The organism is Sphingorhabdus sp. (genome assembly GCF_035329025.1).
Lineage (GTDB): Bacteria > Pseudomonadota > Alphaproteobacteria > Sphingomonadales > Sphingomonadaceae > Sphingorhabdus_B.
Genome location: NZ_DAOLHN010000023.1, coordinates 1 through 50305, shown reverse-complemented (window position 1 = coordinate 50305; position 50305 = coordinate 1). Strand labels below are relative to the sequence as shown.

The window sequence follows — 50305 nt, the reverse complement described above, 5'->3', positions numbered from 1 at the left end:
GAATATGTGATCGACTATCTGGTACAGAGCTTTCCCGTCCGGTTGATGCAGGTCTTTGTCGATGAAAATGGCGAAGCCCGTTCCGAGCCAATGAGCGATGCCGACGGCAATCCGGTCCGCTGCCGTGCCGCCGTCGCAGCCCGTGACGCGATGATCGAGCGGCTGTGTGCGCTTCCGCCTGTAGCAACCGCGATTGATGCCATCATCGAACGCTTCGGTGTCGATGCAGTGGCCGAGGTCACGGGACGTTCGCGGCGGTTGGTGGTCGGAACCGACGGTAGTCAAAAGCTGCAGTCGCGTTCGTCCCGCTCCAATGTCCTCGAAACCCAGGCCTTCATGGATGGCGACAAGCGTATCCTCGTCTTCTCCGATGCGGGGGGCACGGGACGCAGCTATCATGCCGATCTGCATGCGAAGAACCAGGAGCGCCGGATCCATTTCCTGCTCGAGCCGGGCTGGCGCGCCGATGCAGCCATTCAGGGACTTGGCCGCACCAACCGGACCAATCAAGCGTCAGCGCCTCTATTCCGGCCCGTCACGACCGATGTTCGGGGCGAAAGGCGCTTCATTTCGACGATAGCGCGCCGTCTCGACAGCCTTGGCGCGCTCACTCGCGGTCAGCGCCAAACGGGCGGGCAGAACCTGTTCAATCCGGCCGACAATCTCGAGAGCATTTACGCGAAAGACGCACTCACTCGCTGGTTCCACTTGCTCTACCAAGGCAAGCTCGACGCCGTCAGCCTGGACCGATTCCAAAAGCTGTCGGGTCTCAGAATCGAGGCCGAAGGTGGCGGATTGCTAGACGAGCTGCCGACCATTCAGCGCTGGCTCAATCGCATCCTCGCCTTTCCGATCCAGTTGCAGAACGGCATTTTCGATGAATATCTGGGCCTAGTTGAAGCGCGTGTCGATGCGGCGCGTGTCGCAGGGACGCTTGATCTTGGCGTCGAAACAATCCCTGTCGAGGATTATCAAATACTCACAGATCAAGTCCTGCGCATCGACGCTGCATCGGGTGCCACGACGCATTTGCTCGAGATCGAGATTGCCCGCCGCCAGCGACCGCTCGGCCTTGAAGACCTTACCAAAATCCACGATCTAGGCCATGCTCATACCCGTCCGATGCAAAACCAGCGTTCGGGGCGCGTCGCGCTGGCCGTGCGCGCACGCGGGCTTCTCACCGATGACGGCGAGCGTATCGAACGATTTGAACTCGTCCGGCCCTTGCGCGCCGAATATCTGACATCCGGACAGCTTGCCGAGAGCAATTGGCAACCGGTCGGGCGCGAGCAGTTTGAGAATGATTGGCGGGCCGAAACCGCCGAAGCGCTGGCGTCGCCAAAACGCGAGCGGCTGCATCTTGCGACCGGCCTATTGCTGCCGATCTGGGACAAGCTTCCGGGCGACTATGTCAGAGTGAGCCGGATCGCGGCGAAGGATGGCCGTTCACTGCTGGGGCGCGAGATCGGCATGGGCGACATTCCAGAGTTGGCGGCGGCCTTGGGCACAGACCTGCCTCAAGCAATCGCGCCAGCCGAGCTTGCTTCGCTAGTCATGCGGACTGGAAAGCCTTTGCTGCTCCTGGGTGTCGAGCCGCTGACCGTCAAGCGCTCGCTCGTCAATGGAAGTCAGCGTCTGGAACTGTCAGGCTGGTCGGCGGAGAGGCTGGATTGGTACAAAGCGAAAGGCTGCTTCACCGAGATCATTCGTTATCAGACGCGGCTCTTTCTGCCATGCGCAGATGCGGCGTCGATCTTGACTGCTATTTCAAAGCCCCATGTTTGAAGATTGAGCGGATGATATCAGGGGCAGCCAAGTTGGACAGTGGCGACAGTCCGATATGGAGCCTAGATTTCGCTAAGCTGCTCTTTGTTCATTTTACCTGCGCATGGCGGCTTCGTTGGACGATCACCGAACCGACAGAGGCTCGTTCTGCAAAGGACTGGTTCGCAGAACGTCAAAGTAAATACGCCCACCCACATTATCGAATAACTGTGCTTTAACATGGAACAATTGCGATTTATGATTGCAACCGTGCCGTTCACGCAATCGGCAAATCCTAAACCAAAGTGTCGACGCTCTAAGCATACACCATCTTCTTGAACTTTGTTTGAATTGAGCTATCTCGGGTTCTGCATGGCGGGGTTGCCTCCCTGGCTCGCAGGGGACGATCATACATGCTCATACTTCACATTTCGGACATCCACTTCAAAGCGCCAGATTGCCTCGATCCATGGATGGATCCAGACTCCCCAATCCGAACCAGGATGATGCGCGATCTGACGAAGCAGGTCGAGCAAATAGGAGAAGTAGGTGCAATACTTGTGGGCGGTGACATTGCCTACAAGGCCGCGCCAGATGAGTACAAAGCAGCGCGCGACTGGATTCAGCAACTGTCCTCAATCTCCGGCTGTCCTAAGGAGCGCATTTTCGTCGTTCCGGGCAACCACGACGTTGATCGAGCCATGATCAAAGATGGTGTGTCGATCCAGAACGTCCAGCACGCTATCGGCTCGACTGCGCTCGCAAAACGCGAAGCCAAGCTTCGGCAGCAACTCAAAGACGAAGCGGCAGGCCAACAGCTTCTCCAGCCTCATTCAGCATATAATGACTTCGCCGCTCCGTTTGGTTGCCAAATCTGGCCCGCCAAGCCGTTCTGGCATCAGGACATACCTCTGGACGGCGGCGTGAACCTTCGCCTTTACGGGCTCTCCTCCACGTTGCTTTCAGGCCGGGAAGGGCAAGACGACAAGCCCGGCCATCTCTATCTCAGCCCGCTTCAAACCGTGCTCGACCCAGCGCCGAACACCATCAATCTCGCGCTTGTACATCACCCAATTGAATGGCTCGAGGATGGTGAAGACGTAGATGAAGCACTCACCACACGCGCGATGTTCCATCTTTTCGGCCACAAGCATAAGCAACGGGCGGTCATGGAAGCAAATTATGTTCGGCTTGGTGCTGGAGCCGTTAATCCCTCGCGATCTGAAAAGCCCTATGATCCGGGATATAATCTAATCCATCTTGAAATCGAAGGCGCAGGTAAAACCCGTTGTGTTAGAGTTCGACTGCACCAACGTCGTATGCAAGACAATCCGGAACGGTTTGTGGCAATTCAGACCAGTCAAGGCGCAGATGTTTTCGAATCTACCATCTTGATCCCAGAAGAGCCGGAAATTCCGGCGGTCAATGTCCGATCAACGGATTCGACTGTGACGTTAGTGCCGGTGCTCGAAGCCAGCGGCGAGGCCATCGCCGCCCAGGATGCGGAGGCTGCCATGGGCGAGGAGGATACGCGAGACCTATTGTATCGGTTCTGGAACCTCTCCAGCAGCCAGCGGCGCGATATTGCCCAGAGCCTGGAGCTGCTCGAAGAAGGCGAGATGAAGCTACCCGAACCTGAGCGATATGGACGGGCCTTAATCCGCGCTGCCCAACGAAACTTGATAGAAAAGGTGGCGGCCGAAGTCGCCAAACTGGAGGTTTGAGGATGGTAAAGGTTCCGGAAATGAACTCCGATTTCGCCCGCTGGTATGCCGAGTTGTTTATGGATGAGGGCGCAACGCGCGCTGCTCGGTGGAAGGGCGTTGTCGAAACTGCCGCGATTGCAGATCATCGGACTGTCGAGGTTTTGATCCGTCTGGCCTTTGCCAGTATCGCTCCTCCCAGCGGCACAAAAACCGAGGCGCTGGAGGATAAATATAAAGCCGTTCTTGCTGCGATGTCAGGAGGCTCGACTTCCATGGATCCCTCATCGGCGAAACGCGAGCTCCAGTTCCTTTCAGCAGCGGCGTTGGTTCATTTGTTCTCGAGCCTGCCCGATGCCGCAATCGCAGTCATCACCTCCTCATTTGCCGGGCTGCGGTCGCCCGAGCTCCCGATGGACCTTGCCGCAATGGCAAGCACAGCCCTTACGGCCCTGCGGAAGAAAGCCCATACACGCCCGGACGCCAAAGATCTGGAGATTGCGGTACCCAAGTTGAATTTCGAAGTTTCGGAGGAAACAGAAGAGCCGGCGGACGAGGACCAATGGAAACAGGAAATCGAAAGGCTGAGCGATTCGGTCGGCGCAGCACTGGAGCGAATCGTCGAGGCCCAGAACAAGGTTGCAAAACGGCTTTCGCGCCAATTGACCTTTGGCGATGAAGAGCTCCAAATGCTGTGGTGGCTGATGGGCGAGTACAGTAGCGTTGCTGGTAAGCCGTTTTCAAAGGTTGACCCTATGTTCAGGCCACTCGCTTTTGGAAAAGAGCTGGGGGAGCTTGCAGAAATTTCGCCTGGCCCTGCATCTGTTGCTGCGATGCTCGCACGCGCCGGTGTGGGCGACAAGCCGACCACGATCCAAGACGCGATAAACGCGCCCGATATCGGTTGGGCACAGGCCGTCTCTAGCGCGAAAGCAGTTTCTCCGGTCACCACACCGCTCCATTTTGCATTGGAGAAAAGAGCGGAGGTCAACTCAGCAGATGCGTGGCAAGTGAGCTGGGCCGCAATGACAGGGCTGCCTGCCGACACTAAACTTCCAGCGGTGCGCTTGGCCGAACTATTCTATCTTGAACATCTCTTCCTTTATGTCGGCGACTGACCCGATGCTCTCTCAGCAACAGACTTGCAGCAATGCCGCGTGCAGCTTTGGATCGGACAGTAAGTGCGTCGAAGGCTACGCGCTCGACGAGTGCCCACACTTGAGCGCGCCGTCCGTGAAGGACATAGCCGTTGTCGAGGAGCACAAAGTCGAACCCGAGCCCGCCAGAAAAGTGATGTCTCTCGCTGCAGGGCTGGCGCTGCAACGCGCTGACGCATCCGAAATGCAACGCCGACATGTGTCGCGCGTAATTGGGCTGGTTGGTCCAAACGAGTCTGGAAAGACCAGTCTTATTGCCGGCCTCTATGACTTGTTTCAGGCAGGCCCCGTAGCGGGCGTCGGTTTCGCCGGATCAACGACTCTCGTTGGGTTGGAAAAGACATGCCATGATGCTCGCGCAGCTTCACGCCGAACGGCGCCTCACACCGAGCGGACCAGCAGCGGCGCAGATGCCACCTTCTTTCATCTCGACCTCGCCCAAACTTCCGGTAATGTGAGATCTCTGTTTATCGGCAACCGATCGGGGGAAGACTATCTGGCGGCAACTGACCAGCTCGTGCATGCAAACGAATTTTTTGAGCTTCGAAGGGCAGATTGCATCACACTGCTGGTAAATGGCGAGCAACTGGCGGATGGCACACAGCGCCATGAGGTCAAAGCGGCAACACCGCAGATCATCGATGCGCTGATCGAATCCAAAGCTATACGAAAGGGCTGCCGTCTGGCCATCGTCCTCACCAAGAAGGATGCTGTGCTCAAATCGCCGCACGCTGAGCGCGCGCAACGCGAATTCGAAGGCTTGGTGCACGCGATATCGACCGCGCATTCAGCCCATCTCGGCGAAATTCAGCACTTCGTGGTTGCAGCATCCCCAAAAGACAGTGAGCTGGTGCCGAGGGGGGACGGCGTTGGCGATCTTCTTCTCTACTGGCTCGAAGCGCCGACACCCTCGACGGTTCCTGGTCCCGAGCCTCACGCAGGATTTGATCGCATGTTTGATCGTTTTGCCGTCAACCAGGACGGCATCCGATGACTGACCAAACGGCCCATGTTTCAATCATCGGCTTGCCGGCGTCGGGAAAAACAACTTTCCTTGCGGCTCTTTGGCACATGGTTCGGGAGCCTGGCGCATCGACCACGCTTGGCTTCGAGAATCTCAGCCAAGGGAACTATGAGCATTTGAACGCGCTGGCCAAGCGCTGGCGATCGGGCAAGATCCAACAGCGAACTCAACACAGTGGTGCCAAAACTGTCTCGATGAGGCTGAAGGATGAAGGAAATCGACTGGTCGAAGTTTCTTTTCCAGACATGCCAGGTGAGGATTTTGGCAGGATGTGGGAACTTCGAGAGGCGGATCACGGCATGCTGGAAACACTGTCGACCCCAGCAATTGTTTTGCTCGTGAACGGAGACACGATCAAGCATCCTTTGTGGATCGTCGAACAATCGAAGTTAGCAAGTGCAATGGCAAAAGCAGCAGGCAATGGCTTGCCGACTACGCCTGATCCAGAGCCGATTGATTGGAGTCCGGATTTCGCGCCCACGCAGGTGAGGATCGTCGACCTCTTGCAGATGTTGATGTCTGGCGAGTTGAATGTTGGGACACGACGCCTAGCGGTTCTCATATCGGCTTGGGACAAGGTGGCGGCCGAAGAACTTTCGCCTGAGGAACTGCTGGAGGCCAAGCTGCCACTACTCGCCCAATATCTGCGCAACGGTCGCGACCCGTGGACATGGCGCGTTTGGGGGGTAAGTGCGCAAGGGGGCGTGTATGAGGATCCCGACAAGGCTGAGAGCCTTCCCGAGACTGACGCTTTGCGCGAACTGGAGCGCCCTTCGGATCGAATTCAAATAGTAGATGGAGATCAGCTGAGCACCGACATTACCTTGCCGCTCCAATGGTTGATCTGCTGATGGAACCAATTGTCGTCCATCAGGCGTTGCACGGCTATAGCGATGGACACCGGCTCATCTCGAGTTCGCTACCGCTCGATAGCCGTGAATCTCGTATCATGCTCGTGATGAGCGATTTGTCTGGGCCTGGTGTCAAGCCCGAGCGGACTGGCTATCTGACCGGCTACGCGCTGGAAAAGGTCGGCAAATATGTACTCGCGCGAACCTGGGCAGCTCCGGAAATGCCGCGTCCTGGCTGCGTATGGACTCACTCTTTGATTATCGACAATGCTGACCTCGCGACAATGGCATCGGCCCAACCCCTGTTTGATGGGTTCAAACGACCAAGCAATCAGGATGCAGCTTCAGCCTATCGAGTTCCAATAACGGTCCTTCCATCGGCTGTTCCGCAACGGCTGGACGGCTATTTGCGAGCCGGGCAAATCGTCAATGCGCTCTATTCCTTCCCAGAAAAAGCGATCGTCGCCGCATGCGAGGAGCCATTCGAGGACGAGCGACTTGTGACCACAATATGGATGCAGCAATGGCCAAGGCTACGGCGAGCATTCGGCTTCTGCACACTTTCAGGGATGGATCGCGCCGGCAAGGGTGTAGCGCTCGATCTCCAACTTGCGCCGCTAAGCGATCGTCAACTCGCCTCAAAATTCCCAAATGCGATAGCGGCACACGACGTGCGCCCAAACCCTGCTCTTAACCCTCTGCTGATCGATTTAGTGACACCAGCAGGGGGAAGTCTTCGCGATTTCCTCCGGCGTGCGGGCGGCGACGTCGATGGCGGCAGACGCGCAATGGTCCCGCTGTGTCACCTCTACTCGAGCCTCTTCGTCAATGACACGCCCGACCTGGTTGGCGCTGTAGGGGCGCTTGCCAGCTTGGATCAAAATGGGCGTCGACAAGCACGCTCGGTTCGCTCACTCCTTTTCCGAAAGGCGCTGGGAAGCTTCGATGGTCTTGACGATACCGTTTTTGAATTTTTGCTCGACACGCTCAAATCGCCCTCGGCTTTCGGCGAGAAGATTGAGGTAGCCGATAAATTCGGAATTGCGCTCTGGAAGCGGTCGCCCGATCGCTTCCATCAAGCTTTGGTTGAAGACGGACCCCTGGGAGAGCTAGCTGCCCACGCGCTGAAGGAAATGCCAGGTCAGGAAATCATCGCTGGGCTCCGAACGCACGCGTCGCTCATTCCACCGATCGTAGAACAACGACCGGACATTTTGCTTGAGGCCGAATTCTGGCGAATGCCGGACGTCGATGACGAACTCGCATCCAACATACTGATCAAAGACGCTGGCCAAGCAGCCTTGGCCCTTCTTGCCGCTGGCAGAACAGGCCCGGCGAGTATGATCGTACATCATAGCGAACCAGACGCGCTTGTTCGCGCGCTGGAATCAGCAGAAGCCGATCACCAAGCCGTTCAGCTTTGGTTGCGGGCCCTCGCCAACAATCCGGACAAGCTAGGGGCGGTGCTGGCATCCGGCAAAGTCGGGAGGCTTTCCTCCATTGCCGACTTGGCACGCTATTCTAACCCGGACAGTGTCTCCAGCGATCTTGCCGACGATCCATGGCTAACCGCGTTGAAGCATGCAAAAGGGCAATTGAGTCAGTCAGACGAAGAGTTTCTTGCCGCTTTTTTTTGCGCAAGGGCTTTGGGATCCCGCTCGCAATCACCGGCCGAGCTGCTTCGATTTTCCTATGCTCGGGTCTACCGGGCATTGCGAGCGGATCGCTACCGCTATGAAGTGGAAATCATGGTGACCCGGCGCCTTGAAGGAGGCAGTTGGCTTGTTTGGGACAACAGCTCTCGTTTGCGGGAAACCGTGACGCGTAAATTTGTCGACAATCGCCTCGATCCAGACATTTTCGGAAGATTGGCCGATGATGGGAACATGGCGCTCGCGCTGATTGATGAAGCGGCTCAAACTAGCCGCGGCCGCCGATACTTAGGAGACGTTTACAAAAGGCTTAAAAACTCAAACGAGAAGGGGATGAAGGCAAGAGCGGACTACATCGCTAAAAAGATCAAATGACGTTCGATCGGTTGGCCTCCAGAAGGCTCCGAGGCCACGTTTGGTGGTTCCACCCAATCGGTCTCGCGCCGCCAACCAAGGAGGATGACTCAGCACAATGGAAGCTGACGGACCGTCTCCGACAACAAAGCAGCCGCACAGACATACGGTCTGCGGCCGCAAAGGCGGTCATTCATGGGCTCTGCAAATCTGCTGAACGAACGACCGGTTCTGACGATCAAATTCAGAGCGACGAACGGCGGAAATGTTAGCGGAAGCGGTCAATGGTGCAAGATACCCCTATGTCTGAAACTTTATAGCGTCCCACGGCACCAAATTGCCTACGGGCTGGCTTACTTCGTTAGTGACTGCAAAAATCACCGATCTAATTTGCTCTTTTGAATCGGCTTTTCAATCGCCGCAATTGCAAGTTTATCGAGCTTTGCCGTGAAGAACCGCTCGCTCCACAGGTCAATTGAGCGAAGCTCTGCTGGGCGGAGGAACCGGGCAACATCCTCACCCGCCTCCTTCCAGTCGATCTTGGCGATCGTGCTGGAAAGTGCTGCTTTCAGCCATGCGATATCGACGGAAATGGTTTCATCGCCTTTCCAAGGACCTGCCTGAATGAGAGCATTGCGCAAGAGAGCGAGATTGGGCGAGATATCGCGCGAAACATACCAGGAAAAATCGAACCAGTCGCGACCCTTCAAAAAGCCGCGACATAAAAGCGCATGAATCTTGAGCGCAAAATTGGACGGTAGGTCCTGATGGCGCACTTCATAATCCAGGGGGAAATCGAGAAAGCTCGTGGCCTCCCCCGATCCCAAGGGCGGATTGACGTCGATTTCGAGCTTGATCCGGATTGTTTTTCGCCGGTCTTGGCCGACAAAAGACAAGTCCAGCTGATTGGCAATGGAATCATTCTTGATGAGCGCTGCATGGATGGCCTTATCCATCCGGGCAGGCGGCTGCGCCTCCAGCTTGACGCCGAACTCCGCAGCCACTTGCGTGAGCGTGGCCAGATAGGGCGACCAGTCAAAATCAGGGTTTGGTGTACGCAGTAGGAAATCCAGATCTTCGGAAAACCGCGGCAGGCCGTGCAGGATGCGCAAACTGGTGCCTCCCTGGAACAGGGCGACATCGAAAAAATCACTGCGCCAAAGCGCGTAGAGCGCGATTTCCTGGAGGATTTCCTTGACCGCATTTTCTTCTTCGAGCGGATTTGCAGCAGCATAGCGGCGCAGCCGTTCCTTGATCAGATCAATCATTTCGCGAACTCCGTCGGCCAGTTGCCTTCCCGCTCAACAGCGCGTCTTCGAGTTGGTTGAGAAACGCATTCACCGCCTTATGCTTGTAGACGGGCTTCAATGCGGCAAAATCTGTGCGCTTAAGCGCAAACAGCTGCGCTTCGTCGATCCGCATGCCGCTCGTCAGCCAATCGAGGCCCTGCCAAGGCTGCTTGCGCAACGCCATAAGGTCGAGAAGGGCCCGCAAGGGCTGGGCAACAAGAGCAGTCTGTTTGCCGAGGACCACGCGATCGACGCTGGTCAGCAGGCGATATTGATGGATAGCGAGCGGGTGAAAGACAAAGCTGCCGAAGGCTTCGGTTGTATATTCGAGCGTCTTACGGCCCGGCGATACACTGGCAGTCGTAAACACGCTCTCCGGGATCCAGCCATGATAGGAAAGTGCTGTTTCGAATGAGATGTAACTGCCGGGAAGCAGGCTCTGCGCGACAGCAAAGGGATGGACCGGCTCGGCCCGATAGTGAGCTGCGAGCACATAGGTCCCGCGCTTGATGCGGAGCAGCGCTCTATCCTTGATCGCACGGTTGACCAGCCCGTAACGGCGCGCAGCACTCCCGCCAACAAGCTCTGCGAGCTGTCGTTCTGCAAGGATGCGGCCTGCCAATCCCGCCTTTGAAATTTCTTTGACCAAAGCTGTCATAAAATTCTCAATACTTCCACAATATGAAAGGTTCAAGAATTTTATGCTCGTGGCCGATTGTGCTGGGCAAAGTAGGGCCATGGTAGTTCGCCAACTGGAGCAAAGAGGGGAGGGGGCCCTCGAGCAGCTGAGCTCTGGCGTCCGATTGGCGGTGCGTCGGCTCGCACTTCAGGAGAAATCCCATGATCAAGTCAATTCCGTTGAACAAGCTTGTTGCATCCCCTCGGAACGTCCGCAAGCGCTCCGATCCGGTCGCCGATGCCGAACTCAAGGCAAGTGTGGCAGCGCACGGCCTTTTGCAGAACCTCGTGGTTCGCGAAGGCAAGAAGGGCCAATATGAGGTGGAAGCAGGCGAACGCCGCCGCAGGGCTTTGCTCGCGCTTGCGGCAGACAAGCATCTGTCGCGCACACTCCCCATCATGTGTCTGGTTCTCGACGGTGATGAAACGCAGGTTCGCGAAGCAAGCCTTGCCGAGAATTTTCACACGCTCAAGATGAACCCGGCCGATGAAGCACAAGCTTTTGCGAGCATCATCGAAACCGGTGCAACGCCCGAAGATGTCGCACGACGCTTTGGCTTGACCGTCCGCTTCGTCGAAGGCCGCCTGCGTCTGGCATCGCTTGCCCCTGTGGTCTTCGAAGCGCTGGCTGCAGGCGAGATCACGCTCGATATGGCGAAAGCTTACGGGGCAACCTCGGATCAGGCCATCCAGGCGCGTGTCTATGATGAAGTCGTCCAATCCTGCTACCGCGCTTCGCCTGACAGCATTCGCCGCATGGTATTGAACAGTACGGTGCGCGGCAGCGATCCGCGTGCGAAACTGGTCGGGAAGGACGCCTATCTTGCAGCCGGCGGGCGCGTCGACCGCGAGCTGTTCGACGATGAAGAGAATGAAAGCTGGCTCGACGTTGCACTTCTGGAAAATCTCGCAAATGCCAGGATGGAAGAGGCGGCAGCCAGCGTTGCGGCAGAGCAGGGCCTTGCCTGGGTTAAGCCGACACTCGACGTCTATGTGAGCCATGACCTTGTCGAAGGCTTGCACCGCGTTCCCGTACCCCAGCGCGTCTACACCGAAGACGAATTGGCCCGCATCGAAGAGCTCGATGCCGCCTATGACGCGCAAGCGGTCATCCTCGAGGATGAAGATGCAAGCGAGGACGATACAAGTGCAGCGTCCGAAGAAATCGAGCGCATCGATGCCGAAATTGCCGCGATCCGTGACCGTCCGGTCGAGATCGACGCCGACATCAAGCGCGAAAGCGGGATGATCCTGACGCTTGGCCGCGACGGTGTGCCCACGCTCCAGCCGCAATATTTCACTAATGTGCTTGTCGTGAACTCAAGCGAGGAAGGCGCGGTCGAGGTCGTCAGCAGTGGATCGGGTGACAAGCCCGCTCGCGCGGCCATGTCGCAGCGGCTCGTCGACGAACTCGCGATGCAACGCCGCGACGTGCTGGCGCTCCATGTTGCAAGCGATCCCGCGCTCGCCCTCGACCTGTTCGTGTTCATTCTGGCCGACGCGGACACCTACCGCTGGTCTACATCACCGGGCCTTACCATCCGGGGATCGGCTTCATCGGGTCCGGCGCACGGATTTGAAGCGAAGGATGCGGCAGCCACTGCTGCGATCGCCGAACTTCGCGGCGGTCTCGATGAAAGCTGGCGCGCGGGCGACAGCATTGCCGAGCGTTTCGACCTCTTCCGCCGCCTCGACGATGAAGCCCGTTCGGCATGGCTTGGCTGGGTGGTCGGTCGCACGCTCGAGGCGAGCCTCAATGTGAGCGGCAATCGCGGCAATGTCTTCCACGACCATCTGGGGCAATTGACCGGGATCGACATGGCAGCCTGGTGGCGTCCGACTGCGGCCAATTATTTCGACAGGGTCTCGAAAGCCGTGATCCTCGAAGCATTGACCGATGTGGGTGGGCCTACGCTTGCTTCGCGCTTCTCAGCATCGAAGAAAGGTGAACTTGCTGCAAGCGCTGAACGCATCTTCGCCGGCAATTTCATCACCGAAGTTGAGGTTAAGGAACGAGCACTTGCCTGGCTGCCCCCCGCAATGCGCTTTGCCGATACATCTGGCGACAGATCTGCGAACGAAACCGATGCGGAGATCGCAGCAGATGCAGCAGACGGTGCTGAACCGGATGCCGATGGGTCGACCGCCCTAGATCCCGCCATCAATCGGGAAACAACCAACAATGCGGGCGTCGAACTCGCCGCCTGACCTCCTCCTGACAGGACGGGTTTGAGCCTGCGTTGGAAGCGGCTCCCTTGGCAAACATGGGGGCCGCTTCTTCTCATCGCCAAATGGAAAGAGAGGAGAGGGGAGCCTGTGGTCCATGTCGATTGCCGGACTGGTCCGGCCGACATTCAGGAGTTTCCCACATGGCTTATCATTCGAAACGCGCTGGCGTGTCGCCTGCGACCCACATCACCAACCAGATCATCGAGAGGCTCGAGGCTGGCACCAAACCCTGGGTCAAACCCTGGCGTGGTCTCCCTGTGTCGCGCCCTCTGCGCAGTTGCGGCACGCCCTATCGGGGTATGAATGTCTTCTGGCTCTGGATGGTTGCTGATATGTGCGGCTATGCCTCGCCCTATTGGATGACCTATGCGCAGGCGAACAAATTGAACGCGCAGGTGCGCAAGGGCGAGAAGTCGACCATCGCGATTTTCTACAAATGCTATTCCAAGGAGGTCGAGGCGCCCGAAAGCGGAGAAACACAGGTAGAAAGCCGCCGTGTGCTTCGTGCCTATGCCGTGTTCAATGCCGATCAGATCGACGGATTGCCCGAACGCTATCATCCCTTGCACGATCTTACGCTGGTCGAACCGGAGGGGCGCAAAGCTGACCTTGACTTATTCTTCAGCCAGATACCGGCATCACTTCGCCATATGGGCTCCGAAGCCTATTATGAACCGGCCGCCGACCGGATCACCATGCCCTCACCCGAGCTCTTTTCAGGCTTTGACCATTATTATGCGACGCTTGGTCACGAATTGTCGCACTGGACCGGGCATGGATCACGGCTCGACCGTAATCTCAAAAACCGCTTCGGCAGTGCGGCCTATGCCGCCGAAGAACTGATTGCCGAATTGTCGAGCGCGATATTGGGCGCTGAACTCGGACTTCCGGTCACCCATCTCGACAATCATGCAAGCTATGTCGACCATTGGCTCAAGTTGTTGCGCGACGATGACCGCGCAATCCTCACCGCCGCTGCCCGCGCCGAAGAAGCAAGTGCGCTGCTGTTGAAACTCGGTGGCCGCGAATGTGGCCTCGGCGAGGCAGAGTCCGTGGCAGAAGCGGCCTGAATGCGGAGCGTTCATCGACACGAAGATTTTACTATTCATTTGAATGAATATATGTCATTATATTCAAATGAAAGGATGAACCATGGCTACGCGCTTCAAGGTTGATGCACAGGAGGATGCCCGCGTTCTCACCTCTGCTATTGCAAAAATAGCAGATTATTGGGGTCTGAGCACCGCCAAATTGGGGACCATTCTCGGTCTCTCGCAGGCGACCGCCTCGCGGTTGACCACCGGGCGCACTATGCTCGATCCGGCGTCCAAGTCCTTTGAGGCCGGACAATTTCTGCTGCGCTTGTTCAGAAGCCTGGATTCGCTTCTGGGAAGCGACGACGCGGCGGCGCGCCGCTGGCTCCAGACGCATAATCTTGACCTTGATGCCCGGCCGCTCGATCTCATCGACAGCTTCAAGGGCCTATTGACCGTTTGCGACTATGTGGACGCCCACCGCGCTCGCGTCTGAGGTTCGCGCCTACAACGGTCATGTCTGGCGGGTGGTCGAGGCACAGCACCGCATCTCGACCAACCGCTTGGCCGCTTCGCTTGCCGATCAGGCACGGCTTGAGGCGCTTGCGGAAGCCGCCAAACCGGATTTGCCCAAGGCTGCACAAGGTCTCCATTATCTGCTGGCTTCGCCCTTCCGCTATGGCCATCGCACTCCTAGCCGATTTCGTCGTGCCGATGAACGCCCCGGGATTTTCTATGCAAGCGAAGCCGAGGCAACCGCCATTGCCGAGACGGCATATTGGCGCTTGCGCTTTTTCTTGCGTTCACCGGGGTTCGAGCCTTCCTCAGCCACCAGCGAGCATTCAAGCTTCACGGTAGCCGTTCGCTCTGAGCAGGCGATCGATCTGACCTGTCCCCCCTTCGATGCTGAGCAAGCGCGCTGGATCGACCGCAACGACTATGGTGCCTGCCAGGACCTTGCCGCTGCCGCTCGTGAGGCATCGCTCGCTTTGATCCGCACGATATCGGCGCGCGATCCCGAGGCGCGCTGCAACATCGTCATCCTGGAGCCAAGCGTCTTTGGCGGGCGCGATCCCGTGACGCAGCGAACCTGGCATTTGCGCTACGAAGAAGATCGTTTGACAGCATTCGCCGCCTTTCCGGCCGAGGATCAGCTGGTGTTCACAGCCGCCGGGTTCGGATTGGTTGGTCCCGGCTGAAGGGCGCAGACGCGCTTACATGAATTCCTGACGCCTGAGGCGTGCGGCCATCGCCATAGCGAGAGAGGCCCTGGGCCAGCCGCCAGCCCTGCGCAACCCGCCCGGGCAGGCCCGTGTTGCGCTTGTTGCACAAGCGCTGCCCGCGCCAGCCTGCCCTTGGCCGGTTCCCCTTCCGCTGGCGCGTCGGTGCGCTTGCCTGCCTGAAGCTGGCCCTGACGGGCTCTCGCTGGCGGAGAGGCCGCTAGCAGCCAATAGTCAGGAGAACCACAATGCAAACAACTTTTGCCGAGCAACTTGCCGGGCTCGATCTTTCCGGTTTCACCATAAGCCCGCCTCCCGTAACTCAGACCGACTTTCCCTGTGCCGAGGCTGTTGCCCAAACGCTCGAAGGCGTCTGGTCGGATCTTTTTGCACTGTTCAGCGATACAGCGCTTGAAGCCGATGCCGAGGATCTGGGCTGGGGCCTCGTTAATCTCTTTCACCGTGCGGCGGAACGCAAATCAACGAGTGTCGACCGTGCGACCGACGAGGTGCGCGCACTCATTGCTTCGAACGATGGCTCGGAGATACTGACGCATGAACTCGAGACCCAGATCGAACGCGCGCAATGTGCCGAAGCAAGCATGTTGGCACTGGAAGAGATGCGCGAATTTGCAGCAGCCCTCTACATGAACGAGTTCGGATCGTCCTGGAAACCCGTCTCCAGTTCGCGCTTCAACCATGGCGCCATGCTTACCTCGGCCGTGGTGCAGGGTCGCGACTTTTTGCGCGCAAGAAGTGCAGCGAAGAAGCGCGCAGCAATGCCCGAAGGCACCCCCGTCATCTTCGCCGGCGGACGCTGTCGCTTTCCAACCGAGCATGAAGCCAAAAGCTTCGCAACCAATGTCTGGGCCACACTCGACAAAGTGCATGGCACGGTTCCCGACATGGTGCTGGTGCATGGCGGCGACACCAAGGGTGTTGACCGGTTGGCGGCGTCCTGGGCCGAGCGTCGCGGGATTGCCCAACTGACCTTTGCGCTCGACCGGCGACTGGGGGCACGCGCCGGGTTCAAGCGCAACGAGCAGATGCTCTCGCTCGATCCGCGCTATGTCGTCGCCTTTCCTGGAAACGGCGTCCTCGAACGTTTGGTGATCGATGCCAAAGCCGCCCGCGTGACGGTCGTTGACCGCCGCGGTCCGCTTGGCACCTCACCGAAGGCAAGAACCCCCAGATCGGGGTAATGAGCCACCCTCCATTCGCGCCAGCGCCTTTGGGCGCTGGCGTTTTTCTACCAAGAGGGGAGGCATCCTAGGAGCTGTTGAGCCGCTGTGGATGGTCCGTAAATGGGGATGAGTGCCGGACGATTATCTGGCACTTTACCAATGGTTCGACCAGTCGAAAGCGATCTTCGCCGACCCGCGCCACCGGACCTTGCGGTACCATGCCGAGGGCATCTTAATGCTCGAGACGCTCTTTGGGAGCATAATCGTCAATGCCGATGGAAAGCATGTCCCTGTCCGCCTGATTGGCGAGCAGCATGTGATCGAGGATCTGGGTTTCATTCCCAGTTTTGCCGATTGGGGACGCCTCATCGCACCCCAGGCCTGAATGCTCAAAGGGCGTCGTTTGGACCAGCGATCAGATGACACACCGCCGGTGGAGGTTCCTTCAACGCCGTTTCCGATTGCGGCTTGAGGCTTCCCGTCTGCGAACCTGACAGTGTTGACATGAGGAAGCGATGTAAGCCTTATCTGAGGGTGGACCGGGATGGGCGAAAACTGCAAAACGAGGAATGAGACAGCGACAGCTCTTTCCTGAAATCTGTCTGCACCCAGGATCATACCGGCTTTTTGCGAACCGAGGTGAACCAGCCAGCGGTCGGTTGCAACCCGAACTCTGCCGGCCGTGTTGCGGCTAAAGCCGCTGCCCGCACCACCCGACGCTTATCGGGTTCCCCGCGTGAACGCGGTGCAACCGCCCGCTCGCCGTTTCTCCTTTTCTGTTCGCAGCCGGGGATGGTCCCGGATGCAGCATTCAGGAGAAGTAACATGACCAATCTCGTTATCCTCGTCGGCCGCATTTCACGCGACCCCGAAAGCCGCTCAACCCAGGGTGGCAGCTCGATCACCACGATCAATGTTGTCACCGACCGGCCCGCCCGCAACAAGGAGGGCAAGACGTTCAAGGACGAAAACGGCTATACCGTGAAGGATGCCGAATTCCACCGCGTGACCTGCTTCAACGGCCTTGGCCAGAACGTCGCCAAATATTGCAAGAAGGGCCAGCTGGTGAGCGTTGAGGGACGGCTCCATTATTCATCCTGGGAAGACCAGGACGGCGTCAAGCGCTACGGCTGCGAAATCTATGCGGACAAGGTCGACTTTCACACCAAGCCGCGTTCGAACGACAACGAAGACGCGCCGCCGATCGACGAAGACTGATCGGCAAAAACACGTAAAGGCCCCGCTGGCACAAGCTGGCGGGGTCTTTTCTTATGTGCTGGAATTGAGGGCGGCAGCAGGGGCATCGAGCCCCATGCCACCGCCATTCATGGATTAGGCTTTGCCGAGTTTTGTAAGCACCGTATCAATGCCCATCGCGCTGGTGTGCTTTATCAGTTGTCGCAATTTTGCAGCATCGATCGTCTCGGCGCCGCATTCGAGCAGCATTCTTCCCAGTTCGTTTGCTGCATCGGTGCGCAGCTTGGTTTCGCGTGCATCGAGCTCGCTTCGTTGGGCTTGCAGGCGTTTAAGCGCATCGACTGCGCTGGTTTTGGACCGGGCCATAAGATGTCCTTTCGCTGGCCGTTGGTCCCCTCCAATTCAGGACGCTATCCGGACAGGGCGCCTGTAGGAAAATGAAATCTTCAGTGTGGCCTCCACACCGGTTTAATGGAGAGTGGGGGAGGGGCTCTCTCACAATATTCCAAGTCTAATGGGTAGGTCTCGGGACGCGTCAAGGACGACGGGGCCCCACCATTTTTCCGGATGCGGCTCGGCTCTGCCATAGCGCACCCAGAAAAATCGTTGCCCCCATCGCCGCTCGCGCGGCCGCATGTTTCATGCGGTCCCTGACCCGTCCTTCCTGCCCATTGTCCGCATCCTGATGCGAAGCATCACTTTATCATCAGGAGGTTATCATGAACGGTTCACAAGCACTCGAATATACGCAACGCCAAGCCGATGAGCAGGCACTGAAGGCTGCGATGCATTGCGCTTACGCACGCTCCTTTCACAGCTACTTCAACCAATATATTCTGACCGATTTCGAGCGGGGTTATATCGTCGTCGACGAAGGCGATTATGGAGCATTACCCCAGCACCTGGTCGACCGGATTGTCGACTCGGTTCCAAGCCAAATGCTCGACGAGTTTTGAAGAAAATACGCTCAAGGGGAAGTCCATCACGGGCTTCCTCTTTTTTCTTGCTCGCGTGCCAAAGTGATCTTGGCGCTAGCCATTTTGCGAACGCGTTTTACGCGAAGGCAAGGTCCGTTTTGAGAAGAACGCAAAAGGCACCATCGCGTAAAGCATTGGACACTGGATCGAACCCTCGCAGCTGGGAAAATCTAAGCACACCGTACGCCGACCTCGGCAAGTTTAGAGAGTTATATTGTTGAAAATCAACGAGTTTGTGTCGTGGGCGACACGCTCGTTCCGGGGGGTGGAAATGGCTATCCGCTTACCCCGAAAACGGGTCTTGAAGGGGAAACGAATCAGCAATCCCAAACGGATCGCCGACGACAAAATCCACCTGTCCGGCTGACCGATCATACCGCGCGCAGAAGTTGCAGCAAGCATAGCGAAACGATCTGGGATAGCGAGCTTCCCGGTTTCGGTCTTCGTTTCCGTCCGCCCAATGGCAAAAACTGGGTCGTCTTTTATCGCGAACGCGGAGTACAACGCACGATCAGTCTGGGACCTGTCAACAAGGTCAGCGCTGAGGAGGCAAGGCGGAAGGCGCGCGAACGGTTGGCTGCAAACCAGCTTGATGGCCTACCGACAAGAGCCAAAGAGCGCTTACCAAAGTCTGTCATATTTGCCGATTATGTCGATGAATTTTTGAGTGATTATGAGCGGCATTGGAAACCGCAGACCGTCTATCGCAATCGCCAGGCAGTTTATTCGGAATTGATACCGGTCTTTGGCGATATGCCATTGGCCTCGATTGCGCGGTGCGAAGTCATGCGCTGGCGCGATGCGATGGCCTCGCGCTCGGGTGTGTTCAATCGCACATTGCCGGTATTGGCAGTGATGCTCAATTATGCCGAGCAATTGGGGTATAGGCGGCGAGGTTCGAACCCGTGCAGAGGAACTCCGCGTTTCAAGCGGAAGCTACCCGAACGCTATTTGAGCCCGGCTGAATATCGCCGCCTCTTTGCCGTCCTGCGCGAGGCGGAAAGCGAGTTCCCGAAGGCGGTCGCTATCATCAGGCTTCTGATTTTCACTGGCGCACGCCGCAGTGAGATCGTTGCATTGCGCTGGGAGTATATCAAGCCGCCACGCCTGTTCCTTCCCGACAGTAAGACAGGTCCCAAGGTCATCTATCTCAACCGGCAGGCACAGGCGGTTATCGATGCGTTACCCAATCGTTCGCAATCGGGCTTGCTCTTTGGCTGTGTCCGCAAAACCCATGTCCCCTTCAACGTTGATCCCATTTGGCGGATATTGCGCAAACGCGCGGCACTCGCCGATGTCAGGATGCACGACCTGCGGCACAGTTTTGCCTCGGTTGCGATCCGCGACGACATCTCGCTCAGCGTGATCGGGAAGCTCCTAGGCCATAGTTTGCCGGAAACGACCGCGCGTTATGCGCACTTGGCCGACGACGCTGTGATGGATGCCGCATCGCGCATCTGTTCCTCGATAGCTTCAGCAATGGGAGTAAAAGCATGACCGCCCATAGCCTTGCCCGCATTGTTGCAGAAGAACTTGCAATCGTTGGCATCACTCCCTTCAGCGGGATACGCCGCTGGGGCCGTCCAAGACAGACCATCTGGTCATTGACCTTGGCTGGCTTCGGCGTGCGCCATTATGCGTCGGGTCGCAAAGTCTACATTTTGCAGACCATGATGGCAGGCCGCGTGCGCACCGTTACGATTGGAAATGCCGCTCTGCTCACCAATGCACAGGCGACTGATGTCGCAAAGCGCATACTGCTACGCGCACAAACCGGCGACAATCCAGCTGACACCGCACAGCGTATTCGCTCTTCGCCCCGTTTTGACGTCTTTTTGGAGGAGTTTTGGCAGAAGGTTGCCATCCAATGGAAACCATCGACAATTGCCAGCCATGATATTTCGCGCCGCAAATATCTGGATAACGCCTTTCCCGGTCGTTTCGTTGACGAGATCACGCAAGCCGAAGTGCTCAAATGGTTCAAGCGTGTTACCGACAGGGGAGGGCCCGGTGCCGGAAACCGCTGCTTCGAACTGGTCCGCGCCATGTTCAACAGGGCGGAAAGCTGGGGCTACCGCGAGGAATGTTCAAATCCCTGTCGCGGTATCCGGCCCAACCGCAAACGCAAATTTCAGTGCTTTCTGTCCGTGGAAGAATTGGCGCGATTTGGCGCCGTGCTCGAAGAGCTGAAACAGGATTTTCCGATGCAGGCAACGGCGCTTCTTGTGATTACGCTCACCGGATGCCGAAAAAGCGAAATCTTGGGACTGACATGGGGTGAGGTCAAAGGGCGGCGCTTGTTATTGCACGACAGCAAGACCGGGCCGCGCACCGTTTGGGTCGGGGAAGAAGTCAGGGCGTTGCTCGACGCCTTGCCGCGACATAAAGCGCACGACCAGATATTTTGGCATGATAAGACAACGCAGTTCAGATCATCGGTGGAGCACCATTTTTACCACGCAAGGAAGGCAGCTGGCCTGCCCCATGTCCGGCTGCATGATCTTCGGCACAGTTTTGCAAGTCATGCTGCGGCGATGTCCGAGACGCTACCCATGATCGGGAAGCTGCTTGGCCATGCGCGAATTGGATCGACTGCGCGTTATGCGCATCTGGATGACGGGCAGGTTGTCGCTGCGGCGGAGAAGGTAGGGGAGTTGTTGGATGGTTGGAGCGGATGATCTGTGCATCAGCAAACTCGGGTTCCTATTTCACCAACATAGCAGCCGTTCACGATGCCAAAACCGCGCCGTCGAAAGCCGTCATAGATTCAGCAGGTGGAAGTCGACTCCGAACGACTGGAATCGGCGGCTGTGATCGGCCCAGGTTGGGCGACAACGTTGGAGATTACGGACTGGCCAGTTCTACGGCCAATGATGGGAAAGCAGTCATCGTTGGGATGCAACAAAAGGGGAATAGGGTTGCGCGAATAAATGATCGATGGCTCGAGCGGGCCACGGTCTATAATGCAGGGGGTAGGCCAAAAAACTCAGAGGAAGCCATGGGACAAGCAAAGCAGCGTGCTAGAGCGCAAGTCAACGCACATCAGAGCATAGAGGAAGAGCTGCGTGGCTTTGGCATCAATACGGCAGAGTTTGGTTTCTACGATCAGCAGGCTTTCCTTGAGCGGGAGCAAATGGACGGGCAATTTCTGGAGAAATACGCGCAGTGGGTAGATACGCGTCCGCGCTCTGCTGAATATGACGCAAGAGCGCGCATTATCGTACCAAAATTGGCAAGCTTCATGGCAGACCTGTTTGAGAAGGAAGGTATGCAGCGAAGCTGCGTGCATGTTTCCTCCATGTTGCCTCGCATCCTCGATCGTATGGGCATTTGGAGCTTCGGACTCATGGGCTCTTTCGTTGCCGAAGTCACTGAGGCTGACCTTTGGCGCGGTCAGGCTTCCTGCGACGTTATAGACTTCCCTGGGGCTCAGCGTGGTCACGCTTGGGTAGTTGCACCACCTTTCGTCATTGTCGATGCCACGATCCGGCTTCAAAATCCGCAAGGTGATCCAATGAATGACTACCTACCCGAAATTGTCGCCGCCGAAGATGCAGCGCTCACAAAGGCTACGGTTGACGATGTGGTTAGCGCGGAGCTTCGCCGTGCTTATGCAGAGCATGAAGGGCGCTCTGATAGCCAGCTTCACCACCGGTTGGTCCCACAGTTGCGCAAATTCTCGCAGAGCTTTCCGAGCCGTGAGATCACTATTGGGCAAGCCGTGCTGCGCTATGTCCCAACCGGCGTGCGCGTGAGTGATTTGCCGCTGGAAGAAATAAACAGCGCTGGCGAAAAACTGATAGGCGCAGAGGTTTGGGACGAACACATCGTACCAAACTTTGCCGAGTATATTTTGCCTAAAAGCTGATTGCGAGGTGGCTTAGAACCTTATTCCAACAGCACGGTGCGCTTGGATTTCTGCCAATCGATCTTGCCGTTCGTGCTTATAGTCAAATTGCTGGTCTAGATCGGCAATGAATTTTGACTGCACAAAGTGCCAATCAATCGTGCTGCCGTTTCGGTCTACTAACCAGTCTCCCGCCACCCAACTAGGGACGCTATGAAAAAGTAAGACTAACGATGCTGCTAGAACGCGTTCGGCCAATAAATTCAGCTTTTCAACTTCGGATGGCCCTTCCATGCCGGACGTTATGCCGGCCTGAGCCAAAGCGATTGATTCGACAATCTGGTCGGGTGACAGATGAACGTACTTCGAGGTTGCTCCATATAAGCGGCCGACTTCTTCGTAGAACTCTTCTCGAATACCTTCCGACAAAAGCGGTAGGTCGAGATTGTTTTTGATTGAAATGCGTTGCGACTGAAAAACCTTATCATAGAGCTGCAACTTCTCCTCGATAGTCGATGAGTAACTGCGCTGCTGAACATAGCAAATCTTGATTGACGCCTCGATTAAAAATCGAAGCTCTCGACGGACCACATTTAGCACCCCTTCAGTAGTGAGAGTCATCACTGCCATCGCTGACTGAAGGATATCCTGCGAAAGGTAAGAAAGAAGATGATTTGAGGTGAAGGCGGGGTCACGTGCCGTGTCCTTGGCAATGAAAGCCAATCCCGCGAGGTAGGAATGCACAAGGTGCTGAGCCCTTCTCACGACTTCGATCATCTCGGGACGAAGTTCTGAGATTTCTGTGTTTCTCAGCATGGCTAACCCCAAATGCTCGGACAATGTGATGCAGGCTTAATGTTCAGTGAGAATAGGTGGAGGTTAAGGCCCAAGCAAGTTTCCGTGACGTTCAAGAACTCGTTTTAGAATCGCATTGGCCTGCCGAAAGTTCTCTAATTGATCGACAAAATGGTACTGCCACTTTATCCCGTGAAAGAGGTTGTTTCGATATCGGAAGAGTATCGTCAGAATCGCGATCACACGGTTTTGATCCCCATTGTCGCTTCCATCAATCACGCCTCTTACGAGCGCGGGGTTGTCGTTCTGCCTCAGATGCAGCCCATCAAAATGATGGGTGAATTCTCCGTTTTCAAAATAGCGGCTGCGGAAATAGGCAAGTTCGCCATCGAAGGAATTGACGGCAAGCTGGCCAGCCTGGTACCATGCCGTCACCGCGCTTGTGATTGCCTGCGCGCTTCCGCGTGTTGCGAGAATCCTTGCCTCAAAAAGCGTCCACAAAAATGTGAAATCGGCAATTGCTCGGCGCTCGGCCAGCGATAAGTTTGCAAACCCTGGCAAGTTTGCTTTCAACCAAGCTGTGCTCATAACCATTCCTTTTCGATTATCTGTACTATGATACTGAAATTAAATGGTTTCACTTGCAGCAGTTTTGCCCATTCTGTTGCAGCGGCTGCTCTTAGCCGGTTTTGCAACAACGGTGAACTCCGCAATTTCATCGGAAGCTGTCGCAGCTCAGCAGGCGCTTTTTACCTCTACTCGCGCTAACAGTTCTGCCGTTCGACGCTGCGATTTAAATCCTTGGGCGCGGCCATACGTTCTCATAGTCTCATCTGCGCTGCTAAGATTTCGTTGAAACCGACCATCGTTTTCCGCGAAGCGCGCTTATGGAGCAGTGAGGTTCCCACGAACTCACGTTCGTTCGATCAACTCCAATATCAATTGCTGGAACGCCTACGTAACGTCAAGGTATGCCGTTCCTCTGGCATGGTTTGAGGCGTGACCTGCACCTGCGGGCGCCGATACTCTACCTTGACAGGCGCGATCTTCCTGCGGACGTCTGCGTCGTTGAAGAAGGGCCTTATGGCCTCGATTTCCTTTTCAGGAACGCTTGGTTTGAAGCTAGCAAGGGCGCGATAGATGGATTGTACCTGCACCGTAACCACTTCTTGCACCGGCATCGCCCCATCATTGTCGAAGCCATAGGGCATCGCCCCCATTGTATCGTTATGCAGGCTAATGAGGTCCACAGAGAGGAGAAGCGTTTCATCCTCATGCCGGTCCACTTTCCAGCAGCGCAGGAGCGCCCAGAACGTAAAGTCGTCTGCTTGGCGGATAATCTGTCTTTCCGATTTCTTCACTCGCGCCTCGGTCGTCGCTTCGGAAAGCTGCTTCACAGGGATCATCGCTGCTAGCGCGACAGCGAACGACTGATCCGTCACTTTGTGAAATAATACTCTACATAGCAGATAAAGCGCGGCCGCTTGGCATTCCAGTGATGCGCCCCTCGTTCCGGAGATCAGATCAGCGAGAACGGGAAAGGTGTTGGAACCACGTGCACCAAAGTCACGCGCGCCGGTTCTAAGAAAGAACGCCAGCCAAATCAGCCATGGAGAGTCATTTGGCTCCTCAATCACAAGATTTAGCGATTTACCGAGTTGCGTGAAGAGATCAAAACCTGGCAGCGCAATGCGCTCACCTTTGGCGTCAGCGAGGTTGCCAAGCCACGAGAGCGCTCGGTCCCGTCGTTCCTTTGATACAATAGTACCGGCGACCACAAACTCGATAACTTCTGGAGTCACAGAACTAGTGACCTCGTGTAACCAGCTCGGCGATCCAGTGCGTTGAAGGAGGTCAGTTTCAATAAGGTGCTCCGCTGCAAGAAACTCTTGCAGCGAGCGGTGGAAGTAAATCGTATTCACCCCCTTCTCGACAAGGCATCCTTGGATGAGTTCCCGGCGCATCTCCTCACGATCGAGAGAGTGATGGAGGTCCCGTGTCGCGGCGTCGCAAATGTGCTGTGGAATATCCGCTAACGTCGTGGTGGATGCACCTCCCATTTCCCAAAGCCACCAAGCTAGGTGGGCGTTAAACCGTCGACGCGAGTCCAGCGGGAACGATCGGTCCCGACCGCGCTTTTCGAGTTCGCGGTGAATCAAAAGGTGCACAAAGCTATCGAAGAGTTCATATACTGACATGTCCGCACGGAGCTGGTCGGGTTGCACCGCGATTTCGCAGAGCATTTGCGCGTGTACAGGACGCTCGAGCAGCCGGTCGAAGCGACCGCTGCTAAGTTCGACGACGCGCTGCGCAATCCAAGCCTGGTCCGTCGCTGGCCCTTCGCGTTCGCTTTCGGCGCGTATCGGAAGATAGTTGGAAACGAACGTTCGAGCCTCGTCCGCAGTGAAGCCGCGGATCTCGACATGGCTGTAGCTGCGTCGTCCAGGCGTGGTGATTTCACGACCGGCGCTTGTTCGCTGAATGCCGTCGATCACGGCTCGGAACTCTACCTCGTCGTGGAAGGCCGTGTCTCTACCAAGTACAAGTATGCGGGCATCTCCCTCATCCAAGCGCATAAGTTCAGCCAACACTTGCTGGAATTTTGCTGGCGTCAGCCCATGCTTCATCTCATCGAAGCCATCGTATATGATCAGAAACCGGCCGTTGCGATTTAGGGCTCGCAGCGTGTCAAAATGGTAATTGGTCACGCGATGTTGGCTGGCAAGGACTTTGCCAAGCAGGCCTTCAATTGACTGCTCGTCGGCAATTTCTCCCAGCCGGACCAATATGGGAACACGCGCACTAGGGTCGACCAGCGCTAAGCGCGCCATAGTAGCAGCCAAATGGGTTGCAAAGGTAGATTTGCCTTTGCCATAGGCACCCAGAACGAAGAGCGGTGGCGCGTCGTCTTTTTCTATCCAACCTTTGATGTGATTTTCGAGGTCCGCTCCACTAGCCGTTTCAGGCCGCACGTAAAAGCTTTCCAACTGGGATTGCTCGTAAGTCTCAATGAGGTCTTTCAGATATGAGTCGATCAGAAGCAACCGCCGCTGGAGTTCGATAAACGTAATGATCTGCAAGCCACGGTGCCGCTCCGCAGCAGCGCGCCCACCTGGCGCAATTGGGCCTTTCGATATGAGCCAAGCACGGTCAATCGCACCTTCGAGAAGGAGCGGAAGATTATCAGAGACGAATTCGCTACACTCCTTTGCCGGTAACGTCCCTTTGTAATCTTTAGCCTCAAAGACGTACCGCTGTTCGCCAGCCACATCGTCTTTTGTCCACACTGCAGCAACGTCTACGTTCTTCTGACCCACCTTCGTTTCCGTGGACGTATTGAAGCCAGCAGCGCTCAGCACCTTTTCCAGTGTATCGCGAAACGCATTTCCTTTGGCCGTCGTACTCATTCCTGACATCGCTTTCTTTTAACAGCGGATTTCGCTTCGCGCTATGCGCCGTATCACGCCAGCGTAGGGTACCTGGTAAGAACTTGAATCTGTAGGCAGCAAACCCCACTTGCTTTGTTGGGCACTTGATAATTCTATTTCTTTTTTGGGGGGCATTTGAAGTTAATTTCGCAGTTCAGGTCCTTCTTGAACGATACCGTAAATCTTAATCGAACAAGGCTTAATGCGCTTGAAACAAACGTCAGTGCGCTGACCAATTTCGTGCGTCAATGTGACTGGGCGCCTGAAATCATCCGCTTTTATCCGCAAGGGTCATGGGCGCATGATACGATTATCAAACCACTGCATGGAGCCGAATTCGATGCCGACCTATTGGTCCTTGTCGAGCCAGTCGATAATTGGACAGCAGCTGATTATGTGAAATCATTAGGGCAAGCATTCTCGGATAGTGCGACTTACGGCGATAAGGCTAAGACGTGGGACTATTGTGTCACGATCACTTATGTCGGCGACCGGCAGGTCGATATTGCGCCATGCGTGGTGGGGCGGCTGATTCCGGATCGTTACGAAGTCTGCAACAGAGGAGCCGATTTATTTGAACGATCGGAGCCCATGTTGTTTACTGAATGGTTGAAAGAACAGAATGGCTACTCAGGCAGCAACTCATTTCGTAAAGTGACTCGCTTGCTCAAGTATCTTAGAGATATCAAGACGACCTTCACTTGTCCGTCCGTCTTGCTCACGACGCTATTGGCAAACCAAATTTACTGGACGGACAAGGAATCGGACGCGTTTGCTGACGTGCCAACCACACTAAAGACCGTAATGGGCCGACTGGATGATTGGCTCCAGGCTCGACCCCACAAGCCTGTGGTGAGCAACCCACATTTGGCATCCGAGGACCTTGCCGCGAGCTGGACCGAGGCACAATACTCAAATTTCCGAAATTTCATCAACAAATACCGAAATTGGATTGATGAGGCTTATGATGAGGAAGATCGCGCAAGGAGCATAGCAGCTTGGAGGCGCATATTCGGCGATGAATTCGCAAAGGGAGAATCCGTTCTGACGAAAGCAAGCGCTGATGAAAGCAAATCGCTTGTTTCAAATCTATTGGCGTCTACCGCCGCTCATCTGGACGGACTTGTGGATGCAGTTGCGAGTTTTGGGGTTGCTATTCTGCCTCGTACCTTCTTCTCGCCTCCTCACATGCAGGCACCGCCTTGGCCCAAGGCAGACTCATTCAGCCAAAACGTCCAAGTCGTTGCTATTTGGCAAAGTTCGAAGGATGCAATGTCAGGCAGGCGTCTGCAACAAGAAGAAAGCCTATCCAGATCGGGTGGAATTTGGTTCGATGTCACGGTTAATAACGGGCAATCGTTGCCAGAAGGCTATCGAGTACAATGGAGAATTACGAATACCGGTGCAATGGCAATGGCGTTGGGGCAAGGGCGCGGGGGATTCAATCCTGCCATGACTGGGAATCGGAGATGGGAATCGCTACGCTATCGCGGGGTGCATATCGCCGAAGCGTTCATAATCAGGCGTTCAGATGATCGTCTTGTCGGTCAGAGTGCGCCTTTCTTGGTGATAATTGAGTGACGAATAAGGGTCTGCAATTGAGCGATCCTGTATCTTGCGAAAATGGCGAAGTCGCTGACAAATTTACGTGCTAGGTTGCAAACGCACAGCAAGGCCATTCGCCATTTTGTCAAAAAATTGTTGCTGTTAAACAGTGACTGCCGTTAGTTCTGTCGAATGAGTGAATCGACATCTCAGGAGGTTTGGATACTCCCTTACGATCCCGCTTGGCCTCAGCTTCAAGTCGCAGAAATGAAAAGAATAAAACAGGCCCTCGGTCCTTGCGATATTGAGCCTATAGGTAGTGCAGCGATAGCGGGAATCTCGGGTAAGCCGATCATTGATCTACTAATCGGGACCTTTTCACCTTCAAAGGAAGCATTTTTCGAAGATCTAAAAAAGCTTGGCTATAAGCAGGGGCAGGCTCAATCAAAGGAATACGGTGTTTCATTCTTGGAACTTGTCCGCGAAGAAGATAAACCGGCGGTACACTTGCACGTTGCGCCAATAAATGGGCCGTACTGGCAAGCTATGATTACATTTCGCGATGCTTTGCGATCCGACAGTAGCCTAGCTAGGCGTTATGAAATTCTGAAGAGGAACCTTGCGGACCTGCATCCTACCGATCTAGACGCGTATGCAGCTGGAAAAAGCGAGTTTGTACGCAGCGTTTTGGGTGGGGCAAATGTCCGATAGCTTCAATCCAGCCCAGTTTGTGGGATATCAACGAGCCTCGTTCGATGAAGCTCAGCGACTACGGGTGTGGGTGATTACATCCCAGTTCCTAATCGCAGCGATCGCGGCAGTCTCCGTATTTTCTAATGATAGCGCTCTTCAACTTTATCTTGCAGCCGCAGGTGCCGTGTTACTTGTCATTTGGCTAACTGCAACGCACAATTATCGTCGTTATAAAACAGATGGCGATCAAGCGAGGCGGGCTTGTCTTGTATTGGAAGGCTTCACGGACGCTCCTTCCCCAGAACAACTTTTCCAGATTTATCAGTCCTTCAACGTGGATGACAGCCGTGCGACCCAGCTCGCCGATCCACACTATTTTGCGACTACGGCTCCAAAAGGGCCGTCGCGACTTGCTGAGATGCTAGAAGAATCTGCGTTTTGGACAGAAAAGCTGCAAGAGGAAAGCGGGCGATGGATGGCACTCTTCTTGGTTATGATCGCTCTAGTCGCAGTGATTGGCGGGCTGATTCTGATGCCCTCAGACAATGCCGAGCTACGCGTTTCGATTGCGCGGGTTTTTTTAGCGCTATTACCATTTTTCCTGTCATCCGAAGTGTTTGGTGCTCTCCAGGGGCACTGGGCCGCTGCCCGCTCAATCTGCCAACTTCGGTTGCGACTAAATGCAGCCCAAGCTAGGGGTGCCCAGATGGGCGATGTTATGTTGCTCCTGCTTGATTATAATGCTGCCGTTGAAGCAGCGCCGATGAATCTCCCCTATCTTTACAAACTTCGAAAAAACAGTCTCTGCAAAAGCTGGAACGCGTATCGTGATCACAAGGCTAACACCAAGAAATGTTAAGTAGGCCCAGCGCCGTTGCCATCAACGATCTCAACATTCAGTTATCCAACATAAACGCAATAGAGCTATCGTTTCAGATCGTGCTACACGACAGACCATCGACTAGTTCCATGCAAAGCAACTTTGGACATTCTCGTTAGTTTTTCCGCCAATGATCTGCGCGATAAGGTATGATGGTAGATAGTTTAGCTAGCCGATATTTTCTCGACGATCTCCCGGGAGCAGCACAACAAGGCGCTCGGCTCAATGGTATTTTGAAGAAGATCGACGACGGTATTCCGCTTAGTGGATTGTCGCTAGGATTTTTGGTGACAAACAAACTCGACGCCCTTTGCCTTTTCGTTGCTGGCGAGATGGGTTGGGAGGCCTTTCAGCAGAAGGCTGAACAAGAGCGCTCGGATCGTATTGCACTTGCCGAAAAACGTGCCGCCGAAGCCGCGGAAGCGCTTGCCGCACAAGCAATGCAGCGGGCTGCTGAACTGAAGGAGTTTTTCGCCGCACAGGCACGCGATCCCAAACTCAAAAGACAGCGTGAAGCTAAAGAGCTGAAACAACGTTTCGGGATCGGTTTCGTAGAATCAGAGCATTATCCACGCGTCATGTCGCTGCTTCGCTGCGTTTCCAGCGGTGATCGGCTGAATGCCGACGATGTTGCTTGGCTTCAAACAGAAGCTGAGGATTGCTGGACCGAAGAACTTCAAAGAGCATGGCATTTAATTGAGGCAGAAGCGCTTACGCACGAATGGGAAAGATCACGCGACCCGTGGAAAGCCATTAACGCTAGCAGTCATTGGCGAAAGGCAGCGAAGCCGAACTCGGCGTTGGGATTGACGGACGAGGCACTTGCAAAAGCGGGAACTGACGCTAAGGCGCGGTCAGCGCTTCTAACCACTCGCGGAGGAGCGTTACGCGATCTGCATAACCTTGATGAAGCGAAGGCGCAGGGACTAGCAGCGCATGAATTGACGCCGAAGGACTTCCGTCCCTGCACGTTACTCGGCGCTGTACATATCGAACTCGGTGAGTTGATCGCGGGGCGTGATTGGTATGTGAAAGCCGAGAAACTTGGCGCTGACAGACACGCTATCGATAAAGACTTGCGCGCATTGCTGTCCCGAACGTCAAGATCGCAGAGGCAGCGGATAACTGAGTTTTTGATTGCACAAGACCCTGAACGCTTTGGCTGGTTGCTCAGAAAATGACGGCCGAGACGAACGGTCTGCTATGATCATAGTCCCTGATGATCCCGGCCCAGCCTCACCAGTTGAGGTCTTGAAGGCCAACGTCGTTAAGGTGTTTGATGGTGACGGTTTTTTGGCGAATGTCTGGCATCCTTGGCGTGAAGCCTGGGTTCCACGCATTCCCTTTCGCTTCGCATTCATTGATGCACCTGAGATTGAACAGCCTTTCGGCCCTGAATCGCAAGCATTTCTTCAAAGTTTGATCGCCGGGAAAACCCTGCGTCTTGATCCGATAGGTAAGGAATCAACCGGCGGCGTTCCAATTGATCCATACAAACGGATGTTGTGCATGGGATACCTGACCGAGCAATTGGAGGTCGGCAGGATCAACTATTATCTAAATGGTCTATGCAGCACAGGCACCGTTAAGAACGCTCGCCCAGCTACCCGAAACATTGAGCTTGAGATGATCGTAAATGGCTGGGCTTGGGTGGTCGAGCGATGGACATTCGAGCGGGAAGACGAATATTTCAGTGCGCAGGAGGACGCGCAGCGAAATCGGCGTGGACTATGGGCGATGGATAACCCTGAACCGCCATGGGATTTCAAGCGGCGTCAGCGGCGCAAGAAACCTGAAGAAAGTGGGCAGGGCACATTGCTTTAAGTAATAAGTGAAGGCTTCAGTATTTCGGCTTCTGGTTATGCAGCGTACCGACCATCCTTTAATCGTCTTGCTTGGCCAATTGCCGCGAGCGCATCCAGCACAGGCTTAACCGACACGGCGCGTTTGCCCTTAAAGTTGCGGGCGATGTCTTGCGCGGCAAGCGGCGTTGGCGCGGCTGCGAGGACGGCGGCGATTGCGCTGACTTGGTCTGGCAGCTTTTCGGGCCAGGGGATGACATTATCCGGTGCGGGGGCGGTGGACTCGCCCAGATCGAGCGTCGCGTTGATGGGGGCGGTATAGTCTGGCGCTTGGTATTCGGGGCGGAGCCAGCGGATTACGCCCTTGGCCTCTTCGGCAGCGCGCGCCTTGTTGAGCGCGACAAGGCGGGTCAATATCTCTTCGTCCGCCAAGTCCCCCTCCCACCCATAAGCCTGCGCGACCAGAGCATCGAGCGCATCATGGTGCTGGCGGATCAGCGTCACAAGACCCTTGTCATGAATGTCCCGCTCCCCGTCGGTCAGCGCGCGGTCTTCTTTTAGCGCCTCCAGCACATTGTAGAGCTTGGTGAGGGTCAGATCCACGTGCTCGGCCAGAACGCGCTTGCGCAACGCGTCGAGCGCCTCGGCCTCGGCACGGATCTTGTCCTTCAGCTGTTCGGGGACATCGGCGGGGAAGGGGAATTTGGCGAAGCAAATGGAATTACTATATCGCAAGTCATCTCCAACGCCGAGTCTTGCTCCGGTCGCGGCAGACCAAACAACATGAACATAACTGGAAACAATTCCTAATATATATCTGTCTTCGGTGGCGATGCTAACCACCATGCTATCAGGATAGATGGTTGTCGGCATAAACTGAAAAACTCGGTGCTTTGCCGTATGGACTGTCGCGATATATTCAGAAAGACCACGCAAAGCCTTGCGCATCTCGGAGCGAACCTCTCCGAAAAGCCACCAATTTTCCCGATAACTGGCGCGATTGTTTAGTTCGCGGTGTGGTTTTACGTTAGTAAGGATATGCTGGTAAACCGCTGGATACCCCTCCCGCACTTGCTCCTCAGTAAGTCCGTAAAGGTCAATCAGTTTCACTCCGCGCGGACGGGATGCGAGATCGCGGCCATTACGATAGTCAAAGATGACCTCGAGCTCGTCGCCGTCTCCTGTTCGAATTTTACTCGGGAAGTTACTAGCGCCAAGTTGCTCTGCCTGCTCAGGTGTAACTACGAAGCCATCGCCATGAAGTTTAACTCCCATGGACGATAGGCCTTCATTCGCCTTTAGCTGCACCGTCGCCGTCACATCGGCCCCGGTGCGCAGATCGCTGCTGATCGCGCCGATGCTTTCCGAAAACTCCACGCGCTCCGGTGCAGCGCTTTCATCGGTGACCGATAGCAACCGCCCTTCGGTCTTGCCCTTGGCCGCAACCGTCATCGCAATACGCACGGCGGCCCCGTCCTTTTCATCCACCCAAGGATGGTTGGGAATGGCAAATAGCAGGCTCACGCGGTCTTTCGCTTCCAGATGCTTGGCTATCACCCGCCTGCTGAACACCTGTGTGATGCTGTTGGTGGTAACGAACCCAAATCGCCGCGTGGCAGATTTGCGCGCCGCCAACCCCGCCTTGTCCCACCAGTGCATCACAAAATCCGCGCTTTCGGGCACATCGGTGGTTTTAAACAACGCCTCAAAATAGCCATCGCCCAATCGTTCGCGAACATCCTTGCCGCCAATGAACGGCGGGTTGCCAACGATGAAATCCGCCTTGGGCCATTTGGTCGCGCGAGGTTTGATATAGCGATAGACTTCCACCTGTGCCGCTTCATCGGGCACTTTTTTGCCCGTCACCGGATGATCCTTCATCGTCTCGCCATCCCAGCGCGTCATCGGCTTGCCTGCATCATCGCGGACGAGTTCGCGCTTGTCCCAATCGATCAGGGCATCACGATTTTCGATGGTGCGCACATCGCGCAGGATGGGCTCAGGCGGGGCTTTGTCTGCACCGTTGACGCGGAAATGCCATTGCAGATAGCCGATCCAAAGCACCAGTTGCGCAATCGCCGCCGCGCGCGGGTTGATCTCTATGCCAAGGAAGTTTTCCGGCGTGATAGTGTGGCCACTAATCTCTGCAACATATTGGTCATCGCCCAGCTCGACCAGCAGATCAAGCACTTCGCCTTCCAGCTCTTTCATCCTCGCCATTGCGACATAGAGGAAATTGCCGGTGCCGCACGCCGGATCAAGTACCTTGGTTTGCGCCAGCTTGGCGTGAAACGCTTCGACATGCGCCTTGGCCTCAATCGCCTTGTTTTCGCCAATCAGCTCAGACGCGGCGACGCGCACGCCGTTCCAATCCGCTCGCAGCGGTTCCATAATCGTCGGGCTGATCAGGCGTTCCACATAGGCGCGCGGGGTATAATGCGCGCCAAGCTTTGCCCGCTCTTTGGGGTTGAGCGCGCGTTCCAGCAGTGTGCCGAAAATCGCAGGCTCCACCTCTGTCCACACATGCTCGCCCGCCTGGATCAGCACCTCGAGTTCTTCGGCATCAAGCGGAATAGCGGTGCGTTCCTTGAACAGATAGCCGTTGAACTTTTTGAGCGGCACGCCCAGCGCAGGCGAGAATTGCCCCTCATCCATTGCCGCCCATAATGCGGCCAATTGATGTTCCAGATGTTCAGGGTGCGCGCGCTGGTTTTTAAGCAGGTTGGTGAAGCTCTTGTGCGGGATAAGACCACTGTCTTCGGCGAACATCGTGAACAGCACCCGCATTAAAAAGCCGCTCGTCGTTTCGGCATTATAGCCGCGCTTTTCAAGCCTGCGGGCTACTGTCGCGAGCAAATTGGCAATATCACGTGTGACGGCGGCGGCGCGCGCGGCGGGGTCGATGCTTTTGGGGTTGGTCCAGATCGCGCGCAGCCGATCGCGCACCGCCTCATCGCGCAGATCCTCCAGCATGATGCGGTAACGTGCCCGATCCGGGAATTGCGCATATGCTTTCCCCGTTCCGGTGAAATCGGCATAGACTTCGATGCAATAGCCAATATCCGCCACAAGCAATATGGGCGGCCAGCCATGGTCTATGGGCAGTGCTTTGGCATAGCGTTCGGCCTGCCCTTTGGCCTGCACCATCGCCTTGGCCCAGCCAGGCGTGCCGCGCCTCGCAGTGCCGCGCTTGACGCGGGCACTGGCGGTCTGGCCGAAAATGTCGAGATCGTCTTCGTTACGTTCTGCCGCCGCCCGATCTGCCTCGCTGCCTTGCTTTGCTTCCAGAATGAACGCGCCCCGCTTGTAGCAATCGATGCGGCCAAAGCTCTGCGTTCCATCGCCATTGTCCTGAAACACGCGGCGCTCGAACACGTAATCATTATGCGTATCGTCGGCCCGGCTACCCGCAGGCGCATCGATCTCGAGAATCTGGCACAGTCCGTTTATGAAGCTCTGCGTATTGGCGAGCTCCGATCCTCCCGTATCGCGCCATGCGGCAATAAATGTATCGATGTCGGAAGACCCCTGCATGGTTCTGGTGTTAAGCACAGCACGGGTTCCCAAGCAATGACAATGGCGGGCAGAGCCTTCTTCATGGGCGTTCCAAATCAAAGCCGTAGCCGCCCAAATGAACATCCCCTTTCATGACTAATCCACGCCCCTGACCGGACCCGGGCAGGTCTGCAACCCGCGCTCATGCGGACCGTGTTGCTGCGCTTCGCGCCGCTGCCCGCACCACTCCTGTGAGCGGGGTTTCCCTCGCTGCGCTCGGTGCAGTCCTGACCGTGCCCGGTCTTAACGGGGCTCAGTCAAAGGGATGGTCCCTTGGACGGTTAGAAACAGCTTCGAAAGGTCAATGCCATGAAAAACACAGTCACTCTCGTCGGCTTCGTTGGCAACACTCCGGAGGTCCGTAACACCCAGTCAGGGGCATCGATCACCACCGTATCACTTGCCACCACCCGCAGCTTTAAAGACGGCGAAGGCAACCGCCAATCCGAAACCGAATGGCACCGGATCACCTGCTTCAACGGCGTCGGCAAATGCGTTGCAGAGCATGTCACCAAGGGCGCGATGATCATGGTCACCGGGCGTATCCACTACACCAAATGGACTGATCAGAATGGCACCGACCGTTACGGCTGCGAGATCGTCGCCGAGCAGGTCGACTTCCTCGTCAAGGCGAAGGAGGCCTCCAATGATGAACCCAAGAAGCGGCGCTCGAAGTAGCGCCGCAGCATTCCTGATCGTCAAACCAAAAAGGTTCCGCAGCATCAGTTGCGGGGCCTTTTTTAGTGCCAATACTGCAACCCATGATTTGGCAAAAATGACCCGGCATTTGCAGGGTAGGGGATAGGCGGAGAGGCGCGGAACGCCTCACGTTTTAACCGTCAAATATGGCTATTTGCTGACCCTTTAACGGAAAACTGCCAAAAATGAAGCGGCGATGTCCGCTCGTTTTCGATTCCATTCAGGCGCCAATCGGGCTATGAAATCCATCGAAACCCGCAGTTTCATAGGCTTTTTTCCAAGTCAGAAATCATCATCGAATCCACCTTCGGAGCACTGAAAATGCAAGCACACCGTACGCGACATGTCGCTGGCGAAAAATGGCAGAAATCGGGGAGAAATAGGCAAATATCAGGAATGGCAACTTTCCAATCATTTTCAAATCACGAGTCCCAATGACTTGGATCCAAATCATCCCCGAACAGCAATGGCGGTTTTCCGCGAGCTTCAATGTTCTTGACATGTTCTAATAGATGACTTAAATCCAAATCGCCTTCCGCAAGTGTGAACGGGCTCCTTTTCAAGGAAGGAGTTCGCAATGGCACGTCCATTGTCACTGCAAATCTATGTATCGAATGACCTCGCACACCGTGTCCGCATGGCGGCCAAGGCCAAGGGTATGAGCGTCAGCGAATGGGTGCGTTTGCTACTCATGGCGGCCTGTGACGGCGAGGATCCGGCATCAGGGCAGGCATCGTCAATCGAGCGTATTCACCGCCAATCGGTGTTCGCGATGGTTGGTATCGATGCGCTCCTTGCAGGCCATGCCGATCCACAATTGAGGGACCGTGCGCATGCCGCCTATGCGCGGCGCTGCAAGCAATTGGGGATTGCGACCGCTACCGTCGAAGGGGCTTCGAAATGAAGCGCAACCTTTTGAACTTCACCCGCGGCAGCCAGCTTCTGGGGCATTTCGGTTTCATGTTTGCAGCCGGGCTCAAAGGCCCGCTCATTGTCGCTGCTATCGTGATCGGCGGCATGTGCTGGTGGACGCTGTCGGGCGGGCTTTCTACCCACGAAACCTATCTCGTCTGGATGCGGATTTATGCCGCGATTTACGGTTTCATGGAGTTCGATCCGGCCAAACTCATTGCCATTGAAACCGGGCTCGGTGGCACGGTCGAGCTACCATTGGGTACTGCCCAACATTATCCGCCGATCATGCTTGCCTGGGAGCATATGCTTGCATTGCTCAAGCAGGCACTGACGCGTGCGGCGCTGCTCCTTATACCTGCGATGGTCGCCTTCTACTGGTTTGCATCGCACTTTGGCAGCCGGTCGAAAGAGCGCAAGCATGAGCGCGGCGCGATGCTTGCGACCCTTCCCGAATTGGTCGCTGAAATCGGCGAGCATAATGCCCGCGAACGCAAGCGCGAGCTGAGCGAAGCGCTGGGGGTCCAGTGGCGATTTGCACTTCCGAGCGAGTTGCACCGTCTCTTTCCTTATGCACCCTCGCATCTGGCGCAGGTCAGCTATCCATGGCGGCTCGAACAAAGCCATGCGATGCTTATTGGTACCACGGGGATGGGCAAGACAGTCGCGCTTTCCGACATGATCGAGGAGGCAAGGGCGAGCGGCCAGCGTGCCGTTATCTTCGATCTGACCGGTACCTTTATCGAGCATTTTTACGAGAGCGATCGGGACATCATCTTGAACCCGCTCGATGCCCGTTGCCCGCAATGGAGCGTGTTTGACGAATGCCGCGATGAAGCCGAATTTTCAGCGGCCGCCGAAGCGCTTGTTCCGCATGACGGCGGTGGTTCGGAGCAGTTCTGGGTGCTGGCCGCCAGGCTCTTGTTTGTCGAAATGTGCCTGAAACTCAGAGCCAAGGGCAGCGCAACCAACGAGGCCTTGGCGCGCGAATTGATGACCGCTGACCTGACGCAGGTGCACAAATTGATGCGCGGTACGATTGCCGATCCGCTGACCGCGCCTGAGGCTGCACGCATGGCGGAATCGATCCGGGCGGTGTTCAACGCCAACGCCAAGGCGCTGAAACTTCTGCCGCGAGCAGGTCCGCAATTCTCGGTACGGGACTGGGTTGAAAGCGACAAGCGCGACGGCTCGATGTTGTACATCTCCGCGCGCTATATAGACATGAGCGTCTGTTCACAGCTGCTGACTGTCTGGCTCGATACCGCCATGAACACGTTGATGGCGATGGAGCGTACGCGCAACTTGCGGCTCTGGTTTTTCATCGACGAAATGGGCGCGCTTCACCGGCTGCCCGCATTGGAAAAAGGGCTCCAGACCGCGCGCAATTTTGGTGGAGCAATTGTCACAGGCATCCATGCCTATGCCAAACTCAAGGAAGTATATGGGGACAATATGGCGATGACCTTGTCCTCGCTTGCCCGGACCAAATTGATCCTCGGAACCGCCGACCGCGAGACTGCGACATGGTGTTCGGACTTTATCGGCCATACCCAGGTGCGCGACATGGAGGAGGGCTATACATACGGTTATAACAATGCCCGCGATGCCGTCAGCCTGACCCCGCGCAAGAACATCGAGCCGCTCTTGTTACCCGACCAGCTGATGAACCTGCCAAGGCTTTCGGGCTATTTGAAATTTCCCGACGGATTTCCGGCAGCACCGGTCAAGCTTGTCCCTGTATCGCGCAAGAAAAGGGCCGAACCCTTCATCCGGCGTGCGGGCGATGACGGTCCGCTGAACAGATCACACCCAGATCAAATGCCGCATTCCGAAGGCCAGACAGGAGCTGATGAACATCCGTCTTCAAACGATGATGGTGCGGGCAAACGCGTTGTTCCGAAGCAAGGAGAATTGGCGCTGACCGAGGCGAAACCGGTGGCTGAAAATGAGCGCACAGAGCCTGATTTGCAGTCTCGTCCTTCAGAGGCGGAAGCCACGGCTAAACCCCTAGCCAAGCTTGAGCCGTTGCAGCCAGACAAGCACGCGGCGCAGCCGCAAATAGCCAAGCCCGGTACCGTCCAGCCTGCAATACCAATGGACAAGGTTTTGCGGGTCGATACCCCCTCATCGGAGGGGCAAGACCAATTGTCGTCGCCGGGCGTCATGCCGCCATCCCAGCCTGCAATTCAGCCGCAACGTCAAGCCCCGGAACAGGGTGCTGGCAAAGCCGATGCAGCAAGACGGCTGATGCTTGAAGACGGGATGCGCGAGAGCGACGAAGCGAAGGATGCGGTCGATCTGGGTGACCTCGATATGGATCTGTGAGACCGCTCATGCCGCATGTTGCCGGAAGGCGTGATCGATGCTCTCGGTAGCCAATGTCCGCACAGCAGGGGGTGCCGCCAATTATTTTGCCGCCGACAATTATTATACCCGCGCGGACGCTGACCGGTCGGGCGAATGGGTCGGACAGGGTGCGAAAGCGCTCGGACTGGATGGCCGTGTCGAGGCAAAACAGTTTGAGGCGATACTCAAAGGCCATCTTCCGGACGGCACGCGTTTGGGGAGCGATTTGAGGCCGCACCGGGCTGGCACCGATCTCACTTTCTCAATGCCCAAAAGCTGGTCGCTGATCGCACTGGTCGGCGGCGATACCCGCATCCTCGATGCTTATGCGGCAGCGGTCAAGGAAACGCTTGGCTGGGCTGAAACCCACCTTGCCGAAACCCGGATGGAGGTAAAAGGCCGGGAGAAGATTGTACCAACCCGAAACCTGTTGGTGGCGATGTTTGGGCACGACACCAACCGTAACCAGGAGCCCAATGCGCATTTTCATGCCGTCGTTGCCAATGCAACCAAAGGACCAGATGGCAAATGGCGTGCACTCAGAAATGACAAGCTTTGGGATCATAATACCCTGTTGAACGCCATGACGATGGCCCGCTTCCGGCTGTCGGTTGAAAAGCTTGGCTATGAGATTGGCGAACAGGGAAAGCATGGCAATTTTGAAGCCAAAGGCGTGCCAAAGGACATTCGCGACGCGTTCAGTTCGCGGCGCGCGGAAATCATCAATGCGCTATCCAACATGGATAGCAAAGGCCTCTCTGCGCGCAATGCTGCCAATCTGATAACTCGCTCTGCCAAGCCCAAGATCGAGGACCGTGCGGCACTTGCACAAAGCTGGGCGGCGAAGGCTGACGAGCTCGGCTTTGACCCGGCTGCAATCATCGAACGGGCCAATGCACGTGCGGCTTCGGACATCGGCCATGTCCCGACTTTCACTCAAAGGGTGGCAGAGAGCGTCGGCAATATGCGCTTATGGGCCAGCGGCCTTGCCGAAAGACTGGGGCTTTCGCCTGTCGATCCCTTGATACCCAAAGCGCTGGGAAAGCGGAGCCCCGAACAGATTGCAGCCGTGCATGCCGTTGCCTCGGCTGTGCGCCATCTGGGTGAGCGCGAAGCTGCCTTTGCAAAGACCGCAATCTATAAGGCAGCGCTCGATTTTGGCTTGCCAACCGCCTTGCCGCAGATCGAGGAGCGCGTCGCGCAATTGCTGCGCCAGGGCCATCTGGTTGCAGGTAAAGGCGTCGATCGCGGCATCGTCACCAGCGCCGATGCGCTTGCGCTCGAACAGCGCATCCTGGGTGCGGTCGACAAAGGGCGGAATCGCATCGCGCCCATCGTGGAATCCGACGTTGCGGGTGAACGGCTGCAGGCGCTTTCCCAACTCAAATATGGCATGACCCTCAACCACGGCCAGGAAGGGGCAGGGCGCCTGATCCTGAGTTCGCACAACCGTATCGTCGCGATCCAGGGGATAGCAGGGGCAGGTAAAAGCACCGTCCTGAAGCCTGTTGCCGACATATTGCGCGAAGAACGACGCGATGTGCTGGGGCTGGCCGTTCAGAATACACTGGTCCAGATGCTCGAGCGCGATACCGGGATAGCATCGATGACTGTGGCGCGTTTCCTGCGGCGTCATGCAAGCCTCCTCTCCTCACCCGATCCGCTCAAACTCGCCGAAGCAAGGGCGCAATATAGGGGAAGTGTTCTCCTGCTCGACGAAGCCTCGATGGTCGGAAATAGCGACAAGGAAAAGCTCGTGCGGCTCGCCAATTTGCTTGAAGTCGACCGCTTTGCGAGCATCGGTGATCGCAAGCAGCTGGGTGCGGTCGATGCGGGCAAGCCCTTTGATGTCATGCAAAAGGCAGGCGTTGAAACCGCGATCATGAACCTCAATATCCGCGCGCGTGACAAGACGCTGCGCGCGGCGCAACAGGCAGCCCAGGGCGGCAATATCGCTGAAGCACTTAATCGTCTCAAACCGCATATTGTTGAGGTGAAAGAGGATGCGGCACTTGCAGCCGCCAGCGCCTGGCTGTCGCTGTCGCCCGCCGAGCGCGAGCGCACGTCGATCTATGCCTCGGGCCGAAATTTGCGAAGTGCGGTCAATGAAGCCGTGCAGACCGGGCTCAGGGCCAATGGCGAGCTTGGGAAAGGGGCGCTCAGCGTCCAAACGCTCGCGCGCGTCAATTTGACCCGCGAGGAGCTGCGTTATGCGAAAAGCTACGCGCCCGGCATGCTGGTCGAGGTCGCCAGGCGGCAGCGCAGCCAAGGTCTTCACGAAGGCCGCTACACGGTCGCAAGCGTCGATGCAGCCCAGGGGAGCGTCACGCTTGAAAACCGGCGCGGGAGGCAATTTGTGTTCAGGCCAGGCCAGCTGCGACCGCAAGGCAATCAGGATCCGTTGCGCTTGTTCGAGCCAAAGCCCCTCGATCTGCATCAGGGCGACCGTATCCGCTGGACCGACACTGACCATAAGCGGGGGCTGCTCAACGCCGATCAGGCGCAGATATTGGCGGTTGATCCCAAGGGACTGACGGTCCGCACCTCATCGGGGATCGAGCAACAGCTGGGGAAGGACGATCCGATGCTCAAGCGGCTCGACCTCGCTTATGCGCTCAACGCCCATATGGCGCAGGGCCTGACCTCTGATCGCGGCATTGCAGTCATGGACAGCCGCGAGAAAAATCTTTCGAACCAGCAGACCTTCCTGGTCACCATCACCCGGCTGCGTGATGGGCTCACATTGTTCCTCGACAACAGGGACCGGTTGCAGGCGGCAGTGGAGCGGAATTCCGGCATGAAGACATCGGCGCTTGAAGCAACGGGCATGTTGAAGAAAGCTGCCGCTGCAGGTCTTGCCAAAGGACAGGAGGTCCAGACGAGCCAGGGACGCGAGCCGCCCGAGCGCGACCGGTCGATCATCAAACCGTTCGAGATTGGAATCTAGCTTGGCAGCAGCGATCCCTTTTTGGCTGCCCATGAAAAAGAAGACCCGCCTTGCCGGCGGGTCTTTCAAAGGAAAGGATGTTTGAACCGATTGCCCAAACCCCTTGGGTCGCAGCTTCTTGCTACGCCCAAATTGCTAAAAATTCTTGGATAGAAACGTCAAGGGCCGCCAAAGTCGCTTGACAATTTCGGCCAAATTGGCCGCGGCGACGGCTCAGAAATAGCCGACAACCGCCAATATCAGGCTCGATGCAACAAACGTGGACACAGTCCATTTCTCGACCAGCCCGATCTCGAAACGCGGACGTTCGGTACCTTCCTTCCAGATGCGCTGGCAGGCAATGTCGTTGAACCCCGATCTTGTGCCTTCGAGCGTGACGCGCTCGCCGATCAACCGGTTGACGGCACGCGAGGGCTCGATCTGCCAATTGCCGCCACCTGGCAGCTTCAGCTGAGGCCCCTGCGCGCTATCGACGAGCAGGCCGGTCTCGCGGACAGGTTGGCTCATGGGCATATATGGTTCCGCCAATAACGGTCCCAACGCAACACGGTGCCGCTCTCGACCATCGCGCAGGACAGATCCTCGCCCGAGGGCAGGGTACAGAAGGCTGCTGTACGCGTGCCGCCCGCCGAACCGTCGGAGCGGCAGCTAAGCCTGGGCCCGCGCACGGCGATATGACCGGTCTCGTTTGACCCTCGCGCGCCACCCAGAAAGGCAACCAGCTGGTCGCGCGCTTCGAGTGCTGAGGCTTCAGGGCAGGGCTGGTTGGTCCGGCAGCTTTCGTCCATCTCGCGCGCCGCAATTCCGGACAAACGGACATGCGGGCCTTCAGCGCACCAGATCGGACCATCGCCGTCCCAGACATGCGTCGGTGTGCAGGCGAAATTCTTGCCGGAAGCGACTACGGTGGCAGCAAAAAGCAGGAACATGGGAAAAGCTTTACTGCAATTTGCGTCCAAACCAAAGCACCCTGCCAACGATATTGACCGAGCGCCGGTCAAGCCCATGCCAGGTTGGATAGGCCGGATTGTCGCTAATCACCGAAATCAGCCGTCCCTTGGGCTCAAGTGCAATGCGTTTGACGCTGAGCGTATCATCCATGCGCAGCACATAGATCCCGTCACGCAGCCGGGCTTGGCCGTCGCCCAGATCGACCATGACATCGTCTTTGTCGGCGAGCGTTGGTTCCATGGAATCGCCCAGTACATGGATGATCGAGAGGCTAGGACCACGGCTCGTTGTCAGCTTGCGCAGCCATTGCTCGTCAAACCCGAACTGCGTGCTTTTCTGCTCCATCTCGGCAAGCGCGCCGTGCCCTGCAGAGGCGGATACATCGAGAACCGGCACCTGCACCAGTTCGGTGACGGGGCCGCCACGCCGCGTCGGTCCACCAAGCAGGCTTTCCTCGACCCCGAAATAGCGGGCAAGGATGCTCCGGTCGCCTTCGGACAGCATGCGCGGCGATCCGCGTTTGATGAACTGCTGTATATAGGCGGCGTTACGCCCAAGGAGGCGCGATATCGCCGAATAGTCATCACCATTTTTCCGGATCAGCTCGTCCAGTACTGCACGGGGATCGCTCATCGCATTTGGTCCTTTGTCTCGCTGCTAGGAATTTATCCTAGACTCTAGGAAGTCTTCCTAATAGGAACATAACAAGAACACAAGCAAGAAAGTGTGAGTCTATGAGGCATCCTCTCCTCGGCGAAATCGAGCAATATATCGAGCGGCATGGCCTATCGCCCACACGGTTCGGGCGGCTTGCGGTCAAGGATCCGCGATTTGTCGAGGATTTGCGTTCGGGACGTTCCCCGAGGCGCCGCACGCTCGAACGGGTAAGTGCCTATATGCGGGAGCATTGATCAGCTGTCGGCCAAGCCACCGCTCAGTAGCGCGATACCGTAGGTTTCTTGCAGAGTGTGTCAGGACGAGGCGTTGGGCCGTCGACACCAAGATAGCCTTGTTGCAATTGCAACGACGGACTCAAGGTCGGCATTTGCTGACTAAGTTGCCGTCCGGGATACGTTGCTTGTCCGATCAAACCGGCCACACATTTCTGCTGTGTATTGTGGCCACACTTGGCCGTAAGGCGACCATACTAAATAGGATGCGGCAGACTGTAATGCAGTCGATCCGCGCCCGACCGAAAGGTAGACTTGCAAGCAATAGGCATAGGCCATAAGGCCTGATAGTCATCGCGGGTTTGTGACCGAAACTCTCATAATTCAGGACTTGTCGGGGTCATGCTTGATGGTCTCGACGCGCACGCGCTGTCGGATAGGGTCACAAATTTCCCTGACTTGTATCTTCGCAGGCAGTATCGCGTTTTTTACCGCTGCGATGCTGCGCGCGGCGCGTATCTGCTCGCCGATTGCAACAACATGATCCCAGCTTGTTTCCAGATCAACTTCAGGTCCATTAGCCATGGGTTCCCAGTCATCGCCATCGACATAATAGGTTTCATCTGCGGTCTTGAGCGCTTGGGCGAGCAAATCCTGCTTCAGGGTAAGGATGCGAAGCGAAGTTTCGCATTGCAGTTTAAGCTCGGCGAGGGTTTGGCTATGGATCAGCGATAGTTCAAGCGCCGCTTCGCTGAAGGCAGTCAGGCAGGCCTCGATCGAATCGCGTACGCTGTTCCATTGATCGAGCGCAAAATTGTCCTTGCGTATGCTGGCGGCTAGTTCGTTGCTATGTCTGCGATTGAGGAAATTCCAACCCATCGTGATGACCCAGCCAATGGCTGTAACCAACCACCCGTAAAATACGGCGTCAGTAACGCCTTGCGAGCCCCCGGACATGGATTGAGCGATTGGATTACAGACTGCGATTGGTCAATATGGCATCCATGCCGCGGTTGATCTGGCGCATGGCAAGATCGCTTGCATGGAAATTATAGTGCGCAAAGAACCGCTCGCGGCTGTTGCCGAAAAAGCGGACGCTCGCGGTGAACAACCCTTGCACGAAAGAAGGGCTCAAGCTGAACAGATGGTCGGGTACGACCACATCCACGATCGCATTTTCCCTGTCCAGCTCGTCGAGGTCAAATTTCTTGCGCGCGGCAAGCCCTTTGGAATGCCCACTCAGTGTATGCACTTTACCATTGCCGGTAAGGTCGTCGATATCGATCTTGCTCATAATCATCATCAGACTCACTCCGAGCTATCTACATAATTATTATCGAGCGTGAATGCTACCGTCACCAAAGTACCAGCAAATCTTCGCTTCAGATCCGACACCATTGCAGGATCTGGGGCCTGCTCGCGCTTATTCTCAACATTGCACCAGTGCAACCGCTTTTCGCCCAGCGCCTCGCGTTTTCCGGCGAGATGCGGCGTACTGAGCTGGATACAGCTGTTTCCTGACAAAATCGTTACCTTGGCTTCCTTTCCGGTTTTGTCATTTTCAGCGAGGTCGTTGATGAAGGCAAGGACATCCTGAAGCCCAAAGCCGCCGCGCGTGTCCTCATAAGCTTCAGCATTTCCAGTTACCGCATCCTGTAAGGCAACGATTGTCTCAAGTGTGTCCTGCCGTAGTCCGCAGCGCCTGTGCATCGATGTATAGCTGTCGACAAATTTGCGCACTTCGGGCGATGCCTCCTGCAACGAGTCCGCCATTGACTGGCCAACACTCAAAAACGCCATATGGCACAAAAGTTCCCACTCGCCGTCGTCACGCTGCCGCCGGACCATGAATGCCGTCGTTGACCAGTCGCCGTCGTCGCTCCCTGGCTGGCTGTGGCGCTCGGCATTGCACAGAACCTCGCCAATCAGCAGAGCCAAATGGCTCTTGGCATCGATTGTCAGTTCGTAACCGGCATCTTCGCATTCGGGATCGTTGGGAACGCATAGCCAGCCATCGACTAGGCTGCAAAACCGCGTTGCCAGCTTGTCGCGGTCGGTGGGCGACAATTCTGCGTCGGGATCTTTGGTCGTACCCTTGGGCCGGCGCCGTTCTGCAGGAAACGCCCAGACGTCATCATGGTTGGAAACGGCGGGCAGCTGGACGCCAAGTTCACGATCAAGCCCGATCGCGCTCACGACCTTCTGTATCGAGGCCTCCATTCGACCATGGCTGAAGGAGGCAGTGATCGCTGGCCAGATTTCAGCGAGTACGAGAAACGCACCGGCGTCATTCACGTGCTTGTCGAGAAAATCGAGCCTTGCCACCAGCTCCTGGCCTTCGACTTTTGAAATCTCGGCAAGCGTGTCGAGCGTTTCGTGCGGGAATCTGATCAGGTCGAAATTTTTGAGCTCGACAGAAGGAAGCGGAGCATTTTCATCCCTTATCGGCCGTTTAACCACATTAATCCATCGACTCTGTCGACCCGGATCAAGCGCGTCGAGCAGTTCCGAGGACCGGAAACGGCGCATCAAGGTTGCTTTGCTCAAAAGTCCGAATTGACGCTTTGTAAATCCCAACTGCTTCTCGACCTGCTTTTTGACCTTGCGGCTCTGCGCGCGTGCAAAACGGTCGGCAGCACGACCAGGGCCTCTTTTGCCTGACCGGCTGCCATGTGTCCGCCTAATCTCGCTACGAACCAGCGCCATGAGTTCACGAAGTAGGAAATGGCGGATACGCGGGTTTGAGATCTTGCTCCCATAACCGTTGACCAGCGCCAAAGTGGTCGCGCGCTTTCTAGCCGATATCAGCCCTGCCATATAAAAAACCGAAGGATCATGTGAGCATCCATGGCAGACTGCATGATCGAAGCAGGAATAGGGTTCAATCGAACAACGAAATTAGTTGTGGACAATTAGGTTGAATCGAACCCTGGTTTCAAAGAGCTAAGCACTACGGCGATACTCTAATTGCATATAGTCTTTGTTGGGGCTTGATTACATCAGCGCTGACATCTGACGCTGTTTCGGTTCAGTTTTCGACTGCGATCCGCGGACAGCGGCGTACATTCGAAATACTGCCGCATAGTCACTAGCGTTCTGTGGCGAGTGTTTCGATATCCAATGGTGTGGATGCCGATATTCGAACGCGTCCAGGAAAGGTTTAGAGCCGCTAACATTGCTGCCGATCAAGGGCGTCAGCGAGATCGTTAATAGCTGCCGGTGGTTCATCGGCGCTACCGGCTCCCCAGGTGGCCCCAGCAAGCCGGCGTTGGCTCAGTTTTCCGTTCGCTCGGACAAGTTAAGCCCGTTGTCGATCTCAACACCGAGATACGCTCTTCGTAGAACTGGGAATCTAGGCACCTTGACGGAATGATCGCGGAGGAACCTGGCTGGCGTGCTGCCACCCAGCACCTGCAAACAGACTTCCTCATTAAAGAATCGAACATATCGATCGAGCTTCTGCGCAAAATCGGCCGAATCCCCAGTTGAGCTCGAAAGCACGGCACCGAGCGCTTTTGCGATACCGAGTTCCGACCAGTTGGCCCGGCTATGGGCGGGAGCCGTCCGAACGCCATAACGCTTCATGAGATACTCCTCGGGATTTGGCCCTTCCGCGAAGCCAGTGGGTCGATACAAGCGCATGCGGCTGCCGGTATCAGCAAAGAGCCAATGCACGCGATGACCGAAGCTGGCGAAGCAACGCTCGAATCCCTCAATAATGTTGTCGGCGTCGAGACGTCGCAGGACATGCGTAAATGTCCAACGGCTTACGATATCGGTCAGAACAAGCACAGCCTTCTGTCGTCCATCCACCTCGATGTCGATGATATTTCCCAGCAGACTTCCGATGCTTTTCACCGCTTTGCGACGATAGATTGAATCGCTCGAACTCAAGAGGTTGAGCTTGCCATCGACGCGATGCCTCTTGAATGACCGATAGAGCGAGGATCGGGTCAGTCTTGGGTTCTCACGATGCAACAGAGCAAGGCAATCGTCTAGCGGAAGTTGCAGCATAGTGCGTGCAGCTATCCCCAGCATTTCCACCTCAGATGGCATCGACCTGCCACTTTTTGGGCCAGGGCGTTGTTCCTCATAATCCGGGCGCGAGCGCCATTTCGCGACGGTCTTCGGATCGAGTTCGAACCGCCGGGCCAATGCGGCATTACTGTCGGCGCTGTGACGCAACGCCCAACGAATGCTCGGTGCGACGCGATTCGCCACAAAGTCAGCCCCTGAACCAATGGGCTATGAATGCGCAAAAAAACACACCATGTAATTCCGAAACTCGTAGCACTCTGATGCTCCAAATAATCGTGTAAACATCGTATCTTAAGACCGTTAACAACTAGTTAACGGTATCTTAAGGCCCCATGCATATAATCGGGGTAGCCGAACGCGATCCTCTTGCGGCGGCGTGGAGGCTCGGATGGACCCCAACTATCTCACTGCGGCCGCGGCTGTGATTGCGGCACTGGTACCGCTGCTCGCCGAACTTAGGCGTTGGCGGAACGGGCGCAGCAAGGACGATCAAGACCGTGACGCATAATGTTTATTCTAGTCTACAAGAGCGGCTATGCTGCCTGGCCTTGGCCTGAGCCGGTGCATGAACGGACCGAAACGCGTAAAGGCGCTGGTCCCGTTCTTCGCGCCAATGTCGGCTTTGAACATCAGGAGACGTATGCGATGAATTGAGCGAGCGGCTGACGTTTGGTCAACGGCAATCGCTCGAACGACTGGCCTGTGTTTCGGTCAGGGTCCGCTAACATAGCGGACGTTCACCGCCCAAAATCGGTCCGTCGATAGCCGATCTTCACTCATCTCAGCACTTTCAGAGCTGGAATTACTGTGCTTGGGATCTAGCCGTCACTTCTTGCGGGATCGCTGAATATCGGCTTACGCCAGTTGCGGACATTTGCGCGGGTGCTCGGGTGACGTCGTCGAACGGTTAGGACCGGGCCGTGTCCGGACCGGCGGCTTTTGGCAATTCCAATCTCAGCAAGCTGCCGTTAGAATGACTTCGCAGCTTTCCTGAGGTTCTCGGTCGATCGGCTTCCTGCCGAGGCAGGAAGGGCAATGCATGAGGGCCTTGGACTATGCTGAAACCTTCGGAACGGGCGCGCTTGGCACCTCTTCAACTGTCCTCCCATCACGAATATTATAAAGCCGCTTGAAGGTCGGAATGATCTTTTCGTCATGAGTAACAATGATGATTGCCGTATCAAACTGCCGCGCCATGTCATTGAGCAGACCAACCACGGCTAGCGCGCGTTGGCCATCCAGCGGCGCGGTGGGTTCATCGGCGAGGATCACTGGCGGACGATTGATCAACGCGCGGGCTATGGCCACGCGCTGCTGTTCCCCTCCGGAAAGTTGTGAGGGCATGGCAGCCGCGCGGTGGCCGACATCCAGCGCATCGAGAAGATCGTACGCCATCTTTCGCGCCACTGCATTCGGCTTTCCGGCCAGCATGGGCAGCAACGCGACATTGTCTGTCACATCAAGGAATGGGATCAGGTAGGGGGCCTGAAAAATGAAGCCGATCATGTCGCGCCGCAGCGCGCGCAGATCTCGGACTTTCCAGCCATTGTCATAAATACACTGGTCGCCAATCGTCATTTTGCCCGATGTCGGCTCGATCACCGCGCCAAGACATTTGAGCAGAGTACTCTTGCCCGAACCCGATGGCCCGATCAGCCCCACGACCTCGCCCTTGGCCACCGCCATGTCTACGCCGCGCAGGGCATAAACTGCCGTGTCGCCGCTGCCGTAGGTCTTGACGACATTCTCAAGGATGATGCCCTCAGCCACCGATCGCCTCCGCCGGATCGACCTTGATCGCGGCCTGAATGGCCAGAAGGCTCGCAAGTGTGCAGATCAGCATCACCGCCACGAAACCCAAGATCGAATCCGATGGCAGGAGCAAAACATATTTAGGGAAGAAGGGTGCCCACAGGCTGGCTGCGATCTTGCCAACAATGAAGCCGATCAGGCCTAGCCCCAGCGCCTGTTGCAGAATCATCCACGAGATCGTGCGATTGCGGGTGCCGATCAGTTTCAGCACGGCAATTTCACGGATCTTGCCGACGGTCATGGTGTAGATGATGAACGCAACGATAGCAGCACTGACAATCGAAAGGATGACCAGAAACATTGCGATCTGCCGGGCCGAGTTGGCGATTAGCTTCTGAACCAGGATTTCTTCCATCTCAGCCCGGGTATAAACCGTCAGCCGTTGCCAGCGGCGGATCGCGGCGGCGACGTCATCGGGATTGGCATCTGGCGTGATGGTGACCAGAATGGCATTGACGTTGATATTGCCCGTTTGAACGGCGTCTACGGCTTGCGCCACCGCCGGATTACCCGGCGGGTTCAGTTGCGGATTGGCAGCCGTTCGCGCGCGCTGACGAACGATGGCGTCGCTATCCCTTTCGAACTGGGCGGCCTGCGCATCTTTTAGCGACAGGAATAACATCGGGTCACCACCCGACGACACCATCCGGCTGGTCAACCCGATGACGGTGTAAGAATTGCGGCGCACCCTGACACGATCACCAATTGCGAAGCCAGTCTTCACATCGGCCACAGCTTCATAATGGCCGCGCACGATCTGCCGTCCGGAGATGAGATGGGTCGGCTGTCCGGGTAATCCCGGTTCGCCCATTTCCGCTCCGACGACCATCACCCGCACATCCTTGTCAC

44 protein-coding genes are annotated in these 50305 nt (G+C 56.3%); 27 read left to right on the top strand and 17 right to left on the bottom strand.

Annotated features, from left to right (window positions below):
- From PKC81_RS08240 to PKC81_RS08215, 6 genes are all read left to right on the top strand, one after another.
- Positions 1-1785, top strand: a 1785-nt coding sequence (locus tag PKC81_RS08240; RefSeq protein WP_324334959.1) for a strawberry notch C-terminal domain-containing protein, incomplete at its 5' end; no start/stop codon positions are given.
- A 392-nt stretch (positions 1786-2177) separates the two neighbouring features.
- Positions 2178-3488 (top strand): metallophosphoesterase, encoded by a 1311-nt coding sequence (locus PKC81_RS08235; protein WP_324334958.1) that lies wholly within the window; start codon positions 2178-2180, stop codon positions 3486-3488.
- Positions 3489-3508: 20 nt separating this feature from the next.
- The gene (locus PKC81_RS08230; protein WP_324334956.1) at positions 3509-4585 is read left to right on the top strand and encodes a GTPase-associated system all-helical protein GASH; all 1077 of its coding nucleotides are present in this window, start codon (positions 3509-3511) and stop codon (positions 4583-4585) included.
- Positions 4572-5618, top strand: coding sequence for a hypothetical protein (locus PKC81_RS08225; protein ID WP_324334954.1), 1047 nt, complete (start codon positions 4572-4574; stop codon positions 5616-5618). Before PKC81_RS08230 ends, PKC81_RS08225 begins: the two co-directional genes overlap by 14 nt.
- A complete protein-coding gene (locus PKC81_RS08220) occupies positions 5615-6499 on the top strand; it encodes a hypothetical protein (protein WP_324334952.1) in 885 nt (294 codons plus the stop codon). Before PKC81_RS08225 ends, PKC81_RS08220 begins: the two co-directional genes overlap by 4 nt.
- The gene (locus PKC81_RS08215; RefSeq protein WP_324334950.1) at positions 6484-8526 is read left to right on the top strand and encodes a hypothetical protein; all 2043 of its coding nucleotides are present in this window, start codon (positions 6484-6486) and stop codon (positions 8524-8526) included. Before PKC81_RS08220 ends, PKC81_RS08215 begins: the two co-directional genes overlap by 16 nt.
- A 356-nt stretch (positions 8527-8882) precedes the next feature.
- Here the strand turns inward: PKC81_RS08215 and PKC81_RS08210 are convergent, their stop codons facing one another.
- Both PKC81_RS08210 and PKC81_RS08205 read right to left on the bottom strand, forming a co-directional pair.
- Positions 8883-9773 carry a nucleotidyl transferase AbiEii/AbiGii toxin family protein gene (locus PKC81_RS08210; RefSeq protein ID WP_115548988.1) on the bottom strand — a complete coding sequence of 297 codons (891 nt, stop codon included), beginning with the start codon at positions 9771-9773 and terminating at the stop codon, positions 8883-8885.
- Entirely contained in the window at positions 9766-10452 is a 687-nt protein-coding gene (locus PKC81_RS08205; protein WP_324334948.1) for a hypothetical protein, read from the bottom strand. Before PKC81_RS08205 ends, PKC81_RS08210 begins: the two co-directional genes overlap by 8 nt.
- Positions 10453-10634: 182 nt before the next feature.
- Here PKC81_RS08205 and PKC81_RS08200 point away from each other — a divergent pair, with 182 nt between their 5' ends.
- The 6 genes from PKC81_RS08200 (at position 10635) to PKC81_RS08175 (ending at position 16524) form a co-directional block, all read left to right on the top strand.
- Positions 10635-12680, top strand: coding sequence for a ParB/RepB/Spo0J family partition protein (locus PKC81_RS08200; protein ID WP_324334946.1), 2046 nt, complete (start codon positions 10635-10637; stop codon positions 12678-12680).
- Positions 12681-12841: 161 nt separating this feature from the next.
- Positions 12842-13771: a zincin-like metallopeptidase domain-containing protein gene (locus PKC81_RS08195; RefSeq protein WP_324334944.1), complete on the top strand. Its 930-nt coding sequence runs from the start codon at positions 12842-12844 to the stop codon at positions 13769-13771.
- Between the two features lie 82 nt (positions 13772-13853).
- Positions 13854-14231 (top strand): antitoxin Xre/MbcA/ParS toxin-binding domain-containing protein, encoded by a 378-nt coding sequence (locus tag PKC81_RS08190; protein ID WP_115548984.1) that lies wholly within the window; start codon positions 13854-13856, stop codon positions 14229-14231.
- Positions 14203-14934, top strand: coding sequence for an RES domain-containing protein (locus PKC81_RS08185; RefSeq protein WP_115548983.1), 732 nt, complete (start codon positions 14203-14205; stop codon positions 14932-14934). The genes PKC81_RS08190 and PKC81_RS08185 overlap by 29 nt, the downstream gene beginning before the upstream one ends.
- A gap of 269 nt (positions 14935-15203) precedes the next feature.
- Positions 15204-16157: a DUF2493 domain-containing protein gene (locus PKC81_RS08180; RefSeq protein ID WP_324334940.1), complete on the top strand. Its 954-nt coding sequence runs from the start codon at positions 15204-15206 to the stop codon at positions 16155-16157.
- A gap of 112 nt (positions 16158-16269) precedes the next feature.
- Positions 16270-16524 carry a hypothetical protein gene (locus PKC81_RS08175; protein WP_324334938.1) on the top strand — a complete coding sequence of 85 codons (255 nt, stop codon included), beginning with the start codon at positions 16270-16272 and terminating at the stop codon, positions 16522-16524.
- Positions 16525-16753: 229 nt separating this feature from the next.
- On the opposite strand, the gene PKC81_RS08170 is transcribed toward PKC81_RS08175, so the two are convergent.
- Positions 16754-16966, bottom strand: coding sequence for a hypothetical protein (locus PKC81_RS08170; protein ID WP_324334936.1), 213 nt, complete (start codon positions 16964-16966; stop codon positions 16754-16756).
- Between PKC81_RS08170 and PKC81_RS08165 the strand changes: the two genes are divergently transcribed.
- Positions 16965-17357, top strand: coding sequence for a single-stranded DNA-binding protein (locus PKC81_RS08165; RefSeq protein ID WP_324334934.1), 393 nt, complete (start codon positions 16965-16967; stop codon positions 17355-17357). The genes PKC81_RS08170 and PKC81_RS08165 overlap by 2 nt on opposite strands.
- A 114-nt stretch (positions 17358-17471) precedes the next feature.
- On the opposite strand, the gene PKC81_RS08160 is transcribed toward PKC81_RS08165, so the two are convergent.
- On the bottom strand, positions 17472-17702 hold the full coding sequence (locus PKC81_RS08160) for a DUF6437 family protein (protein WP_324334932.1): 231 nt from the start codon (positions 17700-17702) through the stop codon (positions 17472-17474).
- A gap of 353 nt (positions 17703-18055) precedes the next feature.
- Between PKC81_RS08160 and PKC81_RS08155 the strand changes: the two genes are divergently transcribed.
- The 4 genes from PKC81_RS08155 to PKC81_RS08140 all read left to right on the top strand — a co-directional run bounded on the left by PKC81_RS08155 (position 18056) and on the right by PKC81_RS08140 (position 22181).
- Positions 18056-18292 (top strand): hypothetical protein, encoded by a 237-nt coding sequence (locus tag PKC81_RS08155; RefSeq protein WP_115548978.1) that lies wholly within the window; start codon positions 18056-18058, stop codon positions 18290-18292.
- A gap of 261 nt (positions 18293-18553) precedes the next feature.
- On the top strand, positions 18554-19810 hold the full coding sequence (locus PKC81_RS08150) for a site-specific integrase (protein WP_324334929.1): 1257 nt from the start codon (positions 18554-18556) through the stop codon (positions 19808-19810).
- Positions 19807-20991 carry a tyrosine-type recombinase/integrase gene (locus PKC81_RS08145; protein ID WP_324334927.1) on the top strand — a complete coding sequence of 395 codons (1185 nt, stop codon included), beginning with the start codon at positions 19807-19809 and terminating at the stop codon, positions 20989-20991. The genes PKC81_RS08150 and PKC81_RS08145 overlap by 4 nt, the downstream gene beginning before the upstream one ends.
- Entirely contained in the window at positions 20979-22181 is a 1203-nt protein-coding gene (locus PKC81_RS08140) for a hypothetical protein (RefSeq protein ID WP_324334925.1), read from the top strand. Before PKC81_RS08145 ends, PKC81_RS08140 begins: the two co-directional genes overlap by 13 nt.
- Positions 22182-22193: 12 nt before the next feature.
- On the opposite strand, the gene PKC81_RS08135 is transcribed toward PKC81_RS08140, so the two are convergent.
- The 3 genes from PKC81_RS08135 to PKC81_RS08125 all read right to left on the bottom strand — a co-directional run bounded on the left by PKC81_RS08135 (position 22194) and on the right by PKC81_RS08125 (position 26362).
- On the bottom strand, positions 22194-22976 hold the full coding sequence (locus tag PKC81_RS08135) for a hypothetical protein (RefSeq protein ID WP_324334923.1): 783 nt from the start codon (positions 22974-22976) through the stop codon (positions 22194-22196).
- 63 nt (positions 22977-23039) lie between these two features.
- Positions 23040-23543 (bottom strand): hypothetical protein, encoded by a 504-nt coding sequence (locus tag PKC81_RS08130; RefSeq protein WP_324334921.1) that lies wholly within the window; start codon positions 23541-23543, stop codon positions 23040-23042.
- 350 nt (positions 23544-23893) lie between these two features.
- Positions 23894-26362 (bottom strand): NACHT domain-containing protein, encoded by a 2469-nt coding sequence (locus tag PKC81_RS08125; protein WP_324334918.1) that lies wholly within the window; start codon positions 26360-26362, stop codon positions 23894-23896.
- Positions 26363-26518: 156 nt separating this feature from the next.
- Here PKC81_RS08125 and PKC81_RS08120 point away from each other — a divergent pair, with 156 nt between their 5' ends.
- The 5 genes from PKC81_RS08120 (at position 26519) to PKC81_RS08100 (ending at position 31325) form a co-directional block, all read left to right on the top strand.
- Complete coding sequence (locus PKC81_RS08120) at positions 26519-27964, top strand: cyclic GMP-AMP synthase DncV-like nucleotidyltransferase (protein WP_324334916.1); 1446 nt, start codon at positions 26519-26521, stop codon at positions 27962-27964.
- Positions 27965-28120: 156 nt separating this feature from the next.
- Positions 28121-28639 carry a GrpB family protein gene (locus PKC81_RS08115; protein ID WP_324334914.1) on the top strand — a complete coding sequence of 173 codons (519 nt, stop codon included), beginning with the start codon at positions 28121-28123 and terminating at the stop codon, positions 28637-28639.
- On the top strand, positions 28581-29480 hold the full coding sequence (locus tag PKC81_RS08110; protein WP_324334913.1) for a hypothetical protein: 900 nt from the start codon (positions 28581-28583) through the stop codon (positions 29478-29480). The genes PKC81_RS08115 and PKC81_RS08110 overlap by 59 nt, the downstream gene beginning before the upstream one ends.
- Positions 29481-29650: 170 nt before the next feature.
- Entirely contained in the window at positions 29651-30682 is a 1032-nt protein-coding gene (locus PKC81_RS08105) for a hypothetical protein (RefSeq protein ID WP_324334911.1), read from the top strand.
- 22 nt (positions 30683-30704) lie between these two features.
- Positions 30705-31325: a thermonuclease family protein gene (locus PKC81_RS08100; protein ID WP_324334909.1), complete on the top strand. Its 621-nt coding sequence runs from the start codon at positions 30705-30707 to the stop codon at positions 31323-31325.
- 35 nt (positions 31326-31360) lie between these two features.
- Here PKC81_RS08100 and PKC81_RS08095 read toward each other — a convergent pair whose 3' ends face one another.
- The gene (locus PKC81_RS08095) at positions 31361-34837 is read right to left on the bottom strand and encodes a DNA methyltransferase (RefSeq protein WP_324334907.1); all 3477 of its coding nucleotides are present in this window, start codon (positions 34835-34837) and stop codon (positions 31361-31363) included.
- A gap of 330 nt (positions 34838-35167) precedes the next feature.
- Here PKC81_RS08095 and ssb point away from each other — a divergent pair, with 330 nt between their 5' ends.
- The 4 genes from ssb (at position 35168) to mobF (ending at position 41765) form a co-directional block, all read left to right on the top strand.
- The gene (gene ssb / locus PKC81_RS08090; protein WP_324334905.1) at positions 35168-35536 is read left to right on the top strand and encodes a single-stranded DNA-binding protein; all 369 of its coding nucleotides are present in this window, start codon (positions 35168-35170) and stop codon (positions 35534-35536) included.
- Positions 35537-36134: 598 nt separating this feature from the next.
- Positions 36135-36461, top strand: coding sequence for a hypothetical protein (locus PKC81_RS08085; RefSeq protein ID WP_324334903.1), 327 nt, complete (start codon positions 36135-36137; stop codon positions 36459-36461).
- The gene (locus tag PKC81_RS08080) at positions 36458-38797 is read left to right on the top strand and encodes a type IV secretion system DNA-binding domain-containing protein (RefSeq protein WP_324334901.1); all 2340 of its coding nucleotides are present in this window, start codon (positions 36458-36460) and stop codon (positions 38795-38797) included. Before PKC81_RS08085 ends, PKC81_RS08080 begins: the two co-directional genes overlap by 4 nt.
- A gap of 37 nt (positions 38798-38834) precedes the next feature.
- Positions 38835-41765, top strand: coding sequence for a MobF family relaxase (gene mobF / locus PKC81_RS08075; RefSeq protein ID WP_324334899.1), 2931 nt, complete (start codon positions 38835-38837; stop codon positions 41763-41765).
- 213 nt (positions 41766-41978) lie between these two features.
- Here mobF and PKC81_RS08070 read toward each other — a convergent pair whose 3' ends face one another.
- Genes PKC81_RS08070 through PKC81_RS08060 form a run of 3 tightly spaced genes read right to left on the bottom strand, consistent with a single transcriptional unit; the run spans position 41979 to position 43349 of the window.
- On the bottom strand, positions 41979-42272 hold the full coding sequence (locus tag PKC81_RS08070) for a DUF5818 domain-containing protein (protein ID WP_324334897.1): 294 nt from the start codon (positions 42270-42272) through the stop codon (positions 41979-41981).
- On the bottom strand, positions 42269-42694 hold the full coding sequence (locus PKC81_RS08065; RefSeq protein WP_324334895.1) for a hypothetical protein: 426 nt from the start codon (positions 42692-42694) through the stop codon (positions 42269-42271). The genes PKC81_RS08070 and PKC81_RS08065 overlap by 4 nt, the downstream gene beginning before the upstream one ends.
- Positions 42695-42704: 10 nt before the next feature.
- Entirely contained in the window at positions 42705-43349 is a 645-nt protein-coding gene (locus PKC81_RS08060) for a S24 family peptidase (protein ID WP_324334893.1), read from the bottom strand.
- 101 nt (positions 43350-43450) lie between these two features.
- Between PKC81_RS08060 and PKC81_RS08055 the strand changes: the two genes are divergently transcribed.
- Positions 43451-43627: a hypothetical protein gene (locus PKC81_RS08055; RefSeq protein ID WP_324334892.1), complete on the top strand. Its 177-nt coding sequence runs from the start codon at positions 43451-43453 to the stop codon at positions 43625-43627.
- Between the two features lie 363 nt (positions 43628-43990).
- Here PKC81_RS08055 and PKC81_RS08050 read toward each other — a convergent pair whose 3' ends face one another.
- The 6 genes from PKC81_RS08050 to PKC81_RS08025 all read right to left on the bottom strand — a co-directional run.
- A complete protein-coding gene (locus PKC81_RS08050; protein ID WP_324334890.1) occupies positions 43991-44563 on the bottom strand; it encodes a hypothetical protein in 573 nt (190 codons plus the stop codon).
- A 16-nt stretch (positions 44564-44579) separates the two neighbouring features.
- Positions 44580-44909 carry a hypothetical protein gene (locus PKC81_RS08045; RefSeq protein ID WP_324334888.1) on the bottom strand — a complete coding sequence of 110 codons (330 nt, stop codon included), beginning with the start codon at positions 44907-44909 and terminating at the stop codon, positions 44580-44582.
- A gap of 5 nt (positions 44910-44914) precedes the next feature.
- Positions 44915-46423 carry a hypothetical protein gene (locus PKC81_RS08040; RefSeq protein WP_324334886.1) on the bottom strand — a complete coding sequence of 503 codons (1509 nt, stop codon included), beginning with the start codon at positions 46421-46423 and terminating at the stop codon, positions 44915-44917.
- Positions 46424-46879: 456 nt separating this feature from the next.
- On the bottom strand, positions 46880-47827 hold the full coding sequence (locus PKC81_RS08035) for a hypothetical protein (protein ID WP_324334884.1): 948 nt from the start codon (positions 47825-47827) through the stop codon (positions 46880-46882).
- Positions 47828-48697: 870 nt separating this feature from the next.
- Entirely contained in the window at positions 48698-49414 is a 717-nt protein-coding gene (locus tag PKC81_RS08030; RefSeq protein ID WP_324334881.1) for an ABC transporter ATP-binding protein, read from the bottom strand.
- A partial coding sequence (locus PKC81_RS08025; RefSeq protein ID WP_324334879.1) for an ABC transporter permease occupies positions 49407-50305 on the bottom strand: 899 nt, incomplete at its 5' end. The genes PKC81_RS08030 and PKC81_RS08025, both read right to left, overlap by 8 nt.

Bases quoted from the DNA above. Each gene is read 5' to 3' on its own strand.
- PKC81_RS08235 (WP_324334958.1), top strand. From the start codon at position 2,178: ATGCTCATACTTCACATTTCGGACATCCACTTCAAAGCGCCAGATTGC.
- PKC81_RS08095 (WP_324334907.1), bottom strand. From the start codon at position 34,837: ATGCAGGGGTCTTCCGACATCGATACATTTATTGCCGCATGGCGCGAT.
- PKC81_RS08170 (WP_324334936.1), bottom strand. From the start codon at position 16,966: ATGTTACTTCTCCTGAATGCTGCATCCGGGACCATCCCCGGCTGCGAA.
- PKC81_RS08230 (WP_324334956.1), top strand. From the start codon at position 3,509: ATGAACTCCGATTTCGCCCGCTGGTATGCCGAGTTGTTTATGGATGAG.
- PKC81_RS08100 (WP_324334909.1), top strand. From the start codon at position 30,705: ATGATCATAGTCCCTGATGATCCCGGCCCAGCCTCACCAGTTGAGGTC.
- PKC81_RS08045 (WP_324334888.1), bottom strand. From the start codon at position 44,909: ATGATGATTATGAGCAAGATCGATATCGACGACCTTACCGGCAATGGT.
- PKC81_RS08065 (WP_324334895.1), bottom strand. From the start codon at position 42,694: ATGTTCCTGCTTTTTGCTGCCACCGTAGTCGCTTCCGGCAAGAATTTC.
- PKC81_RS08195 (WP_324334944.1), top strand. From the start codon at position 12,842: ATGGCTTATCATTCGAAACGCGCTGGCGTGTCGCCTGCGACCCACATC.
- PKC81_RS08145 (WP_324334927.1), top strand. From the start codon at position 19,807: ATGACCGCCCATAGCCTTGCCCGCATTGTTGCAGAAGAACTTGCAATC.
- PKC81_RS08105 (WP_324334911.1), top strand. From the start codon at position 29,651: ATGATGGTAGATAGTTTAGCTAGCCGATATTTTCTCGACGATCTCCCG.
- PKC81_RS08060 (WP_324334893.1), bottom strand. From the start codon at position 43,349: ATGAGCGATCCCCGTGCAGTACTGGACGAGCTGATCCGGAAAAATGGT.
- PKC81_RS08050 (WP_324334890.1), bottom strand. From the start codon at position 44,563: ATGTCCGGGGGCTCGCAAGGCGTTACTGACGCCGTATTTTACGGGTGG.
- PKC81_RS08080 (WP_324334901.1), top strand. From the start codon at position 36,458: ATGAAGCGCAACCTTTTGAACTTCACCCGCGGCAGCCAGCTTCTGGGG.
- PKC81_RS08185 (WP_115548983.1), top strand. From the start codon at position 14,203: ATGTGGACGCCCACCGCGCTCGCGTCTGAGGTTCGCGCCTACAACGGT.
- PKC81_RS08110 (WP_324334913.1), top strand. From the start codon at position 28,581: ATGCAGCTGGAAAAAGCGAGTTTGTACGCAGCGTTTTGGGTGGGGCAA.
- PKC81_RS08085 (WP_324334903.1), top strand. From the start codon at position 36,135: ATGGCACGTCCATTGTCACTGCAAATCTATGTATCGAATGACCTCGCA.
- PKC81_RS08135 (WP_324334923.1), bottom strand. From the start codon at position 22,976: ATGCTGAGAAACACAGAAATCTCAGAACTTCGTCCCGAGATGATCGAA.
- PKC81_RS08055 (WP_324334892.1), top strand. From the start codon at position 43,451: ATGAGGCATCCTCTCCTCGGCGAAATCGAGCAATATATCGAGCGGCAT.
- PKC81_RS08160 (WP_324334932.1), bottom strand. From the start codon at position 17,702: ATGGCCCGGTCCAAAACCAGCGCAGTCGATGCGCTTAAACGCCTGCAA.
- PKC81_RS08190 (WP_115548984.1), top strand. From the start codon at position 13,854: ATGGCTACGCGCTTCAAGGTTGATGCACAGGAGGATGCCCGCGTTCTC.
- PKC81_RS08125 (WP_324334918.1), bottom strand. From the start codon at position 26,362: ATGAGTACGACGGCCAAAGGAAATGCGTTTCGCGATACACTGGAAAAG.
- ssb (WP_324334905.1), top strand. From the start codon at position 35,168: ATGAAAAACACAGTCACTCTCGTCGGCTTCGTTGGCAACACTCCGGAG.
- PKC81_RS08115 (WP_324334914.1), top strand. From the start codon at position 28,121: ATGAGTGAATCGACATCTCAGGAGGTTTGGATACTCCCTTACGATCCC.
- PKC81_RS08225 (WP_324334954.1), top strand. From the start codon at position 4,572: ATGTCGGCGACTGACCCGATGCTCTCTCAGCAACAGACTTGCAGCAAT.
- PKC81_RS08070 (WP_324334897.1), bottom strand. From the start codon at position 42,272: ATGAGCCAACCTGTCCGCGAGACCGGCCTGCTCGTCGATAGCGCGCAG.
- PKC81_RS08040 (WP_324334886.1), bottom strand. From the start codon at position 46,423: ATGGCAGGGCTGATATCGGCTAGAAAGCGCGCGACCACTTTGGCGCTG.
- PKC81_RS08130 (WP_324334921.1), bottom strand. From the start codon at position 23,543: ATGAGCACAGCTTGGTTGAAAGCAAACTTGCCAGGGTTTGCAAACTTA.
- PKC81_RS08220 (WP_324334952.1), top strand. From the start codon at position 5,615: ATGACTGACCAAACGGCCCATGTTTCAATCATCGGCTTGCCGGCGTCG.
- PKC81_RS08210 (WP_115548988.1), bottom strand. From the start codon at position 9,773: ATGATTGATCTGATCAAGGAACGGCTGCGCCGCTATGCTGCTGCAAAT.
- PKC81_RS08215 (WP_324334950.1), top strand. From the start codon at position 6,484: ATGGTTGATCTGCTGATGGAACCAATTGTCGTCCATCAGGCGTTGCAC.
- PKC81_RS08165 (WP_324334934.1), top strand. From the start codon at position 16,965: ATGACCAATCTCGTTATCCTCGTCGGCCGCATTTCACGCGACCCCGAA.
- PKC81_RS08180 (WP_324334940.1), top strand. From the start codon at position 15,204: ATGCAAACAACTTTTGCCGAGCAACTTGCCGGGCTCGATCTTTCCGGT.
- mobF (WP_324334899.1), top strand. From the start codon at position 38,835: ATGCTCTCGGTAGCCAATGTCCGCACAGCAGGGGGTGCCGCCAATTAT.
- PKC81_RS08155 (WP_115548978.1), top strand. From the start codon at position 18,056: ATGAACGGTTCACAAGCACTCGAATATACGCAACGCCAAGCCGATGAG.
- PKC81_RS08200 (WP_324334946.1), top strand. From the start codon at position 10,635: ATGATCAAGTCAATTCCGTTGAACAAGCTTGTTGCATCCCCTCGGAAC.
- PKC81_RS08205 (WP_324334948.1), bottom strand. From the start codon at position 10,452: ATGACAGCTTTGGTCAAAGAAATTTCAAAGGCGGGATTGGCAGGCCGC.